Genomic DNA, 57,303 nt, shown 5'->3' on the forward strand with positions numbered 1-57,303 from the left:
GACTCTCCGGCGCCGCTCCGGAGGCGACCGAGCTGGAACGGGCCGAGCCGGTGGTGGCGTGGTTCCAGCGATCGGTGACGGCGGACGGGCTGCCTTCGCTGCACCGGGCGCTGCCATCGCTGATGGAAGGCGACTGCCTGCGGGATTTCGAGTTCCAGCTGGACCTGGTGATCGGCGGGCTGCGCGCTTCGGTGCGCTGAGCTTTGGCTGCCGGGATGTCATGAAAGGGTCGTTCAGGACGTTTTTCGTCCTGAACGACCCTTTCATGACACTTCGACCCAGCTGCCCCAAGTTGTCCACAGGCTCACGCACTTGTGGACAACTCCCGCCTCCGACCCCCGTTTCCCCCGGCCCCGTCAGTGGGCACCGATACGCTGGGCGCGGGGCCGTCCCCCAGGGACGGGCGGGGGGCTGGGGTGGCGCGAGTCAGCGCTTTCGGAGGCCGATCCGGCGCCACGAGCGGCGCCGTGGGCCGCGGCCGTTGTCGCGGTCCTTGTCGGTGCTGATGGTGCGCGGAGTGCGGGCGACGTGCTGTTCGCCTCGCTGGAGCCGGACGCGCTGAGCGGCGCCCGCCACCACGCGCCGCAGCGGCGGGCGGCGCAGGCCAAGACGGCGGCGGCTCGAAGAGCGCCGGATCGCGCGCCGTTCCCTCGGCGGCGCCATCCACGCTTCGGGATGCTGCGCGAGCCAGCGGTACCGGTACACCGAGTACGGGATGTGCGCCAGGTACAGGATCAGCGCGATCGCCAGCGCCACCAGCGGGAACTGGATGATCGCGGCGGCCAGCAGGCCCACCCCGACCAGCAGCGGCGCGATCGCCTTCGGTGGCGCCTTCACCGTCTTCAGCGAAAGCGTCGGGATCCGGCTGATCAGCAGCGCGGCCACGGCGATCGTCCACACCCACACCATGTACTGGTGCGACCACCAGCCCTGCCCGAACTGCAGCTCCAGGATCAGCGGCAGCATCGCCAGCAGACCACCGGCGGGCGCGGGCACGCCGACGAAGAACTCGCCCGCGTACGGCGGCTGCTCGGTGTCCTCGATCAGCGTGTTGAACCGCGCCAGCCGCAGGATCATGCAGACCGCGAAGATCAGCGACGCCACCCAGCCGATCCGCTCGCCCTCGGCGTGCCAGACGTACAGCACCAGCGCGGGCGCGACACCGAACGAGATGCCGTCGGACAGGGAGTCGAGCTCCTGCCCCATCTTCGACGTCGCGTCCAGCAGCCGCGCGATCCGGCCGTCGAGACTGTCGAGCACCGCGGCGATCCCGATCGACGCGATCGCCATCGGGTAGTTGCCGATCAGCGCGAACTGCACCGACGACAGACCGGCGCACAGGGCGAGCACCGTGATGGCGTTCGGCAACAGCCGGACGCCGGGAGTTGTCGTGGTCACGCGGACCATGGATCAGCCTTCCGGGTGCGGCGCCGTGGGCAGCTCGGCGATCGGCGTCTCGCCGCCGATCGTGCGCTGGCCCTTCGAGACGAGGACCTTGCTGCCCGGCGGCAGGTACAGGTCGACTCGCGAGCCGAAGCGGATGATGCCGTACGTCGAACCGACGCCGACCTTGTCACCCTCGCGGATCTCACAGAGGATGCGCCGCGCCACCAGCCCGGCGATCTGCACCACGACGAGCTCGTGACCGTCTTCGGTGCGCATGAGCACGGAGTTGCGCTCGTTGTCGTCGCTCGCCTTGTCCAGGTCCGCGGACAGGAACTTCCCGGGCCGGTAGGCGACCCGCTCGATCACACCCGACGCCGGGATCCGCTGGACGTGCACGTCGAACACCGACAGGAACACGCTCACCCGCATCCGCGGTTCGGCGGACAGCCCCAGCTCGGGCGGCGGCACGGCTTCCTCGATCAGCGAGACCAGGCCGTCCGCCGACGCGACCGCGAGGCCGGACTGGGCTGGCGGCACCCGCTTGGGCTCACGGAAGAACGCGGCCGTGGCGGCCGTCGCGAGCGCGCCGAGGACGCCGAGGGGCTTGGAGAACTTCCGCAGCACCAGCGTCGCGGCGAGGCCACCGAGCACGAACGGCCTGCCGGCCGGGTGCATCGGCGGAACGGTCTCGCGGGCCAGCTTCACGGCGTGCGTGAGTGGGTTTCCAGTGGATTCCGGCCGGTTGCCGCTCATTGGTCGGGTTCACCGCAGTTCGTGTCGGGGGGTTGGGTATGAAGAGCCACCACGCTACCGCCCTGTCCGGGCCAGGGCCGTGCCTCCCCCGGAAGGGTTTCCCCGGCGTGAGTGGGAGGCACCACATCCCGGTAACGGTCGGTGGAAATGAGCGATAACTCTAGGTGATTGAAGCCGATCGCCGACCCTGAGGACCCACGAATGCCCGCCAGCCCGGACCCCGCAGGCGAGCGACTCGCCGAGCTGTTCCGAGCCTGGAAGAGGGACATTTCGGCGGCGCCGATGCCTTCGCTCATCGACCCCGTCCGCGCCGCCTCGGTCATCGCCGAGGCACGCGCGTCCGGATGCATATGCCCCCCGACGGCACATGCATCCGGACGCGGCCGCTGGAACTGAGCGAACGTCCCACTCTAGTTCGCCGGACGCCCGTGATCACCCGTCGCGAGAAAACCGTTACCAACCGTCACTCCCTTGATCACCTGCGAGAGGCGTCGCGCCGCCCGGAGCCGCGCACCAGCCGCAGCAGGGCGAGCAGCACGATCGAACCGAGAATGGCGACGCCGAAGCTGGGGAAGTCGAACTCGAAGCTCCGCTCGGTGCCCGTCGCGAGCCGGTAGATGAAACCGCCGAGCGCCGCCCCGAGCACGCCGACCAGGATGCTGAACAGGCAGCCACCCCGCCGGTCCGGACCCCCGACCACGACGTTGGCCAGCCACCCGGCGATGGCGCCGAACACGATCCACGAGAAGAAACCCATGCCGTCGAGGTTACGTGGAGTGCGCGAGCCCGGCGCAGCCGTCACCCGGGGTGGTCGTGAGTGGCGATTCGGGTTAGAGCCAAGGGTGTCTTAGGTATCTACGTGGGTTCCGGCTGCGGTTGATCCCCCAGCCCGGTCCGTGAAGGCCTCCAGCCAGGCGCTCACGTGAGTGGTCGCGGTCGTGGGGATGTCGTGAAGGGCCCCTTTGAGACGGTGAAGGTCTCAAAGGGGCCCTTCACGACATAAGGGCTCATCCTCGCCACTCACGACCACCCCGACCCATGCGGCCCGCATCGCACAATGCTCCTTGCACAAGAGACATTGTGCAACTACTGTTGTGCGTTATGGCCGACCGTGAGGTACGTGAAGTCCACGATTCGAAAGTGCTCGCCGCGATGTCGCATCCGTTGCGGCGCCGCCTGCTCGACGTCCTCCGCCTCGACGGCCCGTCCACGGCGTCCGTCCTCGCCGAGCGGACCGGGCAGGCCGTCGGGAACGTCAGTCACCACCTGAAGGTGCTCGCCGCCGGTGATCTGGTCGAAGAAGCGCCGGAACTCGCCCGCGACCGGCGCGAGCGCTGGTGGCGCCGCGTGGGTTACGCGGTCTCCTGGTCGCCGTCGGACTTCCCCGACGATCCGGTCGCGGCCGCCGCCGAATCCCTCGCCCTCGAACGCCAGGTTTCCCTGGCGCGCCAATGGTTCGCTGAACGCGACAGCTACCCCGAGGAGTGGCATCGCGCCGCCTTCGTCACCGACAGCTGGATGAAGTTGTCGGTGACGGAACTGGCCGAAATCGAGCGCCGGATCCAAGCGCTGGTCCGGGAGTACAGCGACCGCGAACAACCGGACGACGGCCAGGAACGCAGGCCGGTGTTCTTCGCGACCCGCGCCGTCCCGGCTCGCCCGTGACCACCCGCGAACGCGGCGGATTGCTGCGCTCACGCGATTTCCGGCTGCTGTGGACCGGCGAGACGACCAGCGTGCTCGGCAGTTCCATCGCCGTCGTCGCGCTGCCGCTCGTCGCGGTGGTCACGCTGCAGGCGAGCACGTTCGCGGTCGGGCTGCTGACCGCGGTCGCCTGGCTGCCGTGGCTGCTGATCGGCCTGCCCGCCGGCGCCTGGGTCGACAGACGGCCGAAACGCCCGATCATGCTGGCCTGCAACACCGTCTCCATGCTCGTGTTCCTGAGCGTCCCGGTCGCCGCCTGGTTCGGGTGGCTCACGATGACCCAGTTGCTCGTCGTCGCCTTGGCGGGCGGCGTCGCGAAGGTGTTCTTCAACGTCGCATACCGCGCGTACCTGCCTTCGTTGGTAGAGAAGAAGGACCTCCAAGAAGCCAACGAAAAGTTGCAGGGGAGTGAGTCCGCCGCGCAGATCGGCGGACCCGGTCTCGCCGGTCTGCTGGCGCAGGGTTTCGGCGCCGTCGCCGGGGTGCTCGCCGACGCCGTCAGTTTCGGGATCTCCGTACTGTGCCTGCGATCCATCCGCTATCGCGAGCCCGAACGTCCGGCGAAGACGCGTTCGCGGCTGCGGGACGAGATCCGCGAGGGCCTCGACTTCGTTGTCCACGACCGGTACTTGCTGGTTTTGGCGGTCTTCGGCGCGGTCTCGAATGTCGCGCTCATGGGTTACCAGTCGATCGAAGTCGTCTTCCTCGCCCGCGATCTCGGCGTGGGAGAGGCGACCGTCGGGCTCGTGCTCGCGCTCGTCGGCGCGGGTGGCGTCGCCGGTGCCGCGCTTTCGGGCAAGCTCGCCGCGCGGATCGGCACCGCGCGCGCCTTCGTGCTCTGCGAGGCCTTCGGGGCACTGATGATGTTGCTGGGACCGCTCGCCCAAGGCGGCTGGGGGCTCGCGTTCTTCGTCGCCGCCGGGTTCGCGCTCAGCGCCGGGGTCGTCGGCTCGAACGTCCTCAACGCCACCTTCAAACAGCGGTACGTCCCGGCCTCGATGTTCGGCCGGGTCACCGCGAGCATGTCCGTGCTCAGCTTCGGCGCGATCGCGCTCGGCGGCCTGCTCGGCGGGATCCTCGGCGAGATCGCCGGGGTGCGGCAGACGCTGGGCCTGATGGCCGGGCTCGAGGTCGTCGCCGTCTTCGCGCTCCTGTTCACGCCGATCGGCCGGTGCCGCGACTTCCCCGCGGACCTGCGTTTAGCCCGCTAAACGCAGGTCAGAGCAGCAGGACGTCCACCTCGTCGCCCTGGTCGACCGAGTCCACGTCCTCCGGCAGGACGATCAGGCAGTTCGCCTGCGTGAACGACGCCAGCAGATGCGATCCCGGCCCGCCGCGCGGCCCGACGATGCCGGTGACCTCGCCTTCGGAATGCGTGTAGAAGCCCCGCCGGAACTGGCGACGTCCGGCGGGGGAGGTCATCGCCTCGGTCAGCCGGGCCCGCACCCGCTGCCGGTCGACGCCCGCGTGCCCCATCGCCGCGAGCAACGCCGGCCGCAGGAACGCTTCGAACGAGACGAGCACGCTCACCGGGTTGCCCGGCAACGTCACCACCGGCACGCCGTTCCACCGTCCGCAGCCCTGCGGCCCGCCCGGCTGCATCGCGACCTTCCGGAACTCCACGCCCTGCCCGGTCAGCGCGTCTTTCACCACTTCGTACGCCCCCGCGCTGACCCCGCCCGAGGTCACCAGCAGGTCCACGTCCGCCAGCCGCGGCTCGATCACCGCGCGGAACTCGTCCACGTCGTCGACGACACTGCGCAAGACCTCCGCCTCGCAGCCGAGCGCGCGGATCGCGGACGCCAGCATGATGCTGTTCGACTCGTAGATCTGCCCGTGCCGCAAGGGTTCCGGCGCGTCGACGAGTTCGGTCCCGGTGGACACGACGAGCACCTTCAACGGCCTGAACACGGGCACCTCGGCGAGCCCGACGGCCGCCGCGAGCCCCAGCTGCGCCGGGCCGAGCACGGTTCCGGCGGAAAGCGCCACCGTGCCTTCGACGACGTCTTCACCCTGGCGCCGGATATGCGCGCCCGGGACGGCCGTCCTGAGAACCCGGACGTCCGTCACACCGCCGTCGGTGTGTTCCACCATCACCACCGCGTCGGCGCCCGGAGGCAGCGGGGCGCCGGTCATGATCCGGTGCGCGGTGCCCGGCTCCAGTTTCGTGATGTCGACGCGGCCGGCGGGGATGTCCTCGGCGACCGGCAGCGTCACGGGTACCTCGGTGACATCGGCCGCGCGGACGGCGTAACCGTCCATCGCCGAGTTGTCGAAAGGCGGCAGCGAAACCCCCGCGCGCACGTCCTCGGCGATGCCGGGCCCGGCGGCGGAGGCGAGCGGAAGGCGGATGACAGGGGCGTTTCCGAGCAGGCCGGTGACGGTCTCACGGTGGGCGTCGACGGAGATCACCGGACCATCCTCCTCGGTCGGGGGTCGCATGCAAGACTCTGCGCGTCACAACGACCACCGGGGAGAAGAAGACATGCAGGTTCAGATCCGTCACCAGCCGTCGTTCGCGGTGGCGAGGCTCGTCCTCGCTCCGGGCGAACCGGCGCAGGTCGAGTCTGGCGCGATGATGGCGACGAGTTACGGCGTGCAGGTCCAGTCGCAGGCGCAGGGCGGCATCATGAAGGGGCTCGGCCGCGCCTTCCTTTCCGGCGAGTCCTTCTTCATCTCCACCTACACCGCCCCGCAGAACGGCGGCTGGGTCGACGTCGCCGCGAACCTGCCCGGCGACATGCAGATCATCAACCTCGACGGCCGCACCGGCTGGTGCGTCACCCGCGGCTCGTGGCTCGCGTCTTCGCACGGCGTGCAGACCGAGACCAAATGGGGCGGGCTCAAGAACCTCGTCGGCGGCGAGGGCGGCTTCCTGACCCACGCGACGGGACAGGGCCCGCTGGTCGTGGCCTGCTACGGCGCGCTGGAGACGGTCACCCTGCAGCAGGGCGAGGTGATCACCATCGACACCGGGCACGTCGTCGCGTTCGCCGACACCCTCCAGTACCAGATCCGCAAGGTCGCCACCGGCGTCATCCAGTCGATGAAGAGCGGTGAAGGCCTCGTCTTCGACTTCGCCGGACCGGGTCAGCTGCTCACCCAGACCCGCAACCCGTCGGCGCTGTCCGCCTGGGTGATCGCCCAGGTCCCCTCCCGCTGAGCGCATGCGGGTCCAGACGAGGCACACCCCGAACTTCGGGGTCGCACGCGTGTTGCTGTCCCCCGGCGAGGCCGTCCAGGCCGCCGGGGACACCATGCTGGCCAGCAGTTTCGGCATCACCGAAACCGTTCCCGCCCGCGGTGGTTCACGGGCGGGAAAGGCCGCGCCTTCGGTGTTCAACGCGCCGGAGGGCGGCGGCTGGATCGACTTCGCGCCGCTGACCGCCGGTGACGTCTACCCGCTGGAATTCACCGGCGGGGCGGGCTGGTGCGTGAGCCGGGACGCGATCCTCGCCCGGCCGGCGACGGTCCGGCTCGATCCCGGCTGGGCGCCGCTGCAGAAACTCTTCGGCGCCGACTCCGGTTTCCTGGAGCACTACAGCGGAACCGGTCCGCTCGTGCTCGCCGCGCAAGGCCCGGTCGACGCCTTCGAACTCACCGCGGGCGAACTCGTCACCGTGCGGCCGGACTTCCTGCTCGCCTACCCGGACACCGTGCAGTGCCGTCTCCGCGCGGTCGACCAGTCCGGCCCGCAGTCCGTCCGCACCGGCGAAGGGCTCGCGCTGGACTTCGCCGGACCAGGACGCGTCCTTGTGCAAGCGCGCAATAGGCGGCTTTCTCGCGGATGACCTTAAGACGAATTGAGCATTGCCGACGCCGGTGATTCGGGTAGCGTGAACTGCACTCGAAACCGCCGTCCGGGGCAGGCGAGGCCGGCGGATCCTGTGCTGAGGGAGTGCGTCGTGGCAGTCGGCACCGTCAAATGGTTCAACTCGGAAAAGGGCTACGGATTCATCGAATCCACCGAAGGGCCCGACGTCTTCGTCCACTACTCGGCCATTCAGGCCGACGGATTCCGGACGCTCGACGAGGGTGATCGCGTGGAATTCGAAGTCCAGTCCGGGCGCGACGGGCGGAGTCAGGCGGCGGACGTACGCAAGGTCTCATAGCAGCTCCATCCATGCCCCCGCCCCCACCCTCAACGGGGGCGCTGGCGCGCCGCTGGCCGAATTCCAGCCGACCCCCGGCGGCCTCCGGAACTGGCACGTTACGCTTCGCTGCGTGACAGGCGATGAGTCGGGGGACCTGACCGGTCGCCGGCTGGGCAACTACCGCATCGACGGTGTGCTCGGCAAGGGCGGCATGAGCGTGACCTACAAGGCCACGGACGTGCGGCTCGGACGCAAGGTGGCACTGAAGGTCATCGGTGATCACCTCGGGGCCGACGCCGAGTTCCGCGAACGCTTCGTCGACGAGGCGCGGAACACGTCCGCGATCGACCATGCCAACGTCGTGCCCTTGTACGACTTCGGCGAGCTCGAAGGCATGCTCTACATCGCCATGCGGATGGTCGACGGCGGGGACCTCGCCGGGCTGATCTCCGGCGGCCCGATCGCGCCCGCCCGCGCGCTGACCATGCTCGGCCAGGTCGCCGACGCGCTCGACACCCTGCACAACCGGGGTCTCGTGCACCTCGACGTCAAACCGGCGAACGTACTGGTCACCAGCAAGGAGACCTCGCGCGAGCACGTCTACGTCGCCGACTTCGGCCTGACCCGCCGCGGCGCCACCGGGCACCGCACCCGCGGCGGCGACTTCCTCGGCTCGCCCACGTACGCGGCCCCCGAGCACCTGCGCGGCGAGCCGCTCGACGGCCGCACCGACCAGTACGCGCTCACCTGCGTCCTCTACGCCTGCCTGACCGGCAGCCCGCCCTTCAAGGGCGACGTGCAGACGGTCATCAAGGGGCATCTGAACGGGGAGCCCCCGGCCATCTCGCGGATCGTCGGCCTGCCTGCCGGGATCGACGAGGTCGTCCGGAAGGGAATGGCGAAGAATCCCGCCGATCGCTACCCCAACTGTGTTGAGATGATCGCGGCCGCCAGGCGCGCGCTCGGTCCGCTCGCGACTTCGAACGAGCCGCCCGGCACGCCCGGGGCCGCGGCGCCGGTCCAGCAGACCGCACCGCAGCAGGCGCCACGGCAGAACACGCCGCCACAGGGAGAGGGGGGCCCCGTGCACCCGTACGGAGGACAGCAGCCCGGCTACGGCCAGCAGGGACCGGGACCGCAGGGTCCCCCGCCGCAAGGCCCGCCCCAGCAGGGCCCGCCGCCCGGTTACGGCCCGCCGCCGCAGCAAGGCGGCTTCCAGCAGGGCGGGTACCAGCAAGGACCGCCCCCCGGTTACGGCCCGCCGCAGCAGCAGGGCGGCTTCCAACAGGGTGGCTTCCAGCAGGGCCCGCCCCCCGGTTATGGCCCCCCGCCGCAGCAGCAGGGCGGTTTCCAGCAGCAGCCCAAGAAGAGCGGCGGCGCCAAGTGGATCTGGATCGTCGTCGGCGCCCTCGTGGTCGCGGGCGCGATCGTCGCGGCGATCTTCATCTTCAGTGATCCGAGCGGCGGCAACGGCCCGCAGACCACCGCGCCGAATATCCCGGTCGGGCCCGGCGGCTCGCAGTCGCAGGCTCCCGGATCGTCGCTGAAGCCTCCGCCCTCGTCGATCCCCATCAAGCCGAGCAACTGAATACCACCGCGCTGACCTGCGGTTCTTGCACTCGACCGTGGAGAGTGCTAAACACGACATTGGCACTCGACGCCGTCGAGTGCCAGGCAGAGCGGTCACCGATCGCTCGCCTGAAGGTCGGGACGGTGAGGCCGCACCCTTGATCGGGTGGGTCGTCCGTCGCGGGCACCGAGCCTGGCCGAGGAAGAGTCCTGCCGCCGCGCTTCTGTGACATACGAGGCAGAGCGTGCGGCGGCGCCCAATACCGGAGGACCACACCGCAATGGCCAAACTGATCGCGTTCGACGAGGACGCCCGCCGCGGTCTTGAGCGCGGCTTGAACATCCTCGCCGAAGCCGTCAAGGTGACCCTCGGCCCGCGGGGCCGGAACGTCGTGCTCGAAAAGAAGTGGGGCGCGCCGACGATCACCAACGACGGTGTCTCCATCGCCAAGGAGATCGAGCTCGAGGACCCGTGGGAGAAGATCGGGGCCGAGCTCGTCAAGGAAGTTGCCAAGAAGACCGACGACGTCGCGGGTGACGGCACCACCACCGCCACCGTGCTCGCCCAGGCTCTCGTCCGCGAGGGTCTGCGCAACGTCGCCGCCGGGGCCGACCCCATCAGCCTGAAGCGCGGCATCGAGGCGGCCGTCGAGGCCATCACCGAGCAGCTGCACAAGATGGCCGTCCAGATCGAGACCAAGGAGCAGATCGCTGCTACCGCCTCGATCTCGGCCGCTGACCGCACCATCGGCGAGCTCATCGCCGAGGCGCTGGACAAGGTCGGCAAGGAAGGCGTCGTCACCGTCGAGGAGAGCAACACCTTCGGGCTCGAGCTCGAGCTCACCGAGGGTATGCGCTTCGACAAGGGCTACATCTCCGGTTACTTCGTGACCGACCCGGAGCGTCAGGAAGCCGAGCTCGAGGACCCGTACGTCCTCCTCTTCGGTTCCAAGATCTCCACCGTCAAGGACGTCCTGCCGCTGCTGGAGAAGGTCATCCAGTCCGGCAAGCCGCTGCTGATCATCGCCGAGGACGTCGAGGGCGAGGCCCTGGCCACCCTCATCGTCAACAAGATGCGTGGCACCTTCAAGTCCGTCGCCGTCAAGGCCCCGGGCTTCGGTGACCGCCGCAAGGCGATCCTGCAGGACATCGCGATCCTGACCGGTGGCCAGGTCATCTCCGAGGACGTCGGCCTCAAGCTGGAGAACGCGGACCTTTCCCTGCTGGGCAAGGCGCGCAAGGCCGTCATCACCAAGGACGAGACCACCATCGTCGAGGGTGCTGGCGACGCCGACCAGATCCAGGGTCGCGTCAACCAGATCCGCGCCGAGATCGACAACTCGGACTCGGACTACGACCGCGAGAAGCTCCAGGAGCGGCTGGCGAAGCTGGCCGGCGGCGTGGCCGTCATCAAGGCCGGTGCCGCCACCGAGGTCGAGCTGAAGGAGCGCAAGCACCGCATCGAAGACGCAGTGCGCAACGCCAAGGCCGCCGTCGAAGAGGGCATCGTCGCCGGTGGTGGCGTCGCTCTCATCCAGGCCGCCGAGGCAGCCTTCGCCGGTCTGAAGCTCGAGGGCGACGAGGCCACTGGTGCCAACATCGTCAAGGTCGCCGTCGAGGCGCCGCTCAAGCAGATCGCGATCAACGCCGGCCTCGAAGGCGGCGTCGTGGCGGAGAAGGTCAAGTCCCTCCCGCAGGGTCACGGCCTCAACGCCGCCACCGGTGTCTACGAGGACCTGCTCGCCGCCGGCGTGCCGGACCCCACGAAGGTCACCCGCTCCGCGCTGCAGAACGCCGCTTCCATCGCGGCGCTGTTCCTGACCACCGAAGCCGTCGTGGCGGACAAGCCGGAGAAGGCCTCGGCCGCTCCCGCCGACCCGTCCGGTGGCATGGGCGGCATGGACTTCTGAGTTCGAGCCCGTAACACCGGAAAGCCCGGACGCGCCTCGCGCGTCCGGGCTTTTCCTTTGCCAGGTGGCGCCCGAAGTACATGAAGGACCCCTTCCTGTACCTAGGCGCAAGGATGGGGTCCTTCATGTACTGGGGAAGGGATTCTTCAGGTGCTGTCGCTGGGGATGACGGTGCTACTGGCGCTGGAGTGGCGTGTCGCGAAAGCCACTTTCGCGACCCGCCTCGGTTGACTTACCCCTCGATAGAACCGTCCTTGCCACTCGCGAGCCCACCCCAAAGTTGGCGGTTTCGCGTGATCCAATGGACATCACGCGTGCCTGGACGGACGACACGTGTGATCAGGCGGACGACACACGTGACTGGACGGACGACACGCGCGTGACCGGGTTCAGCCGCGAGGCGTCCGTCGGATCACGCGTGTCGTCCGCCTGATCACGTGTGTCGTCCCTCCGGTCACGCGACATCGCCACCCGCGCACCGGGCGCGAGGGGCCTACCGTTGCCCGTCCACCACGTACTTGCCGCCTTGCTGACGGCGGTCCTTCTCGTACGGGTCGATGGCGTTCGGCTCCGCGGCCTTCCTCGGCTCGAGGCCCGTCCGGTCGGTTTTGCCCGCCTCCCCGGCCGCGCCTTCCGTTTCCACGGTCTCGGGGTTGGGGTCGATCTTCCCCCGGCCCTTGTTGGCGCTTTCCCAGTCGGCGAACAGTTTCTTGAGATCGTCGGAAAGCTCGCCGTCCGTTTTCGCGTAGGCTTCGGCCGCTTTCCTGAGCTGCTCGCCGGCGAGGAGGAAGCGAGCACAGCTCGTCCTCATGAACTGTTCGACGGCGTCGCGGATCTCCAACGTCGTGTCATCACCCGTGCACGTCTGCGCCTCGCGGCCCGCGAGGTGCCGGTCGGCGACATCGGCCCCGGAGAGAATCCGCAGTTGTGCCGAATAGGCTTCGGCCGCTTCGAAGCAGGTTTGCGCCACCCGCAGGAGGAAGTGGACCTCGACCCTGATCCCCTTGTACTTCGCGCGGTCGGTCTGGTTCGGCAGCGTGTTCGCGGTGAGGTCGTAGAGCTCGAGGTTGTAGCTGTGCACCCCCGCGATCGCCTTTTGCAGCGCCAGCACGTCCCCGCCGAAGTCGTCTTCGAGGCCGCTCAACGCGTTGTGTTCGTCCTGGATCGAGGTGGTGAGCTTCTGCAGGATGTCCTGGAGGGACATGGCGTCCTGCTCGACGGTGTGGCTCTTGAGGGCTCCGCCGACGAAGCCGGCCAAGGTGAGGACGGCGCCGACCGGGCCGAGGACCTTCCCGCCCGCTTCATTGACGGAGTCCACGACCTTGCTGAGCTTCGCCCCCGCGGACAGCAGATTGCTCACGATCCCGTGGATCGCCTGCGCTCGATCGAGCTTCTCCAGGATCGCGTCCGCGGTGGAGATCGTGAGAGTGACCTTTTCGTCCAGTTTCTTGGTGGCCCAGTTGAGTCGTTTGATGATGTTGAGCCGGGTCACCTGAATCGTCGTGGCGCGCGTGGAGTACAGGGTGGACAGGCTGGCGAGGATGAGTGCCTGGTTCAGGATGGTCGGTGCGATCGAGGCGAAGAATCCGGCTTTGAAGGCCTTGGCGGCGAGCCCGGTCCACTCGATGAACCATTCCTCGTTCTCGCTGGTCGTACCGTCCAGCCACTCGACGTTCCGGACGACCTCGCCCTGCCCGAGCAGTTCGGTCACCCGCCCGTTCTTGTCCTGGAAGCCGAGGTTGCCCGCGACGTTCAGGAACGTGTTGTGGGCGGTCTCCAGCTTCGTGAGGTCGGGCCCTTCCAGCTGCGGGACGAACTTGGCGATTTCCTGCCGCCGGTTCCAAGCCAGCCGCTCGATCTGTGCCAGGTTCCGTTCGACATGGCATTCGACGTATTTCTGGGTCTGCGGATTCCAGCCCTGGCAGTGGACGTCCTTGTAATGGCCGAGCATGCCGTCCATGACCCAGGTCAGGTATCCGCAGATGTCGTCGGCGCCTGACAGGTGACCGTACGATTCGGCGGGCCACTGCCAGGCCCAGGGCTCCGCCGAGCACGGGACGGTGGTCGAGAGACCCGTCATGGCGTCGACGGCGTCTTCCATCCAGCGCTTGGTGAGTGCCTTGAGGAGGTCGTCCAGCGCGCCGTCGAGCATCCTCTTGTACTCGCTGAGGGTCAGATACTTGCCGGCCATGAAGGCCCCCGCTTCCCGCTCCCTGTGACAAAGTCATGGGGAGTGTAACGGCGAACGCGCGACCGCGCGGCCGAACCGGAGGAAAAGCGAAAAGCCCGGACATCCCCATGTCCGGGCTCTTCACCTCGTCCCCCTTGCCCCCTCGCTCAGGATTCGCCGGGCCGCTCCGGAGTCAGTAACCACGCGGCGGCGTAGACCGGGATCGCGAATCCGGCGGTGAAGAAGACGCTCGCCACGAGGGCGATGCGCAGGATCGCCGCGTCGACGCCGAGGTAGGCGGCCCAGCCGCCGGCGACGCCCGCGAGCATCTTGTCGGTACGGCTGCGGTAGAGCTTCTTGGTGGCCACGCTGTTCGTCATGGCTCCATGTTCGCCCCGGGACGACCCCCGGCACATCGGGGAACGGCCCCGACCCGACCCTGGAATCCGACCCTGAGGGGCGCGAAAACCGGATGCCCCGGGGTGTCCGCGCGAGTACAACTTGCCAGGTGAAACACGACAGCCCCGAATTCGCCGCCATCGCCGAGCAGGGCACGATCCTGCGCTGCCAGGTCGGGTCCGGGCTGCACGGCACCGCCGTGCTCGGCCAGGACGACCGGGACGAACTCGGCATCTGCGTCGAGCCGCCGGACCACGTGATCGGCCTGAAGCGGTTCGAGCAGTACATCTTCCGCACGCAGCCCGAAGGCGTCCGGTCCGGTCCCGGTGACCTGGACCTGATCGTCTACTCGCTGCGCAAGTGGCTGCGCCTGGCGGTCAACGGGAACCCGACCGTCCTGTTGCCGCTGTTCGCGCCCGAGAACGAAATCGTGCGCATCGACGAGCTCGGAGCCGAGCTGCGCGAGAACGCGCACCGGATCGTCTCGCGCCGCGCGGGCCTGCGATTCCTCGGCTACTCGCGCGCACAGCGCGAGCGGATGCTGGGACTGCGTGGCAAGCCGGGGCGGCCGGAGCTGATCGAGAAGTACGGCTTCGACACGAAGTTCGCCATGCACATGGTGCGCCTCGGCGTGCAGGGTGTGGAACTGCTGGAGACCGGGCGGATCACGCTGCCGGTCCCCGAGCCGTGGCTGAGCTGGCTCCGTGATCTGAGGCAGGGCAAGAAAACCCGCGAGGAAGCGCTGGAGGCGGCCGAGTCCCTCGAATGCCGTCTGGACGAGCTCGTGCGTGTGGCGTCGCCGTTGCCGGAGGAGCCGGACACCGGCTGGGTCGACGATTGGCTGGTGCGGACCTACCTCAGGGCGTGGAAGATGCCTTGATGACGATCAAGGCGAAAGCACTCATCTTCGGGGTCGCGGTGCTGACCGTGCTGGGAATCGGCACGGCCGGCGCCGCGCCCGAAGGCCATGGCGCGCAAAGCAGGCTCGACGTCGTGCAGGCCCGCGGCGAACTCCGCGTGTGTTCGACGGGGGACTATCGCCCGTTCACCTATCGCGACGCCGCGGGCGCGTGGAGCGGGATCGACATCGACCTCGCGGGCGACCTCGCGAAGCGGCTCGGTGTCCGGCTCCAACTGGTCCAGACCACATGGAAGGCGATCGCCGACGACGTCGGGCGCAAATGCGACCTGGCGATGGGCGGCGTGTCGGTGACCTTGGACCGCGCGAAGAAGGGCTTCTACACCGTTCCCTATCTTCGGGACGGCAAGACGCCGATCACCTTGTGCGAGAACGAAAAGCGGTTCCAGACCGTGGAGCAGATCGATCAGCCGGGCGTCCGGGTCATCGTGAACCCCGGCGGTACCAACGAACAGTTCGCCGACGCGAACCTCAAACGCGCGACCATCGTGCGGCATCCGGACAACAACACCATCTTCGCCGAGATCCTGGCGGGCCGCGCGGATCTGATGATCACCGACGCGACCGAAACCCGTTGGCAGGCGAAGCAGGATCCGCGGCTGTGCGCGGTGCATCCCGATCGCCCGTTCACCTTCTCCGAGAAGGCGTACCTGCTGCCGCGCGACGTCGTGTTCAAGGAGTGGGCCGACCAGTGGCTGCACCTCGCGTTGAACGACGGCACCTACGCGCGCATCGCGAAACCCTGGCTCGGCTGAAACCGGTTTGAACCACTTCCGTTACCCATCCGTATCCCTGGATGTGGGTGAGGAGGACTCAGACCGGAGGAAGACATCGATGATGAACAGCGCCGGGAAACACCGCAAGCGTGCGACGATCGGCATCGCGTCCGTTCTCGGGGTGGCCGCCATCGCCGCGGTGATGTTCGCGGTCAGCACTCCGGACGGGCAAGCTGCGGAAAGCTGTCAGGGACTGGACACCGCGCTCCGTGGCAACCTCGATTTCATCGCGGGCCAGCAGGCGGATCCGGACGCCGTCTCCGCGGCGCGGATCGCGAACCGGCAGGCCGTCGTCGACCTCATCCAGCAGCGCCGCGAAGCCGCGGGTTGCACCGAAGAGGTGCTGGCGGACGGCGGCAAGCAAGAGCAGGACGCCGGGATGGACGAAGCCGTGGCGGGCGAGGGCGAAGTCGTTTGCCCTGGTTCCACGGTGACGCTGTCCGGCGAGGGCGGCGCACCCGCCGCGTCCAGCAGCGAGTTCCCGGCGGGCACCCAGCTGAAAGTGACGAACCTGGACAACGGCAAATCCACGACCGTTGAGGTCACCGGCGTTTCCGGCAGTTGCGCGCTGCTGAACAACGCGGCCTTCGAACAGGTCCGCGAACCCGGGAAGTTCCTGATCCGCCGGGCCACCATCGAGCGGGTCGGCTGAGACACCCGCACCGGAACGGGGAAGACGCGGACGGATCCGGTGCGGAGGCGGCGCGAGTCCTCCTGGTCCCCTCGGCCAGGAGGGCTCGTGGTCGTTTGTATCTCGCTTGTACGCCCTTTCGGGACGCTTCTCACGAAACGCCGAGAAAGGACACCCGATGAGATTCAGACGAGTGGTCACGGCGGCCGCCACCGCCTTGCTTGGCATGGCCGGACTGGCGATCACCGCGACGTCGGCCGAGGCCGCCGTCGGACCGCGTCCCAACTTCCAGCTCCCGTTCCCCTGCAACCAGGTGTGGAACGGCGACAACGACAACAGCAGCGCGCACCGCGCCTACGAAATCGACTTCAACCGCGGCAGCTCGGCGGGGGCGGACCTCGGCGACACCGTGGTCGCGGCCGCGGCGGGCAAGGTCGTCATCTCGGCGCACCAGGGTTCGGAGAACGGCTTCGGCAACCTGGTGAAGATCGACCACGGTGGGGGATGGTCGACCTACTACGCGCATCTGAGGGTCCGTTCGGTCGCGCTGAACGCGCAGGTCGCGCAGGGGCAGAAGATCGGCGAGCTCGGCAACACCTCCAAGCCGGGCAACAACATCAGCCCCCACCTGCACTACGAAGTCCGCACCAACGACTCGTCGTGGCCGAGCAACATCAAGCCCGCGTACTTCAACGGTGTGAGGTTCGGCTACCCCAACGCCAACGTCACCTCCAAGAACACCTGCAGCGGCAGCGGGAACCCCAACCCGTACGACGCCGTCGAGGTGTGCGGCGACGGTTACAAGGTCATCGACTCGCAGGCACTCGGCAGCGCGGCGACGACGTACCTGCTGTACAACGGCACGACCAAGAACAACTGCGTCACCACGATCAAGTCCACCTCGGTCGGCACGGGCAGCGCGGTTTCGGCCTTCCTCGAAGTGGAGGGTTCGGCGCGCAAGAGTGATTCCGGCAGCTTCGAGTACTACGCGGGTCCGGTGAGCGCGGCCGCCGGCGCGAAGTGCGTCAAGTGGGGCGGCTCGGCCGGGTCGGCCAGCTACGAGTCCCCGCTGGAGCACTGCGGCTGACCGTCTCCCGAGCGCTATGAACGGACCGTTCCTTGCAAATTTTGCAAGGAACGGTCCGTTCATAGCGTCGGGAGGTGGGCGCGGACGCGGGTGAGGCGGGCTTCCCAGGCCGCGCGGACGTCCGGAGCGGCGGCGTGCGCGGCGAACAGATCCGGGGCGGGAGCCTGGAGCGGCACCGGCAGGCGTCCGTCCACAGGGGACAGTGAAGCGCCGCAGACATCCCCGGTCAGCAAGGACATTGTGCCCAGCCCGCAGGCGAAGTCCAAAGTGGGCAGTGCGCCCGCGAGCGCCAGCCCGGCGGCGAGTCCGACGCTCGTCTCGACGGCGGAGGAGACCACGCACGGCAGGCCGCAGGCTTCGGCGACCTCCAGCGCGCGCCGCACCCCGCCCAGCGGCGCGACCTTCAGCACGGCGATGTCGGCCGCCCCGGCCACGGCCACCTTGAGCGGGTCTTCGGCCCGGCGGATCGATTCGTCCGCGGCGATCCGCACGCCGACCCGGCGCCGGACGTCCGCCAGTTCTTCGATCGACGGGCACGGCTGCTCGGCGTACTCGAGCCCGCCCGCCGCTCGGTCCAGTTCGCCGATGGCCTTGACCGCGGTGTCCACGTCCCAGGCCATGTTCGCGTCGATGCGAACCGCGCCCCGCGGACCCAGCGCCGCCCGCACCGCCTCCACCCGGTCGCAGTCTTCGGCGAGGCTCACCCGCGGGTCGGCGACCTTCACCTTCGCCGTGCGGCAGCCCGACGCGGACACGAGTTCGTACGCCTTCTCCGCCGACACCACCGGGACGGTCGCGTTCACCTCGACGCTCTCCCGCACCGGCGACGGCCATCCGTGTTCGCTCGCCTCCAGCGCGGAGGCGAGCCACGGCGCGCTTTCGGCGTCGGAGTAGTCGGAGAACGGGCAGAACTCGCCCCAGCCCGCGTCGCCGCGGATCAGCAGTCCTTCACGGACGGTGATGCCGCGGAACCGTGTGCGCAGGGGGATCGCGTAGACGTCCATCGGCACCGATCATGCCACCGCTGGAATCATGTGCCGATTCAGGCGTTAACGGACAGAATGAGCGATGTGGCACTCGACTTTCGCGTGCTGGGGCCCACCGAGGTCACGGCCGACGGGCTGCCGGTTCCGTTGGGCGGCAGCAGGCCGCTCATCGTGCTGGCAGGCCTGTTGCTGCGCGCGAACACGGTGGTGCCGGTCGAGGAACTGGGCCGCTGGCTGTGGCCGGACGACCGGAGGCGGTCCAAGGGAGCCCTGCAGACCTACATCCTGCGGGTCCGCCGCGCGCTCGGCGACGAGGTCACCATCCGCACCGAGCGCGGCGGTTACCTGCTCGAACTCGACGAAAGCCTGCTCGACCTCGCCCGCTTCCGCGCGCTCACCGCGGAGGGAACGAGGGCCGCTGGAGACGGCGATCCGCGTCGCGCCGCGGACCGGTTCGAGGCCGCGCTGGCCGAATGGCGCGGCCCGGCGCTGCAGAACGTCCACTCCGAAGCGCTGCTTCGGGACGAAGCCGACCAGCTGGGCGAAGAGCGGCTGCGCGTTCGCGAGCAGTGGGCCGACGCGCTCATCGCCCTCGGCGATCACGCCACCGTCGTCCCCGAGCTGACCAAGTTGTGCCGCGAGAACCCGCTGCGGGAGCGGCTGCACGAGCAGCTGATGATCGCGCTCTACCGCTCCGGCAGGCAGGCCGAGGCGCTGAACGTCTACCGCCGGATCGGCGCGGTGCTTGCCGAAGAACTCGGCCTGGATCCCGGCGCGTCGCTGCGGCGGGCGCACCAGGCGATCCTGACCGGCGAAGAGTCCGGCAAGACCACATTGGACTCCGAGCTGACGCGATACCGGCTCGGCTCCGAACCGCTGATCCCGCGTCAGCTCCCGGCGGATCTGCGGGTGTTCTCCGGTCGGCAGCGCGACCTCAAGGCACTGCACGAACTCGTCCCGGAAGCGCTGGACACCGAGCGGTCGACGTCCATCGCGTCGATCGAGGGGATGGGCGGCATCGGCAAGACGACCCTCGCCATCCATTTCGCGCACGAGGTCGGCGATCGCTTCCCCGGCGGGCAGGTGTACCTCAACCTGCGCGGATACGGTCCCGGCGAGCCGGTCGAAGCCGCCGCCGCGCTCGAAACCATGCTCGTCTCCGTCGGTGTCCCCGCCGACCGGATCCCCGCCGGCGCCGACGGCCGCGCGGCCACCTGGCGCACCCACAGCGCGGGCCGCCGGATGCTGATCCTGCTCGACAACGCCGCGAGTACCGAACAGATCCGGCCGCTGCTGCCGGGCCCCGGCTGTCTGGTGCTGGTGACCAGCCGATGGCAGTTGCAGGCGCTCGTGGCGACCCACGGCGCGCGTCGCGTCGCGCTGGGGGAGCTGCCGGACGAGGACGCGATCGCCCTCGTCGCTTCGACGATCGGGCTGGACAGGGTCACCGAAGACCCCGAGGCCACCGAACGGTTCGTCCGGTACTGCGGCGGGCTGCCGCTGGCCATCCGGATCCTCGCCGTGCGGGCGGCGCAGTTCCCGGACCTGCCGCTGCGGGAATTCGTCCGGCTGCTGGAAGCCGAACAGGACAGGCTGGGCTCGTTCGACCTCGCCGACGGCGACGAGACGAACATCCGGGCCGTCTTCTCGTACTCGTACCGGGCGCTCGACGAACGAGCCGCGCGGATGCTGCGGCTCCTCGGCCTGCCCACGGGCGGCGATTTCAGTGCGGCCGCGGCCGCGGCGGTGGCCGGGGTCGACATCGCGGAAGCGCACGAGGATCTGGCGAAACTGGCCTCCGCGCACCTGATCGCACGGTCCCGGCCCGGCCGGTACCAGTTCCACGACCTCATCCGCGCGTACGCGGCCGAACTCTCGGCGGAACTCGACGGACCCGAGGCGCGGAAGGGCGTGCTGGACAGGCTGCTCCACGCGTCGCTCGCTTCTGCGCTGAACGCGTCGCGGCTTTTGCGTTCGGACCGGCACTACCGGCTCGTCGAACCGGAGCGATTCGACGGCGCCGGACTGAAGTTCGGGCACTACGAACAGGCGCTCGACTGGTTCGACGAGGAAGCCGGCAACCTCATCGCCGCGGTGAACATCGCGTACCGGGAACGGCGGTACCGGGAGTGCTGGCAGCTGGCATGGCTGCTGCAGTCGTACTTCATCGTGCGGTCCCGGCTGGAGGACTGGCGTTCGGTGTTCGGCGTGGCGCTCCGCGCCGCCCGCGACATGGGGGATCGCTCCGGTGAGGCCGCCATCCTCAGCGGACTCGGAGTGGCCTGTGGGGTCGCCCGCCAATACGAGGACAGCATCGCCTACCTCAAGCAGGTCGTCGAACTGCAGCGGCAGGTCGGCGACCGGCAGGGCGAGGCGAGGGCCCTCTACAACCTCACGCTGGCCAGTCAGGACCCCGACACGGCCTGGGAATACGGGACGCGCGCGTTGCGGCTCATCCGGGAGAGCAACGTCGGCGCCGGCATGGAGGCCAGCGCGCTGCAAGCCCTCGGCGACATCTGCGCCCAGGCGGGCCGCTTCGAGCAGTCCCTCGACTTCGCCGATCAGGCCTTGGCGCTGGAGTCGCACGCGCTCCCCGACGAAGCCCGCTTCACCCTGCACACCAAGGGCATCGCGCTCGTCGGGCTCGGCCGTGGCGACGAGGGCATCGCCTGCATGCGGCAAGCCGTCGAGATGTTCTTCGCCCACGGCGAGCTTTACGAGGCGGCCGACGTGCTGGCGCAGCTCGGCGGAATCCATCTCCGACGAGGTGATCCCCCGGCGGCACGCGAATGCTGGCTGCGCTCGGTCCGGGTGCTGACCGAACTGTCGCATCCGGACGCCGAGGACGTCCGCACGAAGCTGGCCTCGCTCGTGGGCGACGCGGCCAAGGCGGGGTGAGGCACGGGCGACCGGCGTGCCGACCCCCAGTCGCAGCACGCGAGTACGCCCGTGACCTCAGGCCTCACCTAACAGGACACCGCTCACTGCGCGCTGACTGTGCAGCGTGCGCGGTCAAGCCAGGAGTTCCGCGAGGGCGATCGCGTTCTTCGGCGCCTCGACCTTGACGTCGTTGTCGAAGTAGACGTACGTGTCGCGGCCCCAGCCCTTGATCTTCCGGGCCCACTGTTTCAAGGCCTTGTCGCCGTACCCGCTGACGTACAGTTCCTCGTCGCCGTGCAAGCGGACGTACGCGAATTCGTCGCACGTCATCTCGTCGACGAACGGGAACTTGCCCGCGGTGTCGGCGACCACGAGCGCGATGCCGTGTTTCCGGAACAGTGCGAGGCTTTCGGGCCCGGCGAAGCTCGGATGCCGTACTTCGACGGCGTGCCGGAGCTTCCGGCGCGGCTTCGGATCGGTGTGCGGTTCGGCCTTCAACTTGTCGTCGTGCTTGTGCGCGAGCTCGGCGGCGGCGTGGCTGGTGCGCGGCAACAGCTCGAAGAACCCCTCGACCCGCTCGGCGTCGAACGCCAGCCGCGGTGGCAGCTGCCAGAGGAACGGCCCCAGTTTCCGGCCGAGCGCCAGCACCCCGGACGCGAAGAAGTTCGCCAGCGGCGTCTCGACGTCACGCAGCTGCTTCATATGCGTGATGAAGCGGCCGCCCTTGACGGCGAAGACGAAGTCGTCCGGTGTCTGCTCGGCCCACGCCCGGTACCGCTCGGGACGTTGCAGCGAGTAGAACGAGCCGTTGATCTCCGCCGAGTTCATCCGGGACGACAGGTATTCCAGCTCGCGCCGCTGCACCAGGCCGCGAGGGTAGAAGTCCCCGCGCCACGGTGGGTAGCGCCAGCCCGAAGTGCCGATCCTCAGCTCAGCGACGTCGATCACCGCCTTTCCGCGTTGCCCTGATTCCCCCTCTCCCGCGCGCGCAAACGCGCCCTCACGCCCACGAGAACCGCCACCTGCGGGTCTGGACCAGACTGGAGGCGAACTCGCGCAGATTGCCCGGCTGGCCGGCGAACGCGGGCAGGCAGAACGAACGGTGCTCGGCGGCGACCGTGAGCGCGCGGCCCTGGGTGCGCGGCGGCGCGGCCACCGACAGCTCCATCGAATCGAAGCCCAGCACCGTGAGCGTCGCGCCGAACCGGTCTTCCCAGCTGCGCAGGACCGCGGACAGCTCGTGGACCTGATCGGTCGCCTTGATCATGCCCGTCCAGCCGAGGATCGCCGGGATGTCGGCGGGCCGCTCGGTCTGCACCAGTGCCAGCCGATGCTGCCCGCGCGCGGCGAGGATCGAACCGGTGTTGCCCGCCTCGGCCAGCGGATCCGCCCGGCGCGACGGGCGGCGCGCCAGACCGGGGAACTTCGCGCCGAACGGGCGCAGGCAGGCGCCGTCGCAGCACGACGTGTCCCACCAGCGGGCCAGCACCTCCGCCGGATCCACCGACGAGATCCGGTGATCGGCGGGAGCGAGCCTGCCGCGGTCGTCGATCCAGTCCTCGCCGTTGGCCGCGAAACGCTGGTCGTGCGGGATCAGCACCGGCCACAGCCCGGAACGGTCGAACTCCGCGACGCAGCCGGTGTAGCGCTCCGGCCTGGCCAAAGGCAGATCCGAAACCCAGATCCGGCCGTGCCACCGGCCGGGCGGCAGGGTCTGGACGGGCGGCGTACCCGGGCGGAACGGTGCGATCGTCATCGGCTTCCCCTCGAACTGGTGTTCGGTCAACTCTACCCGAACACTAGTTCGAAGCACCGACAGTTTTCGATACCCCGTTTGCGGGATGTCGCGGGTGCCGCCTCATGCGTCACTGGTGTCACAGCGGCCACAGGGAGTGTCCACAATGGATTTTTGCGCTTTGGTGGCGGCTGTCCGTGAAGGCCTCACATCCGTCACTATCCGTCGCCGCCACAGCCGGCAGTACATGAAGGCCCCCTTCCTGTACCTAGGCGCAAGGAAGGGGGCCTTCATGTACTGCCGCATGGTTCAGAGAGTGCGCGTGAAGCCCCTCGCCTCGGCTCAGCCGAGGAAACTCGCCCTTCGCGTCCGCCCAGGGCCGTGAGGGCCTCCTTCCCTACTTTGAGGGTAGGGAAGGAGGCATTCACGGACTTCGAAGCCGCCGGGGGCCAAGCGGTAGCAAAGGTCCCTACATGGGGCGCAGCAGGTCGTCCGCGTCCACGATCCGGTACGCGTAGCCCTGTTCGGCCAGGAATCGCTGCCGGTGCGCCGCGTACTCCGTGTCGACGGTGTCCCGCGAGACGACCGAGTAGAAATGCGCCTGCCGTCCGTCGCCCTTGGGGCGCAGGAGCCGTCCGAGCCGCTGGGCCTCCTCCTGCCGCGAGCCGAACGTCCCGGAGATCTGGATCGCGACCGAGGCCTCCGGCAGGTCGATCGAGAAGTTCGCGACCTTCGAAACGACCAGTGTCCTGATCTCACCGCGCCGGAACGCGTCGAACAGTTCCTCGCGTTCCTTGTTCCGGGTCGCGCCCTGGATCACGGGCGCGTCGAGTTCGTCGCCGATCATCTCCAGCTGGTCGAGGTAGGCCCCGATGACCAGGGTCGGCTCGCCCGGATGCCGGTCGACCAGCGATTTGATCACCTTGGTCTTGGTGTCAGCGGTCGCCGCCAGCTTGTACCGCTCCTCGGCCTCGGCGGTCGCGTACGCGAGCCTCTCGGCGTCCGTCAGGGTCACCCGGACCTCGGTGCATTCCGCCGGCGCGATCCAGCCCTGAGCCTCGATGTCGCGCCAAGGAACGTCGTATCGCTTCGGGCCGATCAGGGAGAACACGTCGCCTTCGCGCCCGTCTTCGCGCACCAGGGTCGCTGTCAGCCCGAGCCGCCGCCGCGATTGGAGGTCCGCGGTCATCCGGAACACCGGCGCGGGCAGCAGGTGGACCTCGTCGTAGACCACCAGGCCCCAGTCCCGCGAGTCGAACAGGTCCAGGTGCCGGTACTCGCCCTTGGTCTTGCGCGTGACCACCTGGTACGTCGCGATGGTGACCGGCCGGATCTCCTTCTTCTCCCCGGAGTATTCGCCGATCTCCTCCTCGGTGAGCGAGGTGCGCGCGATCAGCTCCCGCTTCCACTGCCGTCCGGCGACGGTGTTCGTCACCAGGATCAGCGTGGTCGCCTTCGCGTGCGCCATGGCCGCGGCGCCGACCAGCGTCTTGCCCGCGCCACAGGGCAGCACGACGACGCCGGACCCGCCGGCCCAGAACGCCTCGGCGGCCTTGCGCTGGTAGTCGCGCAGCTCCCAGTCGACCTCGGCCAGCTCGATCGGGTGCGCCTCGCCGTCGACGTAACCCGCGAGGTCCTCCGCGGGCCAGCCGACCTTCAGCAGCGCCTGCTTCAGTCGTCCGCGTTCGGACGGGTGCACGATCACGGTGTCCTCGTCGATGCGCGCGCCCAGCATCGGGCTGATCTTCTTGTGCCGGAGGATCTCCTCCAGCACCGCGCGGTCGATGGTCGACATGACCAGGCCGTGCGCCGGGTGGTTGGCGATCTGCAACCGGCCGAACCGGCCCATCGTGTCGACGATGTCGATGAGCAGCGGCTGGGGCACGGGGAACCGTGAGTAGGACGTCAGCGCGTCGACGACCTGTTCGGCGTCGTGGCCTGCCGCACGGGCGTTCCACAACGCCAGCGGCGTGATCCGGTAGGTGTGGACGTGCTCGGGCGCGCGTTCCAGTTCGGCGAACGGCGCGATGGCGATCCGCGCGTCGTCGGCCTGGCTGTTGTCGACCTCGAGGAGCACGGTCTTGTCGGATTGGACGATCAGCGGGCCATCGGTCACATCGTCCTTTATACGTTCCGGCCACACCGGCTCCCGTCGCGGCACCGCTGGTGGAAGGATGTGCCTCAGGTGACTGGAGGGGACCTTGACGACAACACCGACCGGCGGGATGCCCGAGTACGACCCGTTCAACGCGCCCGCGCCGCTGCCTCCGATGCCGGAGGTGGGACCGCCGACACCGTTCCCGAAGCCACGACCGCTGAGTGTGCTCGCCAAGGTTTCGATCGTGCTCGGCGTCGTCGCCGCGCTGGGCCTGGGGAGCCTGGCCGCCTGGGGGATTTCGCAGTCGAGCAGGTACTCCAAGGTCGAGGCGGGCAAATGCCTGTACCTGACCGACGAGGCGGGCGGCAACCAGAGCTACACGACCGCCAGCTGCACGTCGAGCCGTGCGACCTTCCGCATCGACGAGGTGCGCACGGGCTCATCCGATTGCCGCGATTCCGATTACATCCAGTTCGAGCTGTACGGGAGTTCGTCGAGCAAGAAGGCCCAGAAGACGCTCTGCCTGGCGCTGAACGTCGAGACCGGGGACTGCCTGCGCGACGTCGTGCACGAGACGCGGATCGCGAAGGTGCGCTGCACGGACATCAGCGCGGAGGCGCGGGCCGTGGTGACGCGGGGGTCGTCGGAGAGCGCGTGCTCGTCGGACGACACGGCGCTGCACTACACCGGACCGCCCGAGCGGACAGTGTGCTTGCGGCCGACCGGGGAGAACATTTAAGGCCGCGGCACCAGCGCCTGCACGTCGAGCCGGGCGCCGATCATGCCCGAGTTGTGCATCAGGTCGGCGACGCGTTGCAGCCGGATGCCGTTGAGGGAGACCGGGTAGGTCCCGAGCGAGATCAGCGAAGCCGTGGTGCGGTCGATGTCGGAGAACGTCGGCAGCGCGTCGCGGACGACGGCGGAGTCGGCCGCTCGCACCTGCGCTTCGCCGAGCACCTTCCGGAACGCCGCGAGCGTGCGGGCGTTGCCCTGGCCGAAGGCCCCTGACGAGACGTAGGCCGACATCGGGAAGTCCAGGGTCGCGCCGCGGGCGCCGTCGGCGAGGATGCTCGCCCCGAGTTCCTTCTCGGCCCTGGTGATGTACGGCTCGACCATCCACGCGGCGTCGACTTCGCCCGCCTGCAATGCCTGCGGCATCCGGTCGAACGGGTGCTGTTTGAACTGGATCCGGGTCACGTCGATGCCCGCGGTCCCGAAGACCGATCGGGCGGCCAGCACGCCGACGTCGTCGAGCATGTTCACCGCGATCTTCGGTGACTTCTTGAGCGTCGGCTCGGTGTAGTCGGAGCCGGGGAGTGTGACGAGCGCCATGGTGTTGCGGCCGGCGGTGTAGGCCTCGCCCTGGAGTTGCAGTGGCGTCCCGGCCGCGGCGGCGCGGAAGATCGAGACGTCGCTGGCGAACGCGATGTCGACTTCGCCCGCGGCGAGCTTGCCGATCGCCTGGTCGCCGGGGACATCGACGAGGGTGACGGAAAGGCCCGCGGCGGTGAACTTCCCTTCGGCGACGGCGACCCGCAGGGGTGCCGTGTCGATGGGGCTTCCGACGCCGACGCGTAGTTCCGTCCGTTCGAGTGGCGCGTCGGTGCTTGCGTCACCACCGGAAAACACTCCGCAACCGGCGATCGCCAGCAGGGCCGCTACCAGCGGAATCGCCAAGACGCGCATCTTCGTCACCGCTCACCTACCGAGAGAATGTGCTCCTCCTTCTGGATCGTATGGTCCGTGCCCCATACGATCGCCTGCGGGAGACGCCGGATTGCGCGGCTTTCGATCGTCCTCGAACCTTGTTACTCTACAGTAGGTTCGGGCTCTCGTCCCCGATGTCAGCCATGGGAAAGGGTCCCGTGGTGGGAAAAGGAAACCAGGTGGCCCGTCGCGACAAGCGTCCCCGTGGGGGCGACGCGGCGGAACGGCATCCTCGTGTCGGCGGACGATGGCGGCTCCGGAACTGGCACCTGCGGACCAAGCTCTTCGTGGTGCTCCTGATCCCCGCGCTCGCGGTGGTCGCCCTCGTCGGGCTCCGGGTCGACTCGGATCTGCGTGACGCCCGGCAGCTGGCCGAATTCGCCACCCGCGGCCGGGTCGACAGCACCGTCGCCGAAGCCGTGCACCAGCTCCAGCGTGAACGGGACCTCACCGTCCGGTTCGTCGCGGGCGATCGCAAGGGCGACGTCTCCGAACTGACCGAGCAGCGCAAGCGCGCCGACGAAGCCATCGGCACCTTCGACCGCACCCTCGGCGAAAGCAAGAACAGGCTCGGCGGCAAGGCCGCGACGAGTCTGCAACTGACCAGCGACCGCCTGCGCGTGCTCACCGGACTCCGGTTTTCCGCGGAACACTCGGCTTTTCCCGCCGACGCGGTGCTGCGCTCCTACAGCGAACTGATCTCCGGCCTGCTCGACATCAGCGATGCCACCGCCGCCGACGTATCCGATCCGGATCTGGGGAAGCTCCGCCTCGCGGGCAACGCCCTCGCGCGGGTCAAGGACCAGATGTCGGTCAAGCGCGCGATCATGGCGGCCGCGCTCGCCCAGGGCGGTCTCAACCGCGACCGGACCCGGGCGCTGCTCGGCGCGGAGGCCGAACTCGCCGCCGCCCGCAACGATTACCGCACCTTCGCGACACCCGAGCAGCAGCGGATGTACGACGACACGGTGATCGGCCTGATCGTCGACATCGGCAACGACATGGTGGAGTCGGCGCTCATCCGCGCCGAGAACGATCAGGGGCTCGGCGGGCTGGACCCGAACCAGTGGGACACCTCGGCCACCTACACGGTCAACCTGGCCCATCAGGTGCAGCAGGCGCTGCTCGTCCAGTTGCAGGAACGCACCGACACCCTGGCGGCACAGGCTAGAACGTCCGCGATCTGGGACGGCGGCATCGTGCTCGGCGTCCTGCTCGTCGCCGGGGTGCTCTCGGTGATCATCGCGCGTTCGCTGTTGCGGCCGCTGCGGATCCTGCGCCGCAGCGCGCTCCAGGTCGCCGAACACCAGCTCCCGGCGGCCGTCGCAGGTCTGCTCAGCGATCCCGAACCGCAGCCGGAGAACCTGCGGCGACGGCTGGCCGTCGCGCCGGTCCCGGTGTTCAGCCGCGAGGAACTCGGCCAGGTGGCGCGCGCGTTCGACGCGGTGCACGGCGAGGCGGTCCGGCTCGCCGGGGAACAGGCCATGCTGCGGGAGAACATCAACGCGATGTTCGTGAACCTGTCGCAGCGGAGCCAGGATCTGGTCGAGCGGCAGCTGTCCGTGCTGGACCGCATGGAGGCCGACGAACAGGATCCCGACACGCTCGCCGGGCTCTTCGAGCTCGACCACCTCGCGACCCGGATGCGCCGCAACAGCGAGAACCTGCTGGTGCTCTCCGGGACCGACGTCGTCCGTGAGGACGGTGGCGCCGTCGTCGCCGACGAGATCATCGGCGCCGCGCTCTCGGAGGTCGAGCACTACCAGCGGATCGAACTCGGCGCCGCGCCGCGGATCGCGGTGCGCGGCGAGGCCGTCAACGACCTCGTGCACGTGGTCTCCGAACTGCTGGAGAACGCGACCCGCTATTCGGACCGGAGCACGATGGTGCAGGTCGAGGGGCACGAGACCGAACGCGGCGAATGGCAGATCGAGATCACCGACCACGGCGCCGGGATGCCGCAGGCGGAGATCGACCGCACCAACGCGCGGCTGGCGAACCCGCCGGACGTCGACGTCGAGGTTTCGCGGCGGATGGGCCTGTTCGTGGTCGCGACACTGGCCGTCCGGCACCGGATCGATGTCCGCCTGCGGTCTGCCGACGGCGGCGGGATCACCGCGGTGGTCGTCGTGGTCGCCGCGCTCATCGTCGAAGCGCCCCAGGCCGCCCAACTGCCGGAGCCCCCGCCCGTCGTCGTCGTTTCCGAGCCGGAACCCGAGCCGCCGCTGGAAGTCCCGCCGCTGCCCGAACCGGAGGAGAGCGTCGAGGAGTCGCGGTTCGCGCCCGTGCTGGATCCCGGGCCGCTGCGGCGCGCTCCCGTCGTCGAACGCGAGACCCAGCCGGAGTGGCCGTCTTCGGACGACGACGCCGCCAACCATCTCGAGCTGGACTCGCCGACGGAGCGGATGCCCAAGTACCAGAGCGTGCTTTCGCAGTGGTTCGACCACGGCGGCCCGCGCGAAGGGCCTTCGCCCGCCGAACCCGGCCCGCCTTCCTTGCCCTCGTTCGAACCGGTGAAGGCGGCCGAGGGGAGCGCCGCGCGGGAGGAACCCGCGCAGGACCCGGACGAGCCGACCGAGCCGACGCTGAAGCCGGTGCGGCCGAAGGCTCTGGTGCCGAAAGAAAGGGCGCCGGAGCCGGAACCCGCTTGGCCGACACCCGCCGAGCTGGAACAAGAGGACGGGGCGGAGGAGACCTGGCCGGTGCTGCCCGCCGTCGTTCCCGAGGCCCGGTCGCAGGACGACAGGCCGGAGAAGCCGCGAGGGGAGAGGCCGATACTCTCACTTTCCCCCGAAGCGGTCCGCGAACGGATGACCAGCCTGCAAGGCGGATTCCGGCGCGGTCGCCACGCCAGGGGTGACGACAACCCCTCGGACTAAAGCGAATTGGAAGGTCCATGAGCCCGAAAACCGGCCTGCTGGAAGTGATCGCGCTGACCGCGGCGGACGCGGAGCGCGCACAGGAGGGCGGGGCCGATCGCCTCGAACTGGTCAGCGACATGGCCAGCGACGGTCTCACGCCGTCGGTCGAGACGCTGCGCGACGTACTCGCCGCCACCGACCTTCCGGTGCGGGTCATGCTGCGCGACAACATGTCCTTCGCCGCCGGTGATCTCGACGGACTGCGCGCGGACGCCGTGCGGCTGATCGACGCGGGCGCCCGGGAGTTCGTGCTCGGTTTCCTGGACCTGGAAAGCGAAATCGACGTCCACGCCTGCGAGACCTTGGTCAAGGAACTCGACGGGCTGCCGTGGACCTTCCACCGCGCCATCGACCGCGCGCGGGACCCGTTGCGCGCCTACGACCAGCTGACCGCGCTCGGCTGCGACACGGTGCTCGCGGCCGGGCATCCGCACGGCGTGGCGCACGGACTTTCGGTGCTGCAGCGGCTCGCCCGCCGCTCGGCCGGGCCGCGGCTGCTGGTCGCCGGCGGCCTGCGGGCGCAGCAGGTGCATCTGCTGCGGGCGGGCGGGGTGGACGCGTTCCACGTCGGCAGCGCGGTCCGTCCCGGCGGCTGGGAGTCCGATGTGGACGTCGCGGCCGTTCGCGAGTGGGCGGCGCTGGTCAAGGAGTAGGCCGTACGCAAGGGGTCAGGTCCAGACCACATACGGTGATACGAGGTTGCATCTTCAACTATCGGGTTCCGACCAGATACCGTGTGGTCATGGCTACCCGCACCGTACGTGACGCGACCAGGGAACTGCTGCGCGATCTGGGCCTGACCACCGTTTTCGGCAATCCCGGCACGACCGAGATCGCCTTCCTGACGGAATGGCCGGACGACTTCACCTACGTCCTCGCGCTCCACGAGGCGTCCGTCGTCGCGATGGCCGACGGGTACGCGCGGGCGACGCGGCGGGCGACGCTGGTGAACCTGCACTCCGCCGGCGGGGTCGGCCACGCGCTCGGGCACATCTTCACCGCGTACCGCAACAACGCGCCGCTGATCATCGTCGCCGGCCAGCAGACCAGGTCGCTGCTGCCGGACGATCCGTTCCTCGGTGCCGTCGAGGCGGCGAACTTCCCCAAGCCGTACGTGAAGTGGAGCTGCGAACCGGCGAGGGCCGAGGACGTCCCGGCGGCGCTGGCGCGGGCGTATCACGTCGCGACCCAGGCACCGATGGGTCCGGTGTTCGTCTCGGTACCCGTGGACGACTGGGACGTCGAGACCACGAAGCCGATCGTCTCCCGGCCGACGATCCGCGGTTTCGCGCCCGATCCGTCCGCTTTGGACGAATTGGTGTCCGCTTTGGACGCCGCCGAGCATCCGGCCATCGTGGTCGGCGCGGGTGTCGACGACGAGGGCGCCGTACCGGATCTCGTCGAGCTGGCCGAGAAGGTCGGCGCGGGCGTCTGGGCGTCGCCGATGGCGGCGCGTTGCTCGTTCCCCGAGGACCACCCGCAGTTCTTCGGTTTCCTGCAGCCGGAACGCAAAATGCTCGCGAGCGCGCTGATCGACCACGACCTCGTGGTCGTCATCGGTGCCCCGGCGTTCATCTACCACGTGTACCGCGGCGAGTCGGAGATCTCGATGCCGCCGCTGTTCGTGGTCAACGCCGACGAACAGGTCCTCGCCAGGGCCGAGGCGGGCACCGGCATCCGCGCGACGCCGAAGCTCGCGATCCGCGCGCTGCTGGAGCGCGCCGCGCCGCGGGAGGCGCCGAAATCCCGCGCCCGGATGGAAAAGCCCGCCGCGGTCACCCCGATCACGCCGGGCTTCGCCTACTCGGTGATCTCGGAAGTCCTGCCGGACAACGCGATCGTCGTCGAAGAGACCCCGAGCCACCGCAACGAACTGCACGACCACCTGCCGATCAAGTCCACCGACTCCGGCTTCTTCACCGTCGCCAGCGGCACCCTGGGCTACGGCCTGCCCGCCGCCGTCGGCGTCGCGCTGGCCCGCCCGGACCGCAAGGTCGTCGCCATCCTCGGCGACGGGTCGAGCATGTACTGCGTCCAGGCACTGTGGACGGCGGCGCAGCAGCACCTGCCGGTGACGTTCGTGATCTTCGACAACTCGCAGTACGCCGCCGTGCGCATCCTCGGCGAGGCCGCGGGCGGCGAGAAGGTGCCGGGCGTCGACCTCGGCGGCATCGATTTCCCGGCGCTGGCGAAGAGCCTGGGGCTGGGAACGTCCGTCGTCGAGAAGGCCGAAGACCTCAAGCCGACGCTGGAAGCCGCGCTGCCGGACGAGCGGCCGCATCTGGTGCACGTCCGCATCGACGCGAACCCCCGCACGCTGTACTGAGGCGCTGGGAGTACATGAAGGTGCCGGCGCACGATTTGGGTCTTTTGCGCGGCTTCGCGTGGGGGTCGTGAGTGGTAAAGGTCGTTCTAACGCTCATTACCACTCACGACCCTCAGCGAGAACCGCACAACTACTCACCCCCCGACGAGTCAGCTCTTCGCGCGCACCTCGGAGGTGGCAGCGTCGGCTGCGGCGTCCTGCTGCGCGAGTTCGTACTCGGCCGCGTCGGAAGCCGCGGTGACGGCTTCCGGGGCGCCACCGTGCAGCAGCCGCGCCACTTCACCGCGCAGCGTCACGAACTCAGCGGACTCGCGCGTGGTGATCTGGTTCCGCTCCGCGGGCAGCCCGACCGGCAGATCCGCGACGATCTTGGCGGGTGACTTCGACAGCACCAGCACCCGGTCCGACAGGTAGACGCTCTCGTCGATGTCGTGCGTGACAACGAGAACCGTGCTGCCGTTCTCGCGCTGCACGCGCCGGGTCAGGTCTTCGAGTTCGAACCGCGTCTGCGCGTCGACCGACGCGAACGGCTCGTCCATCAGCAGCAGGGCGGGACGGCTGGCCAGTGCTCGCGCGATCGACACGCGCTGCTGCATACCGCCCGAGAGCTGCCACGGGAACTTCGAGCCGACTTCGGACAGGCCGACCGAATCCAGCGCCTCCTGCGCCCGCGTCCGGCGCTCGGAGCGGCTCAAGTTACGCCACCGCAAGGGGAATTCGACGTTCTTCGCAACCGAGAGCCACGGGAACAGCGAGCGGCTGTAGTCCTGGAACACCACGGCCAGATCCTCCGGCACGCCGGAGACGTCATCGCCGTGCAGGCTGACGCGGCCGGACGTCGGCTTGATCAGCCCGGCGATGCAGCGCAGCAGCGTCGACTTGCCGCAGCCCGACGGACCGACGATGCTCGCGAGCTGTCCCGCTTCCACGGTGAACGACAGATCGTTGACCGCGATGTGCGCCTTTTCTCCCGCGCCGTAACGGTGGTTCAGCCCGGAGACTTCGAGCATGGTTGACATCTTGCTGACCCTTCGAAAACTAGAGACGGCCGTTGCGGGTGGGCTGCCAGCGGAGCACTCTCTGCTCCACCGCGAGGAAGGCCGCGTTGAACCCGAAGCCGAGGAGCCCGAGCAGGACGAGCCACGACCACATGAGCGGGAAGTCGAACGCCTGCTGGGCGTCCATCAGTGACCGGCCGATGCCGTTGTAGGAGCCGACCAGTTCCGAGATCACCATCAGCAGCAGGGAAATGGACAGGCTCAGCCGCAGCCCCGCGAAGATCTTCGGCCCGGCGGCGGGAAGCACGATCGAGCGCACCCAGTACGACCGCGGGGTCCGGAACGATTTCGCGGTGTCGATCTTCACCTGGTCCACCGACCGGACACCGTCCACGGTGTTGAGCAGCACCGGCCAGATCGCGCCGAAGATGATCGATCCGGTCTGCATGCCCGGCCCGAGTCCGAAAAGGACGATGAACACCGGGATCAGCGCGGGCGGCGGCACCGAGCGGAAGAACGCGAAAAGCGGTCCGACGTAGTCCATCCCGGTCCTGGACCGGCCGAGCATGACCCCCAGCGCGACGCCGATCGCGCCGGCCAGCAGCCAGCCGCCGAGTGTCCGGCCGAGGCTCGGCAGGACGTTGGCGAACACGGTGTCGGTGAGGAACAGTTGTGAGGCAGGGCCGGTGAACCACAGTTTCGCCGACGTGGTCAAGATTTCGGTCGGCGGCGGGAAGAACGGGCTCTCCGCGAGCCGGGTCGCGAGCTCCCAGATCCCGAGCAGGGCGAAGAAGAGCAGCCAGTTGCGGACGAGGATGCCGATACCCCGGCCCACGCGCCTGCCGACGCGGCTGGTCAGCGTGAGGGTCGTCACGAGACCGCCTCCCGGTCGACCGTGCTCCAGCGGAACGCCCGCCTGCCGATCATCTCGAGTCCGCCGTTGATGAGGAAGCCGAGCGCGCCGACCACCACGGTGCCCGCGAGCACGAGGTCGAACCTGGTGGAGCCGGTGCTGGCCTGCATGATGAAGTTGCCGATGCCGAGTTTGGCCCCGGCGAGGAATTCGGTGCTGACCACCGCGATCAGCGCGATGTTGGCGGACAGCCGGACCCCGGTGAACACGAACGGCGCGGTATGCGGCAGCGCCACCGACGTCAACGTCCGGAACTTGCTGGTACCGCAGGCTTTCGCGGTCTCCTGCAGGACGGGGTCGATCTCGCCGAGCGCGTAGATCGTGTTGAACATGATGGGCCACAACGACGCGTACACGGCCAGCGTGATCTTCGCTTCGGGGCCACCGCCGATCAGCAGGAGCACCAGCGGGATCAGCGCGACGGCGGGGATCGGCCGCAGGAACTCGATGACCACCGCGGTCGCGGTGCGCAGGCCGGGGATGCTGCCCAGCAGCAGACCGGCGGGTACGGCGACGGCGACGGCGATCAGCAGGGCGATCGCCCACGCGAGGAACGTGGCGATCAGGTCCCGGATGAACTGCGTCTCGCCGAACTGTTCGAAGATCGTCACGAGGACGACGGTCGGCGGGGGAAGGAACTCTTTACGGACCAGGCCGGCCTGGACGATCGCTTCCCAGACGAGGAAGAAACCGGCCAGACCGGCCAGGGCACGGAGAAGTCGTGGCACCTTGACCTTTATCCAGCTTGAGGGGCGAGCATCGGAGCGGCGTCGAGCTTGGCCGAGATCACTCCGGTCTGCAGCAGCAGATCCGGCACGCGCTGCAGGCGACGGGCGTCCAGGGTGGCCCCGAACGTCGGCAGCGTGAGCAGTGAGGCGGTTTCGGCGTCGACCTTGGCGTACTTGACGATCATCGGTTCGATCTTGGAGCGGTCGGCCGATTCGCGCACGGCCTTGGCCAGTGCGCGCTGGAACGCGGCCAGCGTCTTCGGGTTCTTGTCCACGAAGGAGCCGAGCGCGCCGAAGCCGGCCAGGGGGAAGTCCGTGGTGGCGCCGGTCGCGATGTCGACGATCGGGGTCGCGCCGACGACCTTGGAAGCCTGGGTCAGGAAGGGCTCGGGCAGGTAGCCCGCGTCGACCTGGCCCGAGCCGAGAGCGGCGGCGATGTTGGGCAGCTGCATCGGCACCCACTGGACCTTGCTGGTGTCGACGCCGTGGTCCTTCATCACCGAGACGGTGAGCAGGTGGGAGGCGGTGTTCTTGTCGGTGATCGCGATCTTCTTGCCCGCGAGGTCGTTGATCGTCTTGACCGTGGAGTTCGGCACCGTGACGACCGCGTTGCTCTTGGGGCTGGCCGACACGGAGTCGGCGACGAGCCGGATGTCGGCGGCGCCCTTGCTCTTCGCGACGAAGAACGGCATGTAGGTGGAGAAGGCGATGTCGACCTCGCCACCGATCATCTTGGTCATCGCCTGCTGGCCGCTGGGGGCGTCGACGGCTTCGACCTCGAGACCTTCGGCCTTGAAGTAGCCGGCCTCCTGCGCCAGCCGCAGCGGAGCGAGGTCGACGACGGGCAGCAGGGCCACCTTGATCTTCGGTTTCTCCAGTGCGCCGTCACCACCACCGGACGCTTTGGACGTGTCATCGCCGCCGAGGGCGCCACAGGCACCCAACGTGGCCAGCATGAGCGCGCTCAGGGCGACGCCGATGGCACCTCGGCCTCTACGCGCACCACTCCTGCTCATGGCGTTTCGAAACAAAGCCAGCTCCTCGGAAACAATGAATCACCGTTGGGGTTTTTTCATCCGTGTCGTGGCTTCGATTCGCCAGGCACGCGGTCACCTTAGAGATTTGCCCACCTGCTCACAATGGGTGTTGTCAGCGGGTGATCATTTTAGGCCATTCGCCCGATCACCTGATCACCCGCTTGGACAACATTACTTTCAGTGATCGAATTACGGGTGGAACCGCAATTCGGAGTAACCGCGTGTCATCAGCTGGTGGTCTGCGGCGCGATCATCGGGCCGACGTCGATCTTGGTCTGGATGGCGCCCATCTGCAGGAGCAGGTCCGGGACCCGCTGGATGCGGCGGGGGTCCAGGGTGGACTGGAAGGTCAGCAGCGTGGTCAGCGCGGCGGTGTCCTGGTCGATCTTGGCGTACTTGACCAGCAGCGGCTCGATCTTGGAGCGGTCCGCGGCGTCCCGGGTGGCCTTCTGCATGGCGCGCTGGAAGGCGGCCACGGTCTTCGGGTTCTCGTTCACGAACTTGCCGAGCGACCCGTAGCCCGCGGTGGGGAAGTCCTGGGTGGCGCCGGTGGCGGTGTCCACGACCGGCACGGTGCCCGCCTGCTTCGCGGTCTGGGTGATGAAGGGCTCGGTCAGGAAGCCGGCGTCGATGTCACCGTTCTTGAGCGCGGCTCCGACGTTCGGCAGCTGGATCGGGACCCACTGCACCTTGCTCGCGTCGACGCCGTGGTCCTTCATGACCGATTTGGACAGTGTGTCGGACACGGTGTTCGGCGCGGTGATGCCGATCTTCTTGCCCGCCAGGTCGCTGACGCTCTTGACCGTCGACGTCGGCAGGGTGACCAGCATCGTGCTCTTCGGACCGGCGGAGGAGGCGTCCGCGACCAGCTTGATGTCCGCGGTGCCCTTGCTCATCGCGATGAAGAACGGCGTGTAGCTCGCGTACGCGATGTCGACCTCGCCGCCGATCAGCTTGGTCAGCGAGACCTGGCCGGTCGCGGCTTCGATCGCCTCGACGTCGAGGCCCTCGTTCTTGAAGTAGCCGCCGTCCTGCGCGAGGCGCAGCGGGGCGAGGTCGATGGTCGACATCACGGCGACCTTGATCTTCGACTTCTCGAGGTTCCCCGAGCCGCCGGAGGAGGACGAATCGTCGCCGCCGAGGAGGCCACAGCCGCTGACCGATACCGAAACGACGGCCGCCATCGCGAAGGCGAGGGCTCCACGCCGGCCCAGGCTGACGCTCAAGGCCTTCTTCGAGCTTGCAGAGCCAAGCAAAGGGGTGCTCCTGATCAAGGGAGGGACACGTGATGACGTGGCCTGATGTGGAATTCGGAAGTGACTCTTTGTCGAGCCACGGGCCCACTGTAGAGAACGGACACAGCGCTCACAATGGGTGGTCATCCCATGATCCCAAGTGGTAACGATCACCCGAACAGGTTGTTTGTCAGAAGTGAACACAACTGGGCGTGTTCGTGGCGGGGACTTGTTGACAACTGAGCGCCAACGGGTCAAGACCCGTACGGGGTCTTCTTGCACGTCTTGACCGAAGGGTTACATCTGGCCCTCCCGTTCGCTACCCTCATGCACCGGTAGTGAGGTGTGGACCACTGATGTAGTGAAAGAGAGTGCCTTGGATGGCCGAACGCTCTGGACCTTTCCCGAGGTGCAAGGCACTCTGTGTTGAACACGTCGAACACGTCCGTGCTTCACTGGTGCGTCCCCGCGCACTGGCGGGTTGGGCCGAATAGACCAATGGCGTCAGGCAGGGTTTCGGTCAAGTGCACTTGAGAGACTGCGTCAAAGACGACTTCCGCATTTCCAGGAGTGGACCCGCACGCCGTGCGCGCCCCTCCAGGGTGACGGGAGCGAGCGGATAGTGGTCTCCGACAACCGACCCAGACAGCAGCAGTACGGCATGTCCAAAATGGGCTTTCCCGGCCCGGATGAAGATGATGGTGGTGCGGCGGTGCCGAACGAAGACACCGCGGGGGTGGGAGGGGCCCCTGCGCGGGATACCGGAGACGGTCCTGGCGGGAAGGCCGGGTCGTTCCTGGGCCTGCGTAACTGGCGTCTGCGATCGAAGCTCGCGGCCGTTCTGATCATCCCGACGCTGACCGCGCTCGCGCTCGGCACGCTGCGCGTGATCGACGACAGCAGCGAGGCGGCACGGTTCCAGGACACGGCCGACCAGGTCGCGTTCGCCGACAAGATCACGCTCGTGGTGCACGAGCTGCAGAGCGAACGCGCGCTCGCCGTCGCCAAGATCGCCTCCGGTGACGCGTCGCGCCAAGCCGGTCTCGACGCGCAGATCTCCAAGGTCGACCGCGCGGTCGACGATCTGCGGGCTTCGGCGAACCAGATCAACCCGGACGATCAGGACACGAGGGACCGTTATTCGCGTGGTCTGCAGCGGCTCGACGCCCTGCGCCCGCTGCGCGGCGCGATGAACACCTCGCTGCTGGGCGACACCCCGGTCCTCATCGCCTACTCCGGCATCCTCGACTCGCTGGTCCAGCTCGGCCGCGAGGTGACGACCGCGGTGGCGAACCGCGACGTGCTCCGACTCGGCGTGACCGTGCAGGCCGTCAGTGAGAGCAAGGAGTTCATCGCCCGCGGTGACGCGGCGCTGCTGATCGCCTCCTTCCGCTCCTCGTTCCCCGGCGACCTGTTCGACCAGGCGCGTTCGGCGGTCGCGAGCGGTGACGCCTCGACGGCGGCCTTCCTCGCCAACGCCAGCCCCGAACAGCGGCAGCTCTACTCGGACACCTTCTCCGGCCCCGAGGTCGACGACCGCCGCCGGATCACCACGATGGCGTTTTCGCTGCACCAGCAGAACGAGCCGCCGTCGATCGACAACGTCGCGCTCGGCAACGACAGCCGGGTCGCGCTGGACAAACTGCGCGCGGTCGAGACCAATCTGCTCGGCCAGCTGCGGGCACAGGCCGACGAACTGGCGACCGACGCGATCAACTCGGCCTGGATCGGCGGCGCGATCGTGCTGCTGGCCCTGCTCGCGGCGCTGTTCCTGATGCTCGTCATCGCCAGGCTGATGCTGCGCCCGCTGCGGATCCTGCGGAAGACCGCGCTCGACGTCGCGTACACACGACTGCCGGAAACCGTGCAAGCGATCCTCGACGACCCGGACCCGGTCAACGCCTCGAAGCGGTCGGTCGAGCCGGTGCCGGTCACCTCGCGTGACGAGATCGGTGAAGTGGCGCGGTCCTTCGACGTCGTCCATGCACAGGCCGTCAAGATGGCCGCCGAGCAGGCCCTCCTGCGAGAGAACGTCAACGGCATCTTCGTGAACCTGTCCCGCCGGTCGCAGCGCCTGGTGGAACGCCAGCTCGGCGTGATCGACCGGCTCGAGGCCGACGAGCAGGACCCGGACCACTTGGCCAGCCTGTTCGAGCTCGACCACCTCGCCACGCGGCTGCGCCGCAACGGTGAAAGCCTCCTGGTGCTCTCGGGCGCCGGTCTCGCGAAGTCGGTGCCCAAGCCGGTGCCTGCCGCCGACGTCATCGGCGCCGCGGTCTCGGAGATCGAGCAGTACGCCCGGATCGAGATCGGGATCGTCCCCGAGGTCGCCGTCCAGGGCCTGACGATCCACGACCTCGTGCACGTGCTCGCGGAACTGCTGGACAACGCCACCTACTTCTCCGAGCCGGAGACGAAGGTGACCGTCCGCGCGGTGATCACCCGCAAGAAGGCGCTCGCCATCCAGGTCACCGACCACGGTGTCGGCATGACCGAGGAGCGGCTCGCCGAGGTCAACCAGCGCCTGGCCGACCCGCCGGACCTGGACGTCTCGGTGACCCGGCGGATGGGCCTGTACGTGGTCGCGCGCCTGGCGCGCCGCCACGGTATCGAGGTCCGGCTGCGGGAGAACGAGGACATCGAGGGCGGCGTGATCGCGCGGGTCGTCGTGCCCGCCGAACTGCTCACGCAGATGCGGCCCGGCGTGCGGACCCCGCCGCCGTCGAACCGCTCGGAAACGTCGATGCCTTCGATGCCGTCGGCGTCCGAGATGTCGACGTCGCTGCCGAACATCTCCGCTTCCGACCGCGGCCTGGAGATGACCCCGCCGCCGCCGTCGAAGCCGCCGGCTTCGCAACCGATCGCGCAGCAGGGCGGGCTCGTCCCGCTCGATCAGCCGATCAGCCTCGACGACCTGGTCGCGGGCAAGAACGCGGCCGGACCGTTCCTCAGCCCGGCGGTCCCCGCCGAGGAGACCCCGGCGTGGCCGACGGCGGAGGACATCTCGCCGCCGAACGGCGACGGCGCCTCCAGCGGCACCGAGACCCAGTTCTCGTCGCTGGTGCTGCCGAAGCGGGAGCCGAAGTACAACCCGGTCGAAACGCCGAACAGGGCCGTGGGGTTCTCGGAGTCTTCGGCTTCCGAGCGGTCTTCGGACGAAGGCAAGTCGGCGCTCGACGACGACGTGCCCACCCGGCGGCTGCCGATCTACCAGTCGGTGCTGTCCCGTTGGTTCAGCGAAGGCGACGAGGCAGGCGCCGACACCCCGACCACCTACACGGAGCCGGTCGAGTCCGCCCTGCCCGAGCAGACCCGCGACACCGCCGCCGACGCGGTGGAACCCGACGTCGGGGACACTGGCGACACTCCCGAAGAGGCATTGCCCACTCGGACCCCTCGGACTGTTCCGCCGGAGACCGCGCTCCAGGACAATGGCTGGCGCAGCGCGTCGGACGACGGCTGGCAGGCGGCACAGGTCCTGTACGAAGACCGGAACGACGAGATCACCCCGGCGGGCCTGCCGAAACGGGTGCCGAACCAGTATCTCGTCCCCGGCTCGATCGGCGGGAACGAGCCGAAGAAGGAAGACTCGTTCGCCGACAAGACCTCCGGAATGCCGGGAACGGGTGCGATCGCCCGCTCGGCGACGGCGGCGAGGAGTCGGATGGCAAGCTTCCAGCAGGGCTACAAGTCGGGACGGCACGCGTTGAAGGATCGTCCGATCGACGCGCTGGATGACAACGGCGTTCCGGTGACCGGCGGAGGTTCCTCCGCCGATGACAGCAGTAAGGAGTGACAGTGACACGGGCGGGTGCGATGCAGCCGGGTGGTCCGGCGCAGCCTGGCGGCCAGGCGCAGGGTAAAGGACACACGAGCAGCTTTGCCTGGCTGATCACGGATTTCGTGCACCGGGTCCCGGGCGCGGCGCATGCCGTGGTGGTGTCGGCGGACGGTTTGCTGCTGGCCTCTTCGAAGGGACTTCCCAAGGACAGGGCCGATCAGCTGGCCGCGGTCGCGTCGGGGCTCACGAGCCTGGCGCGCGGTGCGGCGAAGGTGTTCGAAGGCGGCACGGTCGCGCAGACGGTGGTCGAGATGGCCAACGGCTTCCTCTTCCTGATGTCGGTGTCCGACGGGTCCTGTCTGGCGGTCCTCGGATCGCCGGAGAGTGACATCGGCCTGGTCGTCTACGAGATGACCTTGCTGGTGGAACGGGTGGGGCAACAGCTGACACCGGAGATGCGCGCGCAGCTGCAGGGCGCGTCGGTCCGCCGCTGAGCGACCGGGAACCGAGGAGAATGCCGTGGACGACGGGCGCTTGAGGGGCGATGGCCGGCTCGGTGACGACTTCTCCGGCGGGTGGTCGGAACGTGACGACGGCCGGGAGGACTGGACGTCCTTCCGGGACCGGGTCGACCGCGAATGGCGATCGCGACGGGCACAGGGGTCGGACAATGACCCCGTGTCCCCGGACGAGGCCTCCCGCTGGCTGACCGATTCGAACGCGGGACAGGGACCCGCCGATTTCAGCGTCACGGACTACCGGGAACGCCTGCTCGGCGGACCCGGGGCCGAACTGTTCGGTGGTGGCAGCGGCCCGCTCTACGATTCCGGCGAGTTCGCCAAGTTCTCCTTCGACAAGGAGGAGGAACGCCGGGCGGCCGCGGCCGCCGCGGATCCGCTCGCCGCGGCACTGCCGCAGCAGGCACAGAACGAATACGTCGACGAGCAGTACACCACCGACGTCGAATCATCCGGCCTGGTCCGGCCGTACTTCCGCACGCGGGGACGGACCAAGCCGACGTACGACCTTGCCATCGAGGCGTTGATCTCGACCAGTGAACAGGGACGTGTGCTCGACCGGGTACGCGTCCCCGAACACCGGTCGATCTGCGACCTTTGCCTGGACACCCGGTCCGTCGCCGAAGTCGCGGCGCTGTTGCGCCTGCCGCTCGGCGTGGTCCGGGTGCTGATCGGAGACGTGGCCGGCCTCGGCCTGGTCCTGGTGCACACTGCCAGCCAGAACGTTGGTGACCGGCCCAGTATCGAGTTCATGGAGAGGGTGCTCAGTGGGCTTCGGAGAATTTGACTCCGACGCGAATGCGCCGCAGGTGGCCGGGCCGACGTCGTCGGCCAAGATCGTGGTCGCTGGCGGATTCGGCTCGGGGAAGACCACGCTGGTCGGAGCGGTTTCGGAGATCGATCCGCTGACCACCGAGGCCATGATGACCGAGGCCAGTACCGGCGTCGACGACAATTCGGCCACCCCGAACAAGTCGACGACGACCGTGGCCATGGACTTCGGCCGGATTTCGCTGGACTCGGATCTGGTGCTGTACGTGTTCGGTACGCCGGGCCAGCACCGGTTCTGGTTCATGTGGGACGACCTCGCGGTCGGCGCCATCGGTGCCGTCGTGCTGGTCGACACGCGGCGGCTCGCCGACGCGTTCCCGTCGATCGACTTCTTCGAGAACCGGAAGCTGCCGTACGTCGTGGCGATCAACTGCTTCGACCGGCTGCTGCACCACCAGATCGAGGACGTCCGGCACGCGCTGACGATCTCGCCGTCCGTGCCGATCATGGCCTGTGACGCCAGGGAGCGTGACTCCGCCAAGCAGGTGTTGATCTCGGTCGTGCAGCACGCCATCGCACACGATTCGGCGTTGCGCGCGGGCTAAAAGGGACGAAACCCCTGAGCGGATGCGGCCGTTGGAGTGAACTCGGCAGGCTTCACCCGCTTCGGGGAGCGGCGCCACCAACCGGAGCGGACGCGGGGCGATCCCTTTCCCGCGATCCGGTGCGGTCAGCATTCGATCGGGTGATCGGAACGTCGGTGACCTGCGGGGACACCGATTTCGAGCCGGTCGCACCCGGCCACCATGGGGTGACCCACGAATGCGTGGTTCGCCATGGGTCGACGCGGTGAGCGGCTGGACGTTTACGTTCGGTTAACGCCGCCGGCCGGGTGGCGGGCTCGACACGATCGACGGGACGAATACGCTGGGTGGAGGCGTCTTTCGGCCCGCCGGTACCGGGATCGGTGCTGGTCGGGGAGAGTCGCCCGGACCACGCCGCCCAGGTGGTCTTGACGCAGCGAGGAGGGACTTGTGACGGCATCCGGACAGCAGCAGAGCTCGTTCGGCTGGCTCATCACGGATTTCGCGCGCCGGGTTCCCGGTGCCGCGCACGCCGTGCTGGTCTCGGCGGACGGTCTTCTCCTCGCGCCGTCGGAAGGGCTGCCGCAGGAGCGGGCCGAACAGCTGTCCGCGGTCGCCTCCGGGCTGATCAGCCTCACCGCCGGCGCCGCCCGCTGCTTCGACGCGGGCGGGGTCAACCAGACCGTCGTCGAGATGGAACGCGGCTACCTCTTCCTCATGTCGGTCGCCGACGGCTCCTCACTCGCCGTCCTGGCCGCGCCGACCTGTGACATCGGCACCGTGGCCTACGAGATGACCCTGCTCGTCGAGCGGGTCGGCCAGCAGATCACGCCCGAGCTGCGCGCGCAGCTGCAGGGCGGCGTACGTGGGTAAGCGCCGATGAAGATCACCGGATTCACCGAACCGGAACCCTCCGGCTGGGACTCCCTCTACCAGGGCACCGAACGCGAGGCCTTCGATTCCCCGAGCCGGTTCGAGCTGAGCTCGATCAGCACGGTCATGCCGCGACGCCCGCCCGCGCCTGCCCCCGCCCCGGCGTCGATGCCTTCGCCCCTTCGCCAATCGCCGCCGCCGCGCGTCACCGCCGACGCCGCCGCGCCCGCTTCGGTCTACATGCCGCCTTCGGCGGGCTCGCGGGTCCGGCCCTACACCCGCACCGGCGGACGCACCCGCACCGCGCACGACCTGGCGCTGGAGGCGCTGGTGTCGACCAGCGACGACGGCCGCCGATACCGCGGCGTGCGGACCCCCGAACACCGGCAGATCTGCGACCTCTGTCTCGATACCCGCTCGATCGCGGAGATCGCCGCGCATCTGCGGCTGCCGCTGGGCGTGGTGAAGGTGATCGTCGGCGACATGGCGGACGCCGGTCTGGTGCTGATCCACCAGACCGAGCTGATCCTCGGCGACTCTTCTTCGCGCGCTTTCATGGAGCGGGTGCTTCAAGGCCTTCGAACCCTCTGACCCACGCAATTTCGTCACCTGCTTGCGCTCCGAACGGCCCGCAAGCAGGTGACTAGTTGCGTGGGCTTCGTGCTCTCTGGCGCTGCCGCCCGCGTTCGGTCTCTCTTGGCGACGTCGGCTCGGCCGCGGTCTCGATGTCCCCAATGTGGCATTGGGGACGCTGAGCGTCTCCAATGTGACATTGGGGGCGGATCCCCGGATCGCCGGCTTGCGGCCAGGCAAAGGGAAGTCGATCTGACTACTTTGGGGTGAGCGCCAGCCACCTTTGGTAATGGAACGCGCTTCGCCGCGATTACTCCCGGTCGTCCGTGAACGGGATCTCAGCGTGACGCCGGTCTTTCCGATCTGCGTTAACCTGGGCAAGGAGTAGCCGGTGGGGTACTGGAGAAAGCATCCTAGGAAGGATCTGGAAGCTGTTCTCGAGCACTTCCATCGGGCAGGATGGAGGATCTTGGATCCACCGACCTACTACACGGTTCGGTGCCCGTGCGGGCAGCACCAACGTTGGATCCACTTGACGCCGAGCGGCGGCAACTACGGAAAGAACGCGGTGTCCTGGCTGCTTCGTCAACCTTGTTACGAGATCGAAGGGGGTTCCTGATGGGTGTGAGGGTCCACGCGCACTGGGTCTTCATCGCCGACGGCGACGGTGATCTCTTCGAGTACTGCGACAAGGTGATGCGAGCGCTGCTCCAACAAGAACGCTGCCTCGACGGGTTCGTCGACAGCGCGGTCTCCGCGGACGCGGCGCGTGCGGTGATGGAGATCGAAGCCGATATTTCCGGCGACGACCTTTCCCAAGCCATCGCGGAGGGGCACGCGGCTGTCCGTGCCGCGTTGCATTCGGCCGGGATCGGCACACCGGACTGGCCGACCCACGGTGAGGCCTTATCGATGGTGCTGAAGGATCTCCGCACCGAACAGCTGGTCTGACCACTAACGAGGCGGGTGCTTCAGGGCCTTCGCGCCCTCTGACTCACGCCCGCGATTGGCTGCATGGCGTGACATAAGATCACGCGATGTCATCAAAGGGCCGGTTCCCGATCCGTGCGTTCGACGGGTTCTATTGAGAGGTAAGGCAACGGCGGCCTGACGAGTCGGTGGCGGAGTGGGATCGCCAGGGCCTGGCGCGCTCTTGACCGTCCACAAGGGACGCCAGTCAGGCAACAGTGTCCGTTATGGGCACCTTGCGTGGGGGGTCGTGAGTGGCAATGAGCGTTAGAACGCTCATTGCCACTCACGACCCCCCACGCAAAATCGGTGATACAGGCATCAACCAGACATTTCACTGCTCGACAGTGTCCCTTATGGACACTCAAAGCGTGACCGGCTCCCGGAGCCACGCCCCGAATACCTCTTGCCTACCTTGAAGCCATCGAAGAACCTTCGTCGGAGGCTGAGCTACGCCACATTTGCCTTACCTCTCAATATGTGCTCGCCGCGGCCGTCTTCGACCCAGCGGGAACGAGATGGATCCGGCGGAGCGAGAGGCCGCCGTCAAAACCCTCGTCGACGGTAGGAACGTGTCTGGGCCTGCGGACATCGTCGCCGGCGCGATCAGGGCCAGGAAGGACAGCGGCTCCGGCCACTGCCGGCTGATCGAGGTTTTCGTGCACGAGATAGCCGTCGAGACGGACTGCTGACGGACATGCGTAAGGCCAGGGTCCTGGTCTGCCCCGGGCGTACCTGGCCTTGCGACTCGCCTGACGTCCGCGACGTCACGCTCCGAACACAGCGCAGATCAGTCGTCGCGGCAAAGCACGTCGTGATCGCGGAGCCGTCAGTCTTCGACGAGGGCGGCCGAGGTGATCCGGTGCAGCGGGTAGCGCTCGTGGTCGGTCCCTTCGAGGACCCCGCCGCCGACCCGCAGCGGCCGCACCACCCGCTGGCTCGCCGTCCCGCGTGAGTCGACGAAGCCGATCCACACCTCGCGGCGCTCCATGGTCGCCTGTGACAGCAATGCCAGCGTCGCGGACGTGTCCCCGGCGCCGCCTCCCTGTGGCGCGCGCACCGTCTCGCCCCGGCGGCGCGCCGAAGCGGCGTCACCGGCCCGGACGTGCGCGACGATCTTGCCGACCTGGTCGTCGGTCAGCCCGGCAGGCTCTCCGGGGGCCCGGCGCGCGGCACGCGCCTTCGCGGGCAGGCGACGTCCAGAAGGCCTGATGTCCATGACGCGCCCGTCGGGACCTTCGGCGGCCGGAGCGAACCCGGCGGCGCGGAGCGCGTCGAGGACTTCGGCGAGCGGGTACGCGCTGATGAGCACTGTCGGCGCGATCATGCGCAAGCCGTACTCCGTCGCGACCGGGCTGCCCATGACTTCGGCGAGCAGCGACGCGTCGTCGCAGCGCAGGAACGATTCGGCGGCCCCGCCGCGCAGCCGCCCGTGCCGCCGGGCGACGTCGTCGATCAGGTAGCTCAGCGATTGGGGCACCGGCGTCGCCGACCGCGTCGTGAACAGCTGGTGCAGTTCGCCCGCGGTCCGCCCGGTGTCGAGCGCGCGCCGCACGGAGGTCTCGGTGATCCGGTAGACGGTCGCGTGCCCGGAGGATTCGATGTCGGCGACGGCGGTCATGTCGGCCGCGAGTTCGGCCTCCAGCGGACCCGGCGCGACCACGGTCAGATCGGCCTGGACCAGGACGTGGTCCACCGGACGCGGCAGTGCGTCGATCATCGCCTCGACCGCTCCCGGCCGGTCCTCGGCCAGCAGCGCCCGGGTCGCCGTGGTGAGCCCGCCGAGCCCGATCAGGCCGAGCGCCGCCCCCTCGGCCATCGTCCAGCGCACGGTCTCGTCCCGCAGCCGCCCGCCCCGCCGCGGCGCGCGCCAGGCGAGCGCGGCGACCAGTTCGTCGGTGCTCTTCACGCCCGCGCCGTCGGGAAGCGCGGCCAGGGCGAGGAGGATCCGCCGCCGCGACGTGGGCGCCAGCGGACGGCGCAGGTCCTCCGACAGCGGCGCGATCGGCTTGTCCTTCGCGTCCCGCCCGCCGGCGAGGCCGGGCAGCCGGGGCAGTTCGAGCCAGGCCTGCGCGACCGTCATCCAACGCTGCGCGGTCGGCGACGCGAGCCACGAATCCGTGAGCGTCGTCGGTACCCATTCCGGCGTGGTCGCTTCGCTGTCGGCCACCAGCCCGGCGCCGACGGCGATCTCCGCCAGCAGGGTCACCCGTGTCTCGTCGACGTCGAGATCCTTGGCGAGCTTCTTCAGTTCGCGGACTCCGAGCCCGCCGGACTTCAGCACCGGCGGCGGCGTTTCCGACCACGCGCGAAGCATGCTTTCGGTCTGACGCAAGAACTCCATCGCCTCGCCGGCCGCCGTCGCGTCCACTGTGGACGGCTGATGCGGATGCGTGGGGAGTTCCGGTTCGCGCAGCGACGCCGGGTCGAACACCGACCCGCCGCGCAGCGCGATCCCGATCTCACGCGGCAGCTCGACGGTCTGGTCGTCCCGGCGCAGCAGCAGCCCACGGGCGAGCAGGCGCTGGACCGGGTTCCGCGCCCGCTCCAGCGGGACGTCGGCCGACGCGTCGCGGGTGCGGCCGATCGGCGGCCCGGCGGCCAGCGTCGTCAGCAGGGCTCGTTCGTCCTCACCGACCTCCGCGAGCGCGGCGTCGATGTCCGTCCCGGCGAGCGAGGGCGACGACGACCCGAGCCCGGCGGGGAAGGGGCCGAGCGCGTCACGAGCCGACGGCGGGACGCGCAGCGTGTCGTCCTCACCCCAGACCAGGGCCCGCTTGCGCAACAGCGCCAGCGGTTCGCCGATCTTCGTGCCCACGAGCCGCGCGACCTCGGCCGCGGTGACCGGATCGGTGTCCGCTCCGGCCAGCAGGAGAGCGTCGAGAACGGAGAGAGTGAAGGTGTCGAGGTCTTCGCAAGCACGCGCGACGGAGCCCGGCGTGCCGGCCCGGGTGGCGAGCACGATGGTGTCGGACGGGGGTGGCGTGGACAGGTCGCGACGCGTGCGCAGCAGTGCGGCGAGAGCGTCGTCGGACTCCTGGCGCAGCCAGTCCGCCAGGGATGGCGCGGGCATAGACGACCAGGATACCGGGCGGGTGGTGGCCCGCCAGTGGCGTTCGGGCAGACTGTCCCGATAGAACAGCTTGACCATGCTCTGGAGGACGTTGTGGCGAAGGGCGATAACAAGAAGCGCGCGGGCATCGACCCCACGTGGCCCGGTGAAGACGGGGAGCACCCCGTCACCGAGCTCGCGTCCGACCGGCAGGGTGCGCTGTCCCCGTTCGGCGACGTGACCTTCCCGCTCGAGAGCGTGCCTTACGTGCACCCCGAGACCGAGATCAACCGGTAGAAAAGCTACTCGCCGGTTACCCCTGCGAAGGTCCGTGGCGGTCGTCACGGGAGTAGGTTTTCGATCGACCTATTCGAGCGTTCCTCAGCGGGGGTAGTGCCATGCCGGTTCCCGGTCCCGGATATTCGATCACCGTCCGGGTGGAGGCCCCCGCGTCGTCCACCGCGGCGGGTGACCTGACGACCGCCGTCGGCAGGGTCGGCGGTGTGCTGACCGCGTTCGACGTCGTCGAGTCGCACCCCGAGTCGATCGTCGTCGACATCAGCGCCAACGCCCTGTCGGAGAACCACGCGCAGGACATCACGCAGACCCTGGACTCGCTGCCGGGCGTGCGCGTGCGCAAGGTCTCCGACCGGACCTTCCTGATCCACCTCGGCGGCAAGATCGAAGTCACTCCCAAGGTCGCGCTCCGCAACCGTGACGACCTCTCCCGCGCGTACACGCCGGGCGTCGCCCGCGTCTGCCAGGCGATCGCGGCGAACCCCGAGGACGCGCGCCGCCTGACCATCAAGCGCAACACCGTCGCGGTGCTCACCGACGGCTCCGCGGTGCTGGGCCTCGGCAACATCGGCCCGGCCGCCGCGCTCCCGGTGATGGAGGGCAAGGCGGCGCTGTTCAAGAAGTTCGCCGACGTCGACGCGTGGCCGGTCTGCCTGGACACCCAGGACACCGAAGAGATCATCATGATCGCGAAGGCGCTCGCGCCGGTCTACGCGGGCATCAATCTCGAGGACATCGCCGCGCCGCGCTGCTTCGAGATCGAGAAGCGCCTGCGTGAGCAGCTCGACATCCCGGTGTTCCACGACGACCAGCACGGCACCGCGATCGTCGTGGTCGCCGCGCTGCGCAACGCCCTGCGCGTGGTCGGGAAGAACATCGAAGACTGCAAGATCGTCGTCAGCGGCGTCGGCGCGGCGGGCTCGGCGATCATCCGCTTGATCCTCGGCAAGAACCCGGGTGACATCGTGGCCGCCGACATCGACGGCATCGTGCACTCCGCGCGCGGCAACCTCGACGAGAACCTGACCTGGATCGCCGAGCACACGAACAAGGAGCAGCAGGCGGGCACGCTGCACGAGGCGCTCGTCGGCGCCGACGTGTTCATCGGCGTTTCCGCGCCGAACCTGTTCGGGGCCGAGCAGGTCGCGACCATGAAGTCCGACGCCGTCGTGTTCGCGCTGGCCAACCCGGACCCGGAGATCGACCCGCTGGAAGCGCAGAAGCACGCCGCCGTGGTCGCCACCGGCCGCAGCGACTTCCCGAACCAGATCAACAACGTGCTCGCGTTCCCCGGTGTCTTCCGCGGTCTGCTCGACGCGCAGGCGCACCACATCGACGACTCGATGCTCCTCGCGGCCGCCGACGCCATCGCGGACGTCGTGGACAACGGCAAGCTGAACGCTTCGTTCATCGTGCCGAGCGTGTTCGACAGCGCCGTCGCCCCCGCCGTCGCGGAAGCCGTCAAGAAAGCGGTTAAATCGGCCAAGCGCTGACGCGAACCCGCCGAAGGGGCGCCGTTCCGCTTGCAACTCAGGTTGAGAGTGAAGGGCGCCCCTTCATCGTGTTTCCGTGGGCCTTCGGCCCGAAAGAGGGCGCTTGGCGGTGAAGTCTCCGTCGGGCGCGGAGCGCCCTTGGGGAGACCCCGTAGCCCGAAGTGATAGCAAATCTCCCTTGCTCCATTCGGAGTCATCGTCATCACTGAGGCCGACCTCGTGGCCGACTTCAGGGTGACGACTCCGCACCCGGCCCGCTCATAGGCTCGATTCCGACCAGGAAGTCGATCTTGACGGGGGTTGGGGATGAAGCACTCTGTCCTGAGCAGAATCGGGACACTCACGGCCGCGGCGGTGACCGTGGCGGTACTCGTACCGGCCACGGCGTCCGCCGCGGTTTCGCCGGTGAACTGGGGGCCGTGTCCGGAGGACGTGGCCGCGCCGGGCGTCGAATGCGGCACCTTGAAGGTCCCGCTCGACTACCGGAAGCCCGACGGCGCCACCATCGACATCGCCGTTTCGAAGCTCGCCAGCACCAAACCGGCGAAGCGGCGCGGGATCATGCTGACGAATCCGGGCGGGCCCGGCGGTCCGGGGCTGGCCATGCCCGCCGGGCTGAGGACCGCGGGTATGCCGTCGAGTGTGCTCGACGCGTACGACGTCATCGGGTTCGATCCGCGCGGGATCGGGCGCAGCACACCGGTCACCTGCGATCTGAAACCCGAGCAGCAGGTGAGCAACGTGCCGCCGTACGCGCGTGACGCGGCGGCGGTGGCCGAGCGGGCGACGTACGTGACCGGTATCGCGAAGCAGTGCGGTGAGTCGAAGACCGCCGCGAACCTGCCGTACATCACCACGGCCAACACCGCCCGCGACATGGACCGTATCCGGGAAGCCCTCGGCGAGAAGAAGCTCTCGTACTACGGCGTCTCGTACGGCAGCTACCTGGGCGCCGTGTACTCGACGCTGTTCCCGCAGCAGACCGATCGCGTCGTGATCGACAGCGTGACCGGCCCGGGCGGGCTCGATCCGGTCACCTCGCGTCGCCTGGCGGAGGGGTTCGAGGACCGCTTCCCGGACTTCGCGAAATGGGCGGCGGCGCGGCACACGAGCTACGGGCTGGGCCGCACACCGCAGCAGGTGACCGCGAAGTTCTACGAACTCGCCGCCAAGCTCGACGGTGGCGCGGTCCCGGGCGTGGACGGCGCGGCGTTCCGGATGGGCACGTTCGGCGCGCTCTACTCGACCAGGTCCTTCCCGGTGCTCGCGCAGCAGTGGCAGGCGCTCGACACCGAAGGCACCGTGAAGCAGACCGCTCAAGCCCAGCAGATCGACCCGGCGCAGCTGCTGGCCGGGCAGTTGCACGTGGTCTGCAACGACGCGAACTGGCCGGAGGACGTCGCGACCTACCAGCGCAACGTCGCCAAGGACCGGGTGAAGTACCCGATGTTCGGCGCGGCGGGGGCGAACATCTGGGCCTGCGCGTACTGGCCGTCCGAGCAGATCGAGCCGACGGTACGGATCGGCGACCGGGGACCGTCGAACATCCTGATGGTGCAGAACCTGCGTGACCCGGCGACTCCGTTGAGCGGTGCCAAGGAGATGCGCCGCGCACTCGGTGACCGGGCGCGGATCGTGACCGTGGACGAGGGCGGGCACGGCGTCTGGCTGAGCGACGAGAACGCTTGCGGCAACAACGCCGTCAACCGGTTCCTCGTGGAAGGCAAGCGCCCCGCGCGCGACACGGCCTGTGCCGCGGACAAGGGAGGGCTCTTCGCTTCGATGACGCCGGAGCAGCGGCAGGAACGCGAGAAGGCGCTCGACGAGGTTCGCTCGAAGCAGCGGATGTTCTGAGGACTAGCCTGCTTGGCGTGAGTGAACTCAGCCACGTCGACCATACGGGTGCCGCCCGTATGGTCGACGTTTCCGGCAAGACGCCCACCGCCCGCACCGCGCTGGCGGGCGGCACCGTGCACACCACGGCCGAGGTGCCGGGGCTGCTGGCCACGGACGGGCTCCCCAAGGGCGACGCCCTCGCGACCGCCCGGATCGCGGGCATCATGGGCGCGAAGAAGGTGCCCGAGCTGATTCCGCTGTGCCACCAGATCGCGCTGTCCGGGGTGAAGGTCGAGTTCGCCCTCGCCGAGACCGCCGTGCACATCACCGCGACCACGAAGACGAACGACCGGACCGGCGTCGAGATGGAGGCGCTGACCGCCGTCGCCGTCGCCGGGCTGACCCTGCACGACATGATCAAGGCCGTCGATCCCGCGGCGACCCTCGACGATGTCCGCCTGATCCGCAAGGACGGCGGCAAGACGGGGACCTGGGAGCGGCCGTGAACCGCGTCGCGAGGGTGATCGTGGCGTCGAACCGCGCCGCGAAGGGCGTCTACGAGGACACGACCGGTCCGATCATCACGGACTGGCTCGCCGCACGCGGCTGGGACGTGCCCGAACCCGTGGTCGTCGAGGACGGGGAGCCGGTCGGTGAAGTGTTGCGTGACGCCGTCGCGGCCGGGGTCCAGGTGATCGTGACGACCGGCGGCACCGGCATCTCGCCGACGGACCGCACCCCGGACGTCACCCGCGCCGTCCTCGACTACGAACTCCCCGGCGTCGCGGACGCGATCCGGGCCGCCGGACTGCCCAAGGTGCCCACGGCCGTGCTCTCCCGCGGGATCGCCGGCGTCGCCGGCCGGACCCTGGTGGTGAACCTGCCCGGTTCACGCGGCGGCGTGAAGGACGGCCTGGGCGTACTGGACGGGATCCTCGACCACGCCGTCGACCAGCTGGCAGGCGGCGACCACCCACGGGAGGCACAGCAGTGAGCGTTCGGGTCGCACGGACAGCGGTGGTCGACGAGCCTCTTTCGGTCGAGGAACACGCCCGGCTGGTGGACGACGCGGCCGCGGGCGCCGTCGTCACCTTCGGCGGGGTCGTGGGGGACCACGACGGCGGGCGTTCGGTGGAGCGGCTCGCCTACGAAGGCCACCCCAGCGCCGCCGACGTGCTCGCGGAGGTCGTCTCGGACCTCTCGGGAAAGTGGACGGGCGTCCGCGCGGTCGCCGTCAGTCACCGGCTGGGCGCGCTGGCCATCGGGGACGTCGCGCTGGCCTGCGCCGTGGCGGCCGAGCACCGGGGACAGGCCTTCGCTGCCTGTTCGGAGCTGGTCGACGAGGTCAAGGCGCGGCTGCCGGTGTGGAAGCACCAGCACTTCAGCGACGGCAGCGACGAGTGGGTCAATTCGCCGTAGCGGGGTGACCGAGCCGCAAGTCGCCGCAATGAAGGGGCCTTTCATAGCAAATTTTGCAATGAAAGGCCCCTTCATTGCACGCGGCTACGCGGGCACGAGGGGTGCGGGCCTGAGGCGCCGGGCCCCGGACACGACAAAGCCCCACCGCCGGGGGAATGGCGCGGTGGGGCCTTGTCAGTCGTGACGTGGCCGCGCGGAGAATCCCGCGGGCATCACGACTTACCGGTGCTCAAGAGCTCACTTGGTGGCGAGCTTCTGGCCGACGACGATGAAGTCGGCGTTGGGCACGTATTCCTTGTTCAGGTCCTGCAGCTTCTGGAAGCCGCCCTGGACGTTGAACTTGGAGGCGATCTTGGACAGCGTGTCGCCGGCCACGACGGTGTAGTCACCCGCCGGGTTGGAGTTCGCGACATTGGCGGCGGCCGGGGCCGGGGCCTGCTGCTTGGTGACCGGAGCGGTCGACTTCTTCGGGGTCACCTTCTTGGTGGCCTTCGGGGCGGTCGACTTGGCCTTGGCGGGGCTGGCGGAGCCGCCCTTCTTGCCACAGTGCGGCCACGCGCCGATGCCCTGGCCCTGGAGGACCCGCTCGGCGACGGCGATCTGCTGCTCGCGCGACGCGTTGTGCGCGCTGCCGGTGCCACCGTAGGCGCGCCAGGTGCTCTGCGAGAACTGCAGACCACCGTAGTAGCCGTTACCGGTGTTGGTGTTCCAGTTGCCGCTGCTCTCGCACTGCGCGATGGCGTCCCAGTTGGTCGCCGACGCGGGGGTCGCGGCGATGGCGAGGGGGGCGCCGACCGCGACGCCCGCAATGGCAACGCGAGCGATGTGACGGGTGGCGGCGGACATCTTGCGGTGCTTGCCTCGGTAAGACATGTGAGTACATCTCGCTTCCTGCGCCTACGAGTCTGTGCTGAGGGAAGGACTCGCGGGTCCTGGCCGGCCGTCTCAGGCCGGCTGACTTCACCGGACGCACGCCGCGTCGGTTCTGTCCCCTCGTCCCTGTCCGGAAATGCTTTCGCTCGGGGTTGGGTCCGGGAATCCGTTGGACAGGGCTCGGCGCTACGGGTTCCCGGTGTTGCGTGGTCGGTCGGGGCCAACCGAAAAGCGACGGTACGTAACGAACGGCCTGATCGGAAATTATTCGAGCTGTGACCTACATCACAGTAACAGCACGCAACCCATAACGATTCGGCTGTTTATGCAGGTCAGCGGGCCGTTACCGGACCGTTTCCTGGCCGAGATAATTCACGGATCGTGAGGCTTGCATCACGTGGATTAAGGGCTGACTGGCCCATTCGTGCGCCTTCGCGCGCTATTGGGCCGCGCACTTTAGCGAGACCTCAAGAAGTTCGCCAGCCCTGGCAGGTCGTCCGTATTCAGGTGGTCGACTCCGGCGTCGGCCAGCTCTTTCCAAAGTGCGTCACGGGCGGGTCCAGCGGTATCCGGCGTCGCCCAAAAGCGCACTCGCTGGCCCGCCGCGTGGGCGCTTTTGACCAGTTCGTGTAGTTTTGCCCGCTCCGCGGCCGGGAAAATGCCTTCACCGGTCCAGGTGAACAGCCCGGTCCAGGAGTCCGAGACCAGCGGGGTCATCCGGCGGTCCGAGCCGATGCCCAGGTCGTTCTGGTCCTTGATCCGGCCGTCGTAGAAGGCGAGCCGGAACTTCTGCCCGAGCATCACGTCCTTGGGCCGCCCGCCGGAGATCACCGCAGTGACGGCGCGCTTCTGTACGTGCCCGAACGCGTACAGAGAGAAGAGGAAGGAGTAGCGCGGGTCGTACAGCCGCTTTTCCAGCGCCGCGTACGTGCTGTTCGCGTCACCCTTGACGTCGATCAGCAGCTGGAACTCGAGACGCTGCCGGTAGACGCCCACGCCGTGGTTGGCCAGGACGCGCTTGCGCAGCGGCTCCAGGTAGAGCGACTCGAGCGTGCGGTCCGGGCGGGTGTCGGCGAGGTCGTGCGCGACCAGCAACTGCCCGTCCACCAGGAAGATGTCGGCCTCGACGCTGGTGAAGCCCTGATCGAGCGCGTCCTGCAGCGGACGCGTGTGCTCGTAGTCGTTGTGGCTGTGCGCCTGCGGCAGCGGCCGGACGCCGCGCTCATGGGCGGAGGCGGGGGCGGCCGCGAGGCTCGTGGCGGCGACCGCGGCGAGCAGCGCGGCGAGGACACGGCGGGGAGTGATCACTGGCGCATCCTCGGCTGCTTCGGCGACCGGCCGGTGAATTCCGGACGGACCGCAGGTCAAAGGCCCCGGAACGGCTCGCGGGGGAGCAAGGGACCTTTGCTCTCGCTTTCCCGCGTTTCCGCAGGTCAGCCGCCCGCGAACGGCGGCAGGACGTCCAGTTCGGCGCCTTCGGTCAGCGGCCGCGTGAGATCCCGCACGGCGACGCCGTCCAGCAGGTACGAGACCGCTTCGAGCAGCTTCGCGAGCTTCTCCGGGTGAAGTTCACGCAGTCGGGCGACGGCGTCGGCGACGCGGGCGCCGTCCGGCAGGGTCACCTTCTCCTCGTCGAGGCCGGTGGCCGCGCGAGCCGAGGCGAAGTACCGCACCACGATGGTCACCATGTCAGCCGCCGATCGCGCTCATCGGCCGGATCGGCTGCGCGAAGCCGGCCTCGTTGATCTCGTGTCCGGCGAGCTTGCCCCACATGGTCGCCCGCCAGGCGTCCGCCACCTCTTCTTCGCGCGCGCCCGCGCGCACGAGGGCGCGGAGGTCGGTCTCGTCGTTGCTGAACAGGCACGAGCGCACCGCGCCGTCCGCGGTCAGCCGGGTGCGCTCGCAGGCAGCGCAGAAGGGGCGGGTCACCGACGCGATCACGCCGACGTCGCCCGGGCCGCCGTCGACCAGCCAGCGTTCGGCGGGCGCCCCGCCCCGCGCGGCGGGGAACGGCGACAGCGAGAACTCCTCGCCGAGCATGCCGAGGATCTCCTCGGCGGTGATCATGTCGGCCCGGTTCCAGCCGTGCTGCGCGTCCAGCGGCATCTGCTCGATGAACCGCAGGTGATAGCCCTCGGCGAGGCAGAACTTCAGCAGCGGCACGGCCTGGTCCTCGTTCAGGCCGCGCATCAGCACCGCGTTGACCTTCACCGGGTCCAGCCCGGCCTCCCTCGCGGCGGCCATGCCGGCGAGCACGTGCGAAAGCCGGTCGCGGCGCGTGATCGTCTCGAACAGCGCGCGGTCGACGGTGTCCAGCGAGACGTTGATCCGGTCCAAGCCGGCGTCCGCGAGCGACTTCGCGCGCTTCGCGAGCCCGATCCCGTTGGTGGTCATGGAAAGCCGCGGCCGCGGTTCGAGTGCCGCGACGCGCTCGACGATCTTCTCCAGCCCTTGGCGCAGCAGCGGTTCGCCGCCGGTGAGCCGGATGTCGGTGACGCCGAGCCGTTCGACGGCGATCCGCAGCAGGAACACGAGTTCGTCGTCGGTCAGCACGTCCGCGCTCGGCATCCATTCCAGCCCCTCGGCGGGCATGCAATAGGTGCAGCGCAGATTGCACTTGTCGGTGAGCGACACCCGCAGGTCGGTCGCGACCCGGCCGAAGGTGTCGATCAGCGCGGGATTGTCCGGCCTGGGCACGGTGGGGCCGCCGCGTGTACCGGGGACACGGGGAAACCCGAGATCGACTGCTGTCATTGTCACCAGACTAACCCCGAACGGGGCGAAACCGACTGTCTAGAATCCCTTTTCGCATCGAATCGGAAGGGTTTCCGGATGGCGAAATATCCGCTCTCGGCGGAGGAATTGGCCAGGTTCGCCGATCTCGGCAGGGAAGGCAGCACGCTGACCGTCCTCCGGCATGCGCGCATCGCCGAGCGGATGGGCTTGTCCGCCACCGATCACAAGGTGCTCGAGCTCGCCGGCCAGGCGCCGGGACCGTTGACAGCGGGCAGGATCGCCGAACTGACCGGGTTGTCGACGGGTGCTGTGACCGGCGTCATGGACCGGCTCGAAAAGGCGGGCCTCGCCCGCCGCGTCCGTGACACCGTCGACCGCCGGAAAGTCCTGATAGAGGTCGTCCCGGACGCGCTGGAGCGGCACGCGCCGCTCTTCGAATCCGCGTACACGAACATGAAGAACGTCCTCGAACAGTTCTCCCCCGAGGAACGGAAAGTGCTCGAACGTTTCCAGAGCGCGTTGCTCGATGGCCTCCGCGACGAACTCCCCGGCAATTCCTCGCCCGC

General features: G+C 68.8%; 51 protein-coding genes and 1 pseudogene (2 of these 52 running past the window's edge). 31 read left to right on the forward strand and 21 right to left on the reverse strand.

Features of this window, described 5'->3' with window-relative positions; genetic code table 11:
- Window positions 1-200 carry the end of a TetR/AcrR family transcriptional regulator C-terminal domain-containing protein gene (locus DMH03_RS08455; protein WP_125791342.1) on the forward strand. The gene continues 445 nt to the left of window position 1, outside the view, so 200 of the gene's 645 nt are visible here — the last part of the coding sequence; its start codon lies beyond the left edge, outside the window; its stop codon occupies window positions 198-200.
- Window positions 201-426: 226 nt separating this feature from the next.
- Here DMH03_RS08455 and pssA read toward each other — a convergent pair whose 3' ends face one another.
- The 3 genes from pssA to DMH03_RS08470 form a co-directional block, all read right to left on the reverse strand.
- Entirely contained in the window at window positions 427-1,407 is a 981-nt protein-coding gene (gene pssA / locus DMH03_RS08460) for a CDP-diacylglycerol--serine O-phosphatidyltransferase (protein WP_125791343.1), read from the reverse strand.
- A 3-nt stretch (window positions 1,408-1,410) separates the two neighbouring features.
- Entirely contained in the window at window positions 1,411-2,139 is a 729-nt protein-coding gene (locus tag DMH03_RS08465) for a phosphatidylserine decarboxylase (protein ID WP_125791344.1), read from the reverse strand.
- A 475-nt stretch (window positions 2,140-2,614) separates the two neighbouring features.
- A complete protein-coding gene (locus DMH03_RS08470) occupies window positions 2,615-2,896 on the reverse strand; it encodes a GlsB/YeaQ/YmgE family stress response membrane protein (protein WP_125791345.1) in 282 nt (93 codons plus the stop codon).
- A 344-nt stretch (window positions 2,897-3,240) separates the two neighbouring features.
- Here DMH03_RS08470 and DMH03_RS08475 point away from each other — a divergent pair, with 344 nt between their 5' ends.
- Complete coding sequence (locus DMH03_RS08475; protein WP_125791346.1) at window positions 3,241-3,804, forward strand: helix-turn-helix domain-containing protein; 564 nt, start codon at window positions 3,241-3,243, stop codon at window positions 3,802-3,804.
- Window positions 3,801-5,054, forward strand: a complete 1,254-nt coding sequence (locus tag DMH03_RS08480) for an MFS transporter (protein ID WP_125791347.1) — start codon at window positions 3,801-3,803, stop codon at window positions 5,052-5,054. Before DMH03_RS08475 ends, DMH03_RS08480 begins: the two co-directional genes overlap by 4 nt.
- Before the next feature lie 7 nt (window positions 5,055-5,061).
- Here the strand turns inward: DMH03_RS08480 and glp are convergent, their stop codons facing one another.
- Window positions 5,062-6,255 (reverse strand): gephyrin-like molybdotransferase Glp, encoded by a 1,194-nt coding sequence (gene glp, locus DMH03_RS08485; RefSeq protein ID WP_125791348.1) that lies wholly within the window; start codon window positions 6,253-6,255, stop codon window positions 5,062-5,064.
- A 73-nt stretch (window positions 6,256-6,328) separates the two neighbouring features.
- On the opposite strand from glp, the gene DMH03_RS08490 reads away from it, so the two are divergent.
- The 5 genes from DMH03_RS08490 (at window position 6,329) to groL (ending at window position 11,416) form a co-directional block, all read left to right on the forward strand.
- Window positions 6,329-7,006, forward strand: coding sequence for a TIGR00266 family protein (locus DMH03_RS08490; protein WP_125782145.1), 678 nt, complete (start codon window positions 6,329-6,331; stop codon window positions 7,004-7,006).
- A 4-nt stretch (window positions 7,007-7,010) separates the two neighbouring features.
- A complete protein-coding gene (locus DMH03_RS08495; RefSeq protein WP_125782143.1) occupies window positions 7,011-7,634 on the forward strand; it encodes an AIM24 family protein in 624 nt (207 codons plus the stop codon).
- 114 nt (window positions 7,635-7,748) lie between these two features.
- Window positions 7,749-7,955: a cold-shock protein gene (locus DMH03_RS08500; RefSeq protein WP_005164266.1), complete on the forward strand. Its 207-nt coding sequence runs from the start codon at window positions 7,749-7,751 to the stop codon at window positions 7,953-7,955.
- Between the two features lie 112 nt (window positions 7,956-8,067).
- The gene (locus tag DMH03_RS08505) at window positions 8,068-9,525 is read left to right on the forward strand and encodes a serine/threonine-protein kinase (RefSeq protein ID WP_125791349.1); all 1,458 of its coding nucleotides are present in this window, start codon (window positions 8,068-8,070) and stop codon (window positions 9,523-9,525) included.
- Between the two features lie 262 nt (window positions 9,526-9,787).
- Window positions 9,788-11,416 (forward strand): chaperonin GroEL, encoded by a 1,629-nt coding sequence (gene groL / locus DMH03_RS08510; protein ID WP_125782140.1) that lies wholly within the window; start codon window positions 9,788-9,790, stop codon window positions 11,414-11,416.
- A gap of 493 nt (window positions 11,417-11,909) precedes the next feature.
- Here groL and DMH03_RS08515 read toward each other — a convergent pair whose 3' ends face one another.
- On the reverse strand, window positions 11,910-13,607 hold the full coding sequence (locus DMH03_RS08515) for a hypothetical protein (RefSeq protein ID WP_125791350.1): 1,698 nt from the start codon (window positions 13,605-13,607) through the stop codon (window positions 11,910-11,912).
- Window positions 13,608-13,753: 146 nt separating this feature from the next.
- Window positions 13,754-13,966, reverse strand: coding sequence for a PspC domain-containing protein (locus tag DMH03_RS08520; RefSeq protein WP_125791351.1), 213 nt, complete (start codon window positions 13,964-13,966; stop codon window positions 13,754-13,756).
- A gap of 128 nt (window positions 13,967-14,094) precedes the next feature.
- Here DMH03_RS08520 and DMH03_RS08525 point away from each other — a divergent pair, with 128 nt between their 5' ends.
- The 4 genes from DMH03_RS08525 (at window position 14,095) to DMH03_RS08540 (ending at window position 17,398) form a co-directional block, all read left to right on the forward strand.
- On the forward strand, window positions 14,095-14,865 hold the full coding sequence (locus DMH03_RS08525; protein ID WP_125791352.1) for a DNA polymerase beta superfamily protein: 771 nt from the start codon (window positions 14,095-14,097) through the stop codon (window positions 14,863-14,865).
- Window positions 14,865-15,659 (forward strand): transporter substrate-binding domain-containing protein, encoded by a 795-nt coding sequence (locus tag DMH03_RS08530; RefSeq protein ID WP_125791353.1) that lies wholly within the window; start codon window positions 14,865-14,867, stop codon window positions 15,657-15,659. Before DMH03_RS08525 ends, DMH03_RS08530 begins: the two co-directional genes overlap by 1 nt.
- Before the next feature lie 79 nt (window positions 15,660-15,738).
- A complete protein-coding gene (locus DMH03_RS08535) occupies window positions 15,739-16,332 on the forward strand; it encodes a hypothetical protein (protein WP_125791354.1) in 594 nt (197 codons plus the stop codon).
- Between the two features lie 157 nt (window positions 16,333-16,489).
- Complete coding sequence (locus tag DMH03_RS08540; protein ID WP_233611328.1) at window positions 16,490-17,398, forward strand: M23 family metallopeptidase; 909 nt, start codon at window positions 16,490-16,492, stop codon at window positions 17,396-17,398.
- 59 nt (window positions 17,399-17,457) lie between these two features.
- Here DMH03_RS08540 and DMH03_RS08545 read toward each other — a convergent pair whose 3' ends face one another.
- A complete protein-coding gene (locus DMH03_RS08545) occupies window positions 17,458-18,402 on the reverse strand; it encodes an o-succinylbenzoate synthase (RefSeq protein ID WP_125791355.1) in 945 nt (314 codons plus the stop codon).
- 57 nt (window positions 18,403-18,459) lie between these two features.
- Between DMH03_RS08545 and DMH03_RS08550 the strand changes: the two genes are divergently transcribed.
- Window positions 18,460-21,282, forward strand: a complete 2,823-nt coding sequence (locus DMH03_RS08550; RefSeq protein ID WP_125791356.1) for a BTAD domain-containing putative transcriptional regulator — start codon at window positions 18,460-18,462, stop codon at window positions 21,280-21,282.
- 114 nt (window positions 21,283-21,396) lie between these two features.
- On the opposite strand, the gene DMH03_RS08555 is transcribed toward DMH03_RS08550, so the two are convergent.
- The 3 genes from DMH03_RS08555 to DMH03_RS08565 form a co-directional block, all read right to left on the reverse strand.
- A complete protein-coding gene (locus DMH03_RS08555) occupies window positions 21,397-22,212 on the reverse strand; it encodes a DUF72 domain-containing protein (RefSeq protein ID WP_125791357.1) in 816 nt (271 codons plus the stop codon).
- Between the two features lie 52 nt (window positions 22,213-22,264).
- Window positions 22,265-23,020, reverse strand: coding sequence for a DUF4253 domain-containing protein (locus DMH03_RS08560; RefSeq protein ID WP_125782124.1), 756 nt, complete (start codon window positions 23,018-23,020; stop codon window positions 22,265-22,267).
- A gap of 448 nt (window positions 23,021-23,468) precedes the next feature.
- A complete protein-coding gene (locus DMH03_RS08565; protein ID WP_125782122.1) occupies window positions 23,469-25,115 on the reverse strand; it encodes a DNA repair helicase XPB in 1,647 nt (548 codons plus the stop codon).
- Between the two features lie 85 nt (window positions 25,116-25,200).
- Here DMH03_RS08565 and DMH03_RS08570 point away from each other — a divergent pair, with 85 nt between their 5' ends.
- Window positions 25,201-25,836, forward strand: coding sequence for a hypothetical protein (locus DMH03_RS08570; protein WP_125791358.1), 636 nt, complete (start codon window positions 25,201-25,203; stop codon window positions 25,834-25,836).
- Here the strand turns inward: DMH03_RS08570 and DMH03_RS08575 are convergent.
- A complete protein-coding gene (locus DMH03_RS08575; RefSeq protein WP_125791359.1) occupies window positions 25,833-26,792 on the reverse strand; it encodes an ABC transporter substrate-binding protein in 960 nt (319 codons plus the stop codon). The genes DMH03_RS08570 and DMH03_RS08575 overlap by 4 nt on opposite strands.
- A 191-nt stretch (window positions 26,793-26,983) precedes the next feature.
- Here DMH03_RS08575 and DMH03_RS08580 point away from each other — a divergent pair, with 191 nt between their 5' ends.
- The 3 genes from DMH03_RS08580 (at window position 26,984) to mdlC (ending at window position 32,051) form a co-directional block, all read left to right on the forward strand.
- Entirely contained in the window at window positions 26,984-29,683 is a 2,700-nt protein-coding gene (locus DMH03_RS08580) for a nitrate- and nitrite sensing domain-containing protein (protein WP_199748721.1), read from the forward strand.
- A gap of 17 nt (window positions 29,684-29,700) precedes the next feature.
- Window positions 29,701-30,378: a copper homeostasis protein CutC gene (locus DMH03_RS08585; RefSeq protein ID WP_125791361.1), complete on the forward strand. Its 678-nt coding sequence runs from the start codon at window positions 29,701-29,703 to the stop codon at window positions 30,376-30,378.
- A gap of 89 nt (window positions 30,379-30,467) precedes the next feature.
- A complete protein-coding gene (gene mdlC, locus DMH03_RS08590; RefSeq protein ID WP_125791362.1) occupies window positions 30,468-32,051 on the forward strand; it encodes a benzoylformate decarboxylase in 1,584 nt (527 codons plus the stop codon).
- A gap of 149 nt (window positions 32,052-32,200) precedes the next feature.
- Here mdlC and DMH03_RS08595 read toward each other — a convergent pair whose 3' ends face one another.
- From DMH03_RS08595 to DMH03_RS08615, 5 genes are all read right to left on the reverse strand, one after another.
- Window positions 32,201-33,070 carry an ABC transporter ATP-binding protein gene (locus DMH03_RS08595; protein WP_125791363.1) on the reverse strand — a complete coding sequence of 290 codons (870 nt, stop codon included), beginning with the start codon at window positions 33,068-33,070 and terminating at the stop codon, window positions 32,201-32,203.
- A gap of 19 nt (window positions 33,071-33,089) precedes the next feature.
- Entirely contained in the window at window positions 33,090-33,923 is an 834-nt protein-coding gene (locus DMH03_RS08600) for an ABC transporter permease (protein ID WP_125791364.1), read from the reverse strand.
- On the reverse strand, window positions 33,920-34,690 hold the full coding sequence (locus tag DMH03_RS08605) for an ABC transporter permease (protein ID WP_125791365.1): 771 nt from the start codon (window positions 34,688-34,690) through the stop codon (window positions 33,920-33,922). The genes DMH03_RS08600 and DMH03_RS08605 overlap by 4 nt, the downstream gene beginning before the upstream one ends.
- Window positions 34,691-34,698: 8 nt before the next feature.
- On the reverse strand, window positions 34,699-35,646 hold the full coding sequence (locus tag DMH03_RS08610) for an ABC transporter substrate-binding protein (protein ID WP_125791610.1): 948 nt from the start codon (window positions 35,644-35,646) through the stop codon (window positions 34,699-34,701).
- Window positions 35,647-35,954: 308 nt separating this feature from the next.
- On the reverse strand, window positions 35,955-36,797 hold the full coding sequence (locus DMH03_RS08615; protein ID WP_370310729.1) for an ABC transporter substrate-binding protein: 843 nt from the start codon (window positions 36,795-36,797) through the stop codon (window positions 35,955-35,957).
- On the opposite strand from DMH03_RS08615, the gene DMH03_RS43020 reads away from it, so the two are divergent.
- The 8 genes from DMH03_RS43020 to DMH03_RS08655 all read left to right on the forward strand — a co-directional run bounded on the left by DMH03_RS43020 (window position 36,787) and on the right by DMH03_RS08655 (window position 45,013).
- Window positions 36,787-37,029: a hypothetical protein gene (locus DMH03_RS43020; RefSeq protein WP_370310731.1), complete on the forward strand. Its 243-nt coding sequence runs from the start codon at window positions 36,787-36,789 to the stop codon at window positions 37,027-37,029. The genes DMH03_RS08615 and DMH03_RS43020 overlap by 11 nt on opposite strands.
- Before the next feature lie 594 nt (window positions 37,030-37,623).
- Window positions 37,624-40,758, forward strand: coding sequence for a nitrate- and nitrite sensing domain-containing protein (locus tag DMH03_RS08620; RefSeq protein ID WP_125791366.1), 3,135 nt, complete (start codon window positions 37,624-37,626; stop codon window positions 40,756-40,758).
- Window positions 40,759-40,778: 20 nt separating this feature from the next.
- Entirely contained in the window at window positions 40,779-41,237 is a 459-nt protein-coding gene (locus DMH03_RS08625) for a roadblock/LC7 domain-containing protein (protein WP_085939650.1), read from the forward strand.
- A 25-nt stretch (window positions 41,238-41,262) separates the two neighbouring features.
- Window positions 41,263-42,048 (forward strand): DUF742 domain-containing protein, encoded by a 786-nt coding sequence (locus DMH03_RS08630; protein WP_125782102.1) that lies wholly within the window; start codon window positions 41,263-41,265, stop codon window positions 42,046-42,048.
- The gene (locus tag DMH03_RS08635) at window positions 42,029-42,637 is read left to right on the forward strand and encodes an ATP/GTP-binding protein (RefSeq protein WP_125782100.1); all 609 of its coding nucleotides are present in this window, start codon (window positions 42,029-42,031) and stop codon (window positions 42,635-42,637) included. The genes DMH03_RS08630 and DMH03_RS08635 overlap by 20 nt, the downstream gene beginning before the upstream one ends.
- Before the next feature lie 429 nt (window positions 42,638-43,066).
- Entirely contained in the window at window positions 43,067-43,489 is a 423-nt protein-coding gene (locus DMH03_RS08640) for a roadblock/LC7 domain-containing protein (RefSeq protein WP_020631857.1), read from the forward strand.
- 6 nt (window positions 43,490-43,495) lie between these two features.
- Window positions 43,496-44,080 carry a DUF742 domain-containing protein gene (locus DMH03_RS08645; RefSeq protein ID WP_125791367.1) on the forward strand — a complete coding sequence of 195 codons (585 nt, stop codon included), beginning with the start codon at window positions 43,496-43,498 and terminating at the stop codon, window positions 44,078-44,080.
- Between the two features lie 600 nt (window positions 44,081-44,680).
- Window positions 44,681-45,013 carry a hypothetical protein gene (locus tag DMH03_RS08655; RefSeq protein ID WP_125791368.1) on the forward strand — a complete coding sequence of 111 codons (333 nt, stop codon included), beginning with the start codon at window positions 44,681-44,683 and terminating at the stop codon, window positions 45,011-45,013.
- A gap of 847 nt (window positions 45,014-45,860) precedes the next feature.
- Here DMH03_RS08655 and DMH03_RS08660 read toward each other — a convergent pair.
- Window positions 45,861-48,104: a helicase-associated domain-containing protein gene (locus DMH03_RS08660; RefSeq protein ID WP_125791369.1), complete on the reverse strand. Its 2,244-nt coding sequence runs from the start codon at window positions 48,102-48,104 to the stop codon at window positions 45,861-45,863.
- Between the two features lie 93 nt (window positions 48,105-48,197).
- Here DMH03_RS08660 and DMH03_RS08665 point away from each other — a divergent pair, with 93 nt between their 5' ends.
- The 5 genes and pseudogenes from DMH03_RS08665 to DMH03_RS42960 all read left to right on the forward strand — a co-directional run bounded on the left by DMH03_RS08665 (window position 48,198) and on the right by DMH03_RS42960 (window position 53,128).
- Window positions 48,198-48,380 carry a hypothetical protein gene (locus DMH03_RS08665; RefSeq protein WP_007033389.1) on the forward strand — a complete coding sequence of 61 codons (183 nt, stop codon included), beginning with the start codon at window positions 48,198-48,200 and terminating at the stop codon, window positions 48,378-48,380.
- A 101-nt stretch (window positions 48,381-48,481) separates the two neighbouring features.
- A complete protein-coding gene (locus tag DMH03_RS08670; RefSeq protein WP_125791370.1) occupies window positions 48,482-49,873 on the forward strand; it encodes an NAD-dependent malic enzyme in 1,392 nt (463 codons plus the stop codon).
- Window positions 49,874-50,179: 306 nt separating this feature from the next.
- Entirely contained in the window at window positions 50,180-51,727 is a 1,548-nt protein-coding gene (locus DMH03_RS08675; protein ID WP_125791371.1) for an alpha/beta hydrolase, read from the forward strand.
- Between the two features lie 17 nt (window positions 51,728-51,744).
- Window positions 51,745-52,215 carry a cyclic pyranopterin monophosphate synthase MoaC gene (moaC, locus tag DMH03_RS08680; protein WP_125791372.1) on the forward strand — a complete coding sequence of 157 codons (471 nt, stop codon included), beginning with the start codon at window positions 51,745-51,747 and terminating at the stop codon, window positions 52,213-52,215.
- Window positions 52,212-53,128 (forward strand): annotated as a pseudogene (locus DMH03_RS42960) (molybdenum cofactor biosynthesis protein MoaE). The gene moaC and the pseudogene DMH03_RS42960 overlap by 4 nt, the downstream one beginning before the upstream one ends.
- A 237-nt stretch (window positions 53,129-53,365) precedes the next feature.
- Here the strand turns inward: DMH03_RS42960 and DMH03_RS08695 are convergent.
- The 4 genes from DMH03_RS08695 to moaA all read right to left on the reverse strand — a co-directional run bounded on the left by DMH03_RS08695 (window position 53,366) and on the right by moaA (window position 56,755).
- Window positions 53,366-54,001 carry a transglycosylase family protein gene (locus tag DMH03_RS08695; protein WP_125791375.1) on the reverse strand — a complete coding sequence of 212 codons (636 nt, stop codon included), beginning with the start codon at window positions 53,999-54,001 and terminating at the stop codon, window positions 53,366-53,368.
- A gap of 456 nt (window positions 54,002-54,457) precedes the next feature.
- A complete protein-coding gene (locus DMH03_RS08700) occupies window positions 54,458-55,309 on the reverse strand; it encodes a phosphatidylinositol-specific phospholipase C/glycerophosphodiester phosphodiesterase family protein (RefSeq protein ID WP_125791376.1) in 852 nt (283 codons plus the stop codon).
- Window positions 55,310-55,434: 125 nt separating this feature from the next.
- Window positions 55,435-55,689, reverse strand: coding sequence for a MoaD/ThiS family protein (locus DMH03_RS08705; protein WP_199748722.1), 255 nt, complete (start codon window positions 55,687-55,689; stop codon window positions 55,435-55,437).
- Window position 55,690: 1 nt separating this feature from the next.
- Window positions 55,691-56,755: a GTP 3',8-cyclase MoaA gene (moaA, locus tag DMH03_RS08710; RefSeq protein ID WP_199748724.1), complete on the reverse strand. Its 1,065-nt coding sequence runs from the start codon at window positions 56,753-56,755 to the stop codon at window positions 55,691-55,693.
- Window positions 56,756-56,833: 78 nt separating this feature from the next.
- Here moaA and DMH03_RS08715 point away from each other — a divergent pair, with 78 nt between their 5' ends.
- A protein-coding gene (locus DMH03_RS08715) for a MarR family winged helix-turn-helix transcriptional regulator (protein ID WP_125791377.1) crosses the window boundary here: on the forward strand, window positions 56,834-57,303 show its 5' portion. Its footprint extends 4 nt past the window's final position; the window shows 470 of its 474 coding nt (coding positions 1-470); it begins with the start codon at window positions 56,834-56,836; its stop codon lies beyond the right edge, outside the window.

This window comes from Amycolatopsis sp. WAC 01376, assembly GCF_003947415.1.
GTDB lineage: Bacteria > Actinomycetota > Actinomycetes > Mycobacteriales > Pseudonocardiaceae > Amycolatopsis.

Excerpts from the sequence above, each read along its gene's own strand:
- pssA (WP_125791343.1), bottom strand. The coding sequence starts at position 1,407 with ATGGTCCGCGTGACCACGACAACTCCCGGCGTCCGGCTGTTGCCGAAC.
- DMH03_RS08620 (WP_125791366.1), top strand. The coding sequence starts at position 37,624 with ATGTCCAAAATGGGCTTTCCCGGCCCGGATGAAGATGATGGTGGTGCG.
- DMH03_RS08655 (WP_125791368.1), top strand. The coding sequence starts at position 44,681 with ATGGGTGTGAGGGTCCACGCGCACTGGGTCTTCATCGCCGACGGCGAC.
- DMH03_RS08585 (WP_125791361.1), top strand. The coding sequence starts at position 29,701 with ATGAGCCCGAAAACCGGCCTGCTGGAAGTGATCGCGCTGACCGCGGCG.
- DMH03_RS08595 (WP_125791363.1), bottom strand. The coding sequence starts at position 33,070 with ATGTCAACCATGCTCGAAGTCTCCGGGCTGAACCACCGTTACGGCGCG.
- DMH03_RS08470 (WP_125791345.1), bottom strand. The coding sequence starts at position 2,896 with ATGGGTTTCTTCTCGTGGATCGTGTTCGGCGCCATCGCCGGGTGGCTG.
- DMH03_RS08670 (WP_125791370.1), top strand. The coding sequence starts at position 48,482 with ATGCCGGTTCCCGGTCCCGGATATTCGATCACCGTCCGGGTGGAGGCC.
- DMH03_RS08705 (WP_199748722.1), bottom strand. The coding sequence starts at position 55,689 with ATGGTGACCATCGTGGTGCGGTACTTCGCCTCGGCTCGCGCGGCCACC.
- DMH03_RS43020 (WP_370310731.1), top strand. The coding sequence starts at position 36,787 with ATGGTCGACATCACGGCGACCTTGATCTTCGACTTCTCGAGGTTCCCC.
- DMH03_RS08550 (WP_125791356.1), top strand. The coding sequence starts at position 18,460 with ATGAGCGATGTGGCACTCGACTTTCGCGTGCTGGGGCCCACCGAGGTC.
- DMH03_RS08545 (WP_125791355.1), bottom strand. The coding sequence starts at position 18,402 with ATGGACGTCTACGCGATCCCCCTGCGCACACGGTTCCGCGGCATCACC.
- DMH03_RS08515 (WP_125791350.1), bottom strand. The coding sequence starts at position 13,607 with ATGGCCGGCAAGTATCTGACCCTCAGCGAGTACAAGAGGATGCTCGAC.
- DMH03_RS08540 (WP_233611328.1), top strand. The coding sequence starts at position 16,490 with ATGAGATTCAGACGAGTGGTCACGGCGGCCGCCACCGCCTTGCTTGGC.
- DMH03_RS08490 (WP_125782145.1), top strand. The coding sequence starts at position 6,329 with ATGCAGGTTCAGATCCGTCACCAGCCGTCGTTCGCGGTGGCGAGGCTC.
- DMH03_RS08615 (WP_370310729.1), bottom strand. The coding sequence starts at position 36,797 with ATGTCGACCATCGACCTCGCCCCGCTGCGCCTCGCGCAGGACGGCGGC.
- DMH03_RS08625 (WP_085939650.1), top strand. The coding sequence starts at position 40,779 with ATGCAGCCGGGTGGTCCGGCGCAGCCTGGCGGCCAGGCGCAGGGTAAA.
- DMH03_RS08695 (WP_125791375.1), bottom strand. The coding sequence starts at position 54,001 with ATGTCTTACCGAGGCAAGCACCGCAAGATGTCCGCCGCCACCCGTCAC.
- DMH03_RS08465 (WP_125791344.1), bottom strand. The coding sequence starts at position 2,139 with ATGAGCGGCAACCGGCCGGAATCCACTGGAAACCCACTCACGCACGCC.
- DMH03_RS08660 (WP_125791369.1), bottom strand. The coding sequence starts at position 48,104 with ATGCCCGCGCCATCCCTGGCGGACTGGCTGCGCCAGGAGTCCGACGAC.
- DMH03_RS08675 (WP_125791371.1), top strand. The coding sequence starts at position 50,180 with ATGAAGCACTCTGTCCTGAGCAGAATCGGGACACTCACGGCCGCGGCG.
- DMH03_RS08475 (WP_125791346.1), top strand. The coding sequence starts at position 3,241 with ATGGCCGACCGTGAGGTACGTGAAGTCCACGATTCGAAAGTGCTCGCC.
- DMH03_RS08610 (WP_125791610.1), bottom strand. The coding sequence starts at position 35,646 with ATGCTGGCCACGTTGGGTGCCTGTGGCGCCCTCGGCGGCGATGACACG.
- mdlC (WP_125791362.1), top strand. The coding sequence starts at position 30,468 with ATGGCTACCCGCACCGTACGTGACGCGACCAGGGAACTGCTGCGCGAT.
- DMH03_RS08530 (WP_125791353.1), top strand. The coding sequence starts at position 14,865 with ATGACGATCAAGGCGAAAGCACTCATCTTCGGGGTCGCGGTGCTGACC.
- moaA (WP_199748724.1), bottom strand. The coding sequence starts at position 56,755 with ATGACAGCAGTCGATCTCGGGTTTCCCCGTGTCCCCGGTACACGCGGC.
- DMH03_RS08645 (WP_125791367.1), top strand. The coding sequence starts at position 43,496 with ATGAAGATCACCGGATTCACCGAACCGGAACCCTCCGGCTGGGACTCC.
- DMH03_RS08520 (WP_125791351.1), bottom strand. The coding sequence starts at position 13,966 with ATGACGAACAGCGTGGCCACCAAGAAGCTCTACCGCAGCCGTACCGAC.
- DMH03_RS08535 (WP_125791354.1), top strand. The coding sequence starts at position 15,739 with ATGATGAACAGCGCCGGGAAACACCGCAAGCGTGCGACGATCGGCATC.
- groL (WP_125782140.1), top strand. The coding sequence starts at position 9,788 with ATGGCCAAACTGATCGCGTTCGACGAGGACGCCCGCCGCGGTCTTGAG.
- DMH03_RS08560 (WP_125782124.1), bottom strand. The coding sequence starts at position 23,020 with ATGACGATCGCACCGTTCCGCCCGGGTACGCCGCCCGTCCAGACCCTG.
- DMH03_RS08495 (WP_125782143.1), top strand. The coding sequence starts at position 7,011 with ATGCGGGTCCAGACGAGGCACACCCCGAACTTCGGGGTCGCACGCGTG.